The sequence below is a fragment of the Aeoliella straminimaris genome, from assembly GCF_024054565.1.
Lineage (GTDB): Bacteria > Planctomycetota > Planctomycetia > Pirellulales > Lacipirellulaceae > Aeoliella > Aeoliella straminimaris.
The window spans coordinates 57,672-105,413 of record NZ_JAMXLR010000028.1 but is presented as its reverse complement, the minus strand read 5'-3'; the positions used below and the strand labels follow the sequence as shown (position 1 = coordinate 105,413).

The following is a 47,742-nucleotide window of genomic DNA, read 5'->3' as shown; positions in this document are numbered from 1 at the left end:
GCCATCGGTCAGAGCCAATACGCACAATTGACCGACGGTGCAGGTTATATTCAATGCACCCTATTTAACTTCCCGGAACTGCACGCCTTGAAGTACGCTGTGCTTGAGGATCGGAATGCAGGTCATTGAATGCCCAAATTGTGGGATGCGAGTTGTTCCTACAAAGGACGGCGTATGTCCCTCGTGTCGGCAAGCACCCGTCCAGAAAGGCAACGCCTCTGGCGACTCCTGTAGCCCTCCGGTTGCGGCAGCAGAATCGCCAGCTACAGAACCAGAACGCCGGGTGTATCGATATATCGACCTGCCACGATCATGTCCAAGTTGCAATCGCAGGTTTAGCGATATTCTGTATCCGCGTTTATATCCCAGACGCTACCGATGGAGCACGGTTGCGTTTCTCGTCACGCTAACGGTTGTCTCCGTTGGGATTCTCGGCTGGTTAGGTTTGATACTCGTAGTCCCACTCGGTGGATGGGCCATGCGGTGGCACAAGAAGGTTCGCGTGTACTGCAGGTCGTGCAACTGGTCAAAGACATTCATCGTTTCCTGTCGAGGTTGACGCCGGGTGCCACGGGCACTGACCGCGTTTTGACCTGCCATCAAGCAACGCCCCAAGAGCCGCATCGATCTTTCCTGCATTCTTTGTTTCCTTCGTTACCTTCTGTTCAATGATCTCTGCGGATGTGCCGTCACTGCGGCGGCGTAGAGTGGCACCCGCGCGTGCATTTGCTGACGCCTATTAAGCTCGCTCGACTATACTTAAACTCGTTTGTGGGCCGGGTTATCCTAAACGTTAGCCTTGGTGCATCGAACTTCTTGCGGATGTCCGTCAGTAATTGCTTTGGACGAACGTCGCCGAGTTGAAAGGGATGAGGAATTGAGTCAAGACATGCGACTATTGGTGCGTGCTGTCTGCGTTTTATTGCTCGTTGCAGCCGTCGGGGTAGTTGGCTGGATGGCGATGGCGATCGGTCGCAATAACGTCGACGCGTTCCGCGATTGGAATACGTTGTACGACTACATCACCGTAGGCTGCGTAGTCTTCTCTTGCGTCTTGTTGGGAATGCTCGCAGGCACGTCCAGCAAAGGTGTACGCCTAACACTAACCGTACTGGGGGGAGCCATGTTGGCAGGCGGGATAGGCGGCCACTACGGCTTCCAGTACCTCAGCAACGCCACGTTGGCGCCCATTCCCGCGATGAGACAGCTTAAGCCTAATGCTGCGGACATCGTCCTCGGGTATCACTACGTTTGCCCCGAGTCGGGAGGATACGTTGCATTTGGGGACGGCTCGGTCAGGTACGTTGACAGCGAGCAATTCGCCACACTTCTTCATGCTGATACACCCGACCAAACCCCGGAATTCATCTCCCCGATCAAGGAGCCATTGGCGGGCAAGCTGAATGGGAACACCGACGAGCAACAGGGGAAAACCGCGTTGAGTCGCGCTCAAGAGCGTATCAACCACGCCGATAACCTAAAAAAGATGGCCGTGGATCATTTTCGCTTCCAACCACGGGACGGTATCCGGGTGCCGTTGAAACCCGAGCATTTCAAATCGTACCCAGTGATGAGCGACGAATTACGGAAAGCGATATCCGATGGAACTTATGCCTGGTACTTCGGCTGGGAGCCTGTTGTTTCGTATCATACCGAAAAGATCAGAGCCCGGTGGTACGATTTCGCTAGCTGGGCTTCGACCTATTTCGCAGGTTTTGGTGCAGGTTTGTTGCTCGCAGGATTGGTTTTAGTGATAAGACGTCCGAAACAAGCGCTGGTCGCGGGAAATAGATCGGCATAGCAAATCGATCAACCCAAGTCTGAGCTGGCGAAAGCTGCTAAGACTTCAAGTTTGCATGCCGGGCCATCGGTTTTATCCCGAGCGGTCAATAGAGCCAGTTGCCGCTCAGTCCCTGCAAACAACGGCATCTTGATCGGACGGGTGGCACTGGTCAGTCACTATTGTTCTGTGTGCCACGCGACTTCGCCCGTGTTGTAACCTGCCATCAAGCGATGTCCCGAGAACGCAGGGTGGGTGGTTCTGCCGGATCTAGCGTTGCGATGCCTTGGTTCTCACGACCGGCAGGTTCACCCACCGTTGTGCGTGTGGTCCATGCCATGGTGGGTGAACCCATCGGCGGGTAGAAGTTCTCGCCACGACAGGTTGTCGCCGCCGACGGAACCACCCACCGTACGACTTGTTGCGGCCTGCGATGCGGGGAATCAATGACCGCGGAGCGGTCGGGCAGGTATTCCCACGCGGAGCGTGGGAACGAGGGAGAATGTGTCCACGTGAAAACTCGGCGTTTTGGCTTGGTTTACGCTCATTTTTTTACACTCCGCGGGGTATAACGGGGATGCGGTGCGTACTGTACGCATGTTTATTTCCCCCAAGGGCTGGAGAACCGAAAAATGGCACGACCACGAGTGTTGGACGATGTGAAGAAGGGCGAAATCATCGCGCTGTTATCGGCCGGGATGAGCATGGCGAGCATTGCTCGCTACGTGGGGTGCGATCGGAAGACGATTAAGCGGGAGCGCACGGTTGATGAGGATTTTGACCTCCGCGTGCGGCGTGCGGAGATGGCGGTGCAGCTCAAACCGCTACAAGCCATCCAGCGGAAGGCGGACACGCATTGGCGGGCGGCGGCGTGGTTGCTCGATCGGCAGGAGAAACGGCGTTTGGAGCGGCAAGCGCGACGGGATGCGGCCAATGCGGCTGATAAAGTGACGCTTACGCGCGTGGAACTGGTGAAGCTCGCCGGGCAGGTGAAAGATGCGGTGCTGTGTGCGGCCGTGTTTCGGGAGGACGAGGCCTACCTCGGCCGGAAGATCGATCAGGCGTTCGTGAACCTGGTGCCGGAGCTGGCGGCGAAGCCGGGAGATACCCTGCCGCCCTACGAACCTGCGTGGTGGCCGCGCGATTATGCGCCGGGTGAAAGGACCAGCGATTTTGCCACCAGCGATGACGCGACGGACTCCGCCCATGCCTCTTCCAACGATGCCGCACCAAATCCTCCCGTAGCCTCGCCTGAGACTAAACCGGAGACGTTGCCGCCGATGGATGGGCCAGTGGTGCCGCCGAAGTGGGTTCCGCCGCGCGGGCAGACGTGGCAGCAGTCGGCCAGGAATCTGGAGAAGCTCAACCCGGCGCGGTACGGCAAACAACCGGCGCCCGGCCTGGTGGTCGATTGGGAGGCGCTGCAGAAATTTCGCGACGACTTGATTGGGGTGATCAGGAAACAACGCGCTGAGTCAACTTCTGAACCGGCCTCTGAACCATGCGGGGAACAACGCGGGGGGACAAACTCTTCGGAGTCGTTACAAACGTCGGAAAAAGCAGCGGTTTGCCAGCCGTCGCCGACCAAATCACCAGGGAGTTTTGGGCCCACGAATTTAGATCCCGGAAGTTGTCCCAAAACCAGCGAGCTGAAATAGCCGGGCCGCCACGCGGTCCGCGAGAGTCTTCGCTCAGTTGATTGTGGGCTGTTTGCTGGGGGCTCGTGGAACTCGACCCCAGGCACCCTGCGGCGTTTGTGGTTAGGGCCACCGTCTGGCGACGGTGGCTACGGGGAATTTGCGCGCGGATGAAATGGGTGCACCGCGGCGTTGGGTTTGCTCTAATGGGGCTCTTGCCGATTCACTTCCATTGTCCTAACCGTTCAATCAGCCATGTGCCGAACTTTCTTGCTGTTGTTTGCTGTAGTTACGATGACTTGTGTGCCTGCGTTCGCTCAACCGGCGGCCGTGGCGCTGCCCGAAGGGATCAATGACAAGTTTCTTGATCCGAAGATGAATCCCGAGGAGTGGGCCAAGCGATTCGAGCGCGATGGCCGCGAAGCGTACGAAGCTCGTAACGAGATTCTCGCGGCGCTCGACTTGCAGCCGGGGATGCGCGTGGCCGACGTTGGCGCCGGGAGTGGTTTGTTCACCGTGCTGTTTTCGAGTGCCGTGGGTGACGAGGGCTGGGTGTTCGCCGTGGACATCTCGTCGAACTTTGTCCAGCACATCGCCAACCGCGCGCAGGCGGCCGGCATCAACAACATCACGCCGGTGCTGTGCGATGAGGACTCGGTGAACCTGCCGGCCGAATCGATCGACCTGGCTTACGTATGCGATACCTACCACCACTTCGAGCACCCGGAGAAGACGGTTGCTTCCATCTACAAGGCGTTGCGTCCTGGTGGGCGGCTGGTGGTGGTCGACTTTGTGCGCGAAGAAGGGGTGAGTTCCGAATGGACCCTGGGGCACGTGCGGGCCGGTAAGGATGTGTTTACGCAGGAGATCCTCTCCACCGGTTTTGAGCTGGCCGACGAGCCGAAACTCAAGGGGCTGAAGGAGAACTACCTGCTGGTGTTCCGCAAGCCGGAAGCGTGAGCGCGTGTGGCACTGGCGGTTGGCGGTGAGGCGATGCCGCGGTTGAACGCTTGCTCACGGTAGGGGCACATCGTCCACATCCACGGGCTCGGCGGTCAGCAAGAATTTCACTCCCACCAGCAATACGGCAACCACGCCCAGCAGGATCAGCAGGCCGCGAACGGTGAAACGTCCGCGCCAGCGGGTAGCGAGGGTCAGTGCGACACCCACCAGCGCCAGCGACCAGTAGGGTACGATCACGCCTTGGCCGCGAAGCCAGTAGGCCTCGCCGCCCATGATCACGCCGCCCGCCCGCTCCATCGGCGGGGAGACGACGTACACGGTGTAGTCGAGTTCGTCGAAGCCGCCGCGGCTGGAATGTTCGGACATGTCGTGAGCAGGAAACGAATCGGTGGCGTCGACTTCGGTGCTCTTGAGTTGCCAGCGCCAGTCGTCGGCCGGACCCTTCCACTGAAACGCCATCGTGGCCACGCAGCCTTGCTTGCTGGCGACAATGAGCGACTCGCCGCCCGGTGTCCAACCTTCCAAACGGTCGGCCGACCAGTAGCTGCGTACCCACATGGCGAGCAGCAACGCGGTGGCAATGCCCAGCAGTAGTGTGGCGGCCAGACGGAGGCGTTTCATCAGCAGTTGCCCTGTAGCTCAGGAGGAATCGTCCGAGTTGTAGTCGCCGTATTGCAGTCGCGGCGACCGATACAAGCATTCTCGCCGGGCTTGGCGGGTGAGCAGCAGATACAGCGGTGGACCGGTCAGTGCCAGCACGCCGGCCGTGAACAACAACAGCTGCCACAACCGGGGCGATTCGATCTCCACTCCAACGGTCAGCTCCACGTTGTCGGTTCCCAGCACCGCGGCGGTACACGCCAGGCCGATGCTGACCAACACCATGAGCGAGAGCACCACGATGGCCGCCTGCCTGGCTGCCCAGCTTTGCCGCCTTAGCCCGAACGCCGACCACAGTAAGACGAGCGAGAGCAGATCGAGTTCCAGGTTTCCGGAGCGAAACCAGGAAACAAGCATCCAGGCTACGCCGATGCCGGAGAGTAGCTGCAGATAGAGTCCCACCTGCCTGCAAATGTCGAACGGCCACCGCCGCTGCTCGGCCGCCGTTTTCGACTGCGTGCGGGGGGCCTGGTAAGGATTCATCGTGTGGTGGGGGCGTGATTGGTCAAGCAGTACGCGCTAATCCCACCAGAAATACCAGTAGTTTGCGCCCAGCAGCGCGGCGGCCAGGTTCGATATCGTCTGGTATTCCTCGTGGACGATATTCTCACAATACCAGAATTGCTCCCACGCCAGGTGGAGCGCGGCGTCTTGATCCAGGGGAGGGCGGCTGACGATGCATTCCAGTGTATGGCTCGACGCGCAAGCAATCTCAGCACCAAATTCGCGTTGCCAATGCTGTAAAAATGCGCAATGCACCACCGCATCGGGGCAGTCGTTCCAGTTGCCGAACCTCAACACCGCGGGCAGGTGCCAAGGCTGGTCGATCGTCGCGAGCCCCATTTGCACCCGGGGTTTCGCCTTGTTCGTCAAGTCATCGCGATGCACCGTAATCGAATCGCGGACGACCCGACTGGCGGGCCAGGTGCCGAGTACCTTGGCCGGGTCGAAATCGTACAGCTCTTCCTCTTCCTGTCGCCTGGCCATCCACAGCGACAGGTCGACGGCTGCTGAGCTGTGGATGATTTCGCCGGGACTTCGGTTCTCGAAGTCGCCGACCAGTTGCAGGCGCGTCAGGTCGTCGGAGTCTCCAATCAGGAATGGATACATGCCGCTACTGCTGTAGCAGACGCGTTTCAACTCCAGGAGCTCAACGGCCTGGGCCCCCGCAATTTCCAGCGTGGAATAATCCATGGTATGTCCCCCCTCTATACGCCCAAGCGTAGCTCACAGGCTCGATGTCACCGAGGAGCCCAACTCAGAATCTCAACTCTACCGGTCTTCCTCCAAGCAGCCTCAAAGCATGTGCCGTGCCAGTCGTAACGGTCGAGACCAGCCCGGTCAGGGGGAGCCCAAATACCAGCCGTGCGGTGGGCGTTCGCTCGATCCGAACATTCTGTTGGTCAAGGTCGCCTACAGACAGACCTGAATTGCCGTAGATAGTCGCCGCGACAAGCAACAATCTCAGAGTGAGGCGGTAATCCGCTTCGCAGTCGATGCCGGTGTCGGTCATGTGAAGGCCCCCCCGAGCCTGTGGTGAATTCTTCCGACGAGCCGCAACTCGTCAGTTGGCGTGCGGGCTATTAGCCCGCCGCGTAGTGCTCGGCGTAGTCGAGCACCCAACGTTCGATCAGTTGGCGAAAATCGTCCAGATCGGCGTCATCCAGTTTGGCATAGTGCTGGCGGTTGAAGTTCTCTTTGTTACGCACGGCACCTTTGGCAGAGATCTCCAGCACGTGGTAAGTGTTGAATGTGCCAACCAGCACCTGCAGTCGGCTGTAGGCGTTGCGTCGCTTGCCGGCGTCGATTTCCAAGTCGTCGCGGCTTACGGCGCCACCCCAGCCCGTCTCGCCCACAAGTGTTTCGTACTTGAAGCCGGGAAAGTTGTCGGCCAACTGCCCTAGGCAGGCCTCGATGTGGTCGGAAAGTTCCAGGCGATAGTTCGAGTGCAGCCGGCGATACTCTTCCTCGGTATAGGCCTCGGCCGCCTCCTTTTTCTCGCGCTCGCTGCGCGTGCGCATTCCTCGGTCGGCAGCGAGTTGGAGGCGTTTGCGAAAATCCATGGCGAAAGGCACTCGGCGGTCAGCATTCAGCGGTTGGTCTACAGAGGACAATTCTACGCACTGGCGCAGTCGACGCCTAGCCGCGTTAGTTCTTCTGTCCGCCTTCGCCGGGCTTATCCTGCTCTTTTTTCTGCACGAATTGCAGCAGGTCGCTGAAGCTACGCATCGCTTCCTTGCCTTCTTCCATCTCTTTGGTGAGGGGAACCACCTTGCGTTTTGCGCGTTTCTCGTACGCGCCATGCCGGTCCTGGGTGCGTTCGGGCCGTTTGCCGCGTTGGCCCCGTTTGCCGCCCCGATTGCCGCGGCCGCCTCGATCTTCACGCTTCTGCCGCGGTGGCCGCTGACCTTCGCTTTTCGCGGCCGTCTGTTCCCCTTCCTTGGCGGCTGGTTTTGCGCGCCGACGAGGTTTCCGACGCGATCCCTTCTCGGGTTTGGGCCGCTCGGTGCCTGGCTCGATCATGGTGAGCGCCACGCGGCGACGATCGGTGTCAATGGCTGTTACCCAGCAGTCGACTTGATCGCCGACGGCCACCACTTCGTGCGGATCGCGAACGTAGTCGTTCTGCAGTTGGCTGACGTGCACCAGACCGCTGTCGGAGAGCCCTACGTCGACAAACGCGCCGAAGTCCACCACATTCAGCACGGTGCCACGCAGTTGCATGCCAACCGCCAGATCGTCCAGCTTCACCACGTCGCGGCGGAACACCGGCGGGGCCAGATCGGCACGCAGGTCGCGGCCGGGGCGCTCGAGTGCTTCGATTAGTTGCCCCAAGGCGTGCTCGCCCAGTTCCAGCTTGGTGGCCAGCTCTGTACGATCGCGATCCTTCAGCGCTTCGGCGAAGGAGTCAGCCCATCCTGGTTTGCCGACTTGCTCCAGCTCGATACCAAGCTCGGCCAGCAGCCGCGTCGCGGCGTCGTAACTCTCGGGATGCACCCACGTGGCATCGAGCGGGTTTTCGCCTTCCTCGACTTTAAGGAACCCCGCCGCCTGCACGAACGTGGCGTCGCCCAGACCTTTCACGTCCCGCAGCGAGGCGCGCGACTTGAACGGACCGTGTTCGGTACGATACTCGAGGATCCGCCGCGCTACCAGTTGGTTGAGCCCGGCCACGTTTCGCAGCAGGGCAGAGCTGGCCGTGTTGACGTCGACCCCCACAAAACTCACGCACGACTGCACCGTCTGTTCGAGCGTATCTTTCAGGTGTGCGGGTTTGGCATCGTGTTGGTATAGCCCCACGCCAATGCTCGCCGGGTCGATCTTCACCAGCTCGCTTAGCGGATCCTGCAGCCGGCGACCGATGGAGATCGCACTGCGGTCGATCGCCTCGCATTCGGGGAACTCCTCGCGGCCGATGGCGCTGGTGGAGTACACGCTGGCGCCCGCCTCGTTGACGATCACGTATTGAATCTCGGTGTCGGCCAGATCGGTGGAGAGCAGGTCGCTCACCATGTTCTCAGTCGGCCGGCAGGCCGATCCGTTGCCGATAGCGATCACGTTGGGCGAGTGCTCGCGAATCACGTCGAGCAGCTGCCCGCGAGCTTCGGCCGTCTTTTCCTCCGAGCCGGTGATGTTCACCAGCCCCAGCGCCATCAGGTTGCCGTGCTCGTCGATCATCGCCAGCTTGCAACCGTTCTTGTAGCCCGGATCGATCGCCAGCACTCGCCGGCCCGGTACGGGCGGCTGCAGCAGCAGCGCCTTCAGGTTGCGGGCAAACACCTCCACGGCGTGCGTTTCGGCCTTGTCGGTCAGTTCGCGACGGGTTTCCCGCTCCAGCGAGGGAATCACCAGTCGCTCTAGCGAGTCCCGCACACAACCTTTCAGGAACTCGGCATGCGTGTGGTCGGGGCGCACCATCAGCTCGATGGCCTGCTCTTCGATGGCGGCGGTGTCCGACTCGATGCCCACCCGCAGCACCTTGGCCTTCTCGCCCCGGTTGATGGCCAGCACCCGATGCGGCGGCACCTTGGTGACGGGCTCGTGGTACTCGAAGTAGTCCTTAAACAGCGGATTCTTCTTGTGGTCGTCGGATATCTTGGTCGAGGTAAGCTTGGCCGTCTTGCGGAACAATTTGCGAACGCGTTGCCGCAACTCGACCGATTCGCTGAATCGCTCGGCCAGGATGTGTCCGGCGCCCACCAGGGCCAGTGCTGCCTCTTTGATGCCTTTGTCTTCGTTCACGAAGTCGGCGGCTCGGGCATCCAGATCCATGGCCGACGAAATCTCGTTCTGGATTTCGTCCGCCAGCGGTTCCAGGCCTTGCTCGCGTGCCTTTGAAGCCAGCGACTGCTTCTTCGGCTTGAACGGCAGGTACAAGTCTTCCAGTCGCCGCAGCGTCTCGGCCGACTCGACTTGCTTGCGCAGTTCTTGGGTCAGCTTGTTCTGCGTTTCGAGCGAGCGCAGGATGGTTCCCTTGCGAGCTTCGAGCTGACGCAGTTCATCGGCCGCCGCGCGGATCTGCTCGATCTGTTCTTCGTCGAGCCCTCCCGTCTGGTCGCGACGATACCGCGTGATGAATGGAATGGTGTTGCCGCTGTCGAGCAACTCGACCGTGGCGCGCACCTGATCAGCGGGGAGCTTCGTCTTACGAGCTACCCGAGCAAAGTCGATTACAAGCGGTGAATCCATGAAAAGCCTTGCGTCAAGCAATCGACGCTTGTCGCCTCGATGAGCCACCTGGGAGCCGCGCTGGAAGCGGGCTCGAAACAGGTTTCGGGAGAGGTGTCGTCAACTTAACTTCTTAACGTGACCGGGTGATGGTTCAATTATGCTAGCAGGTGGATTCAATCAACAAGGTGCCCATCAGTACCTGTCGCGCAATTGTGTGGCGATGCTATCAGTCGTATGCGCTTCCGGGCATTGTGGATTGCCTGGACCCAGGCTGTCAAGAAATGGCGACAGCAGCGCAAGCGGTTGCGAAGGCAGATTACCGCAAAAGCGTTTCATTTTGCCATATGCATTAAACCTGCCACGGTCGTCATCCCGATGAAGAACGAGCCGGAACGATTCTGGCTCTCTTCTCCCCCCATTGATGTTGTGAAGGATCACGCCGATGAACGCCACACGACTGCGAGTCTATCACGGACCCGACACCGAGAATACGCCCGATGCCGGTGAAAATCGTCTTGGCGGGCAAGGCTCGGTGACTCTGCCGGCCGAGGAGATCATTCCGCTGCTGGCCGACGCGTACTTCAACCGTCGTACCTGGCTGCATGATTTTGCCAACGACGAAGTGACCATCCCTGCCGACCTGTACGAAGTGCTCGTGGCGTATCGGTTCTTCAATCGCCCCGCCTAGAACGAGGGTTTGCGGGTCTCAGAGTGGATGGCGGCGCAGTCAAGTTGAGTGCGCTTGAGGTGTGTCTTGCGTCAAAAAAGCGGCGCATGCCAATTCGTTTGTTTTTCGCAAGTCGTTTTATCGCAAAGCCTTGCGGTGATTCTTGTTTCCAGTTCAGCATTGCTGGCACTGTGGTTGCCTTAATGGTCTGGCATGTCCGGCCAAGCCGGAGACCACTGCCCGCAACATCCTGAACTGGAGACCCTGCCATGATCCGCTCGACCATCCTCGCCACCGCGTTTGCTTTGACCATCGCCGCACTGCTCGCCTTGGACGCTTCGGCCAAGCCGAAAGCGTACCTGGTTGGCGGGAATGTAGCCCCGGCCATTCAGCCGCCTGTTGGCCAACCCGTTTTCCTGCCAAAGTTTGGCTTCCAGAGCTACAACATCAACGGCTATGGCGAGCGAGTTACCCACATTAACTGCCACGGCATCGCCCGCGAACTGGGCCTGGAGCCCGGCGACACGATTCTGACGCTCAACGGCATGCCGCTCACCTACCACGGTGCGTGGAACCAGGCCCTCACCCAGGCGATGTACCAGGGTGGAAGCGTCACACTGGCCATCCGCGACGTGCACAGCGGTGCGGTGGTTTACCGCTCGAAGTTCTTTGGTGGCGGTGGCGGCATCGGCCCCATCACTCCGAAGTCGGCCCCTTTCAATCCCCCGACGCAGAAGTTCTCCCAGCCCCAACCTCAAGTTGGCTTCCCCGGCCCGAGCCCCTCGAAGTTTGCGAAGAGCAACAACCACCTTTCGGTCCACAAAGGCCTGAAAGTTAACGCCCAGTCGATCAAGCAGTTCGGACAGCTGCTGAAGATGGGAGAATAGTGCGAGTCGCACGCCAAACCATTCGGGGCACCCGGCGAACGACTCGCCCAAGACCGAAACGACCAAAGCCGACCGGCGCTCGAAAGAGGGCCGGTCGTTTTTTTTGTTTGAAAAATGTTCCTAGGATTAAGCGTGCCGTTTCAGTCGGGGCTCGAGGCATATTGGGGTAGGTTCGATTGGAGAGATATTGGTATCCTGCCGGCGCATCCAGCACACCTTCAAAGCACCAAAAGGCAGAAGAATGGTTCTATCTTGGCAGTCCGTGGGCTACGTATTCCTATATGAGCAGAGCGTACAGTTCCCCGTTCGACGTGTCCTTCGCTGCGTTGCGCTGCTTTTGGCGCTGCAACTGTTCAGTCTAAATGCAGCAATGGGAGATTCAGCAACGCAGGATTGCGAGAGCACCCCTTATGCCCAAGGCTGTAATTGCCTTGATGAAGGTTGCTATGGTGATGCCCTCAGACTTCTTGAAGAGGCAGTACGACTGGAACCTAACGATGCGAAGTCATTGAATGCGCTAGGAGTATGTTACCTACATACTCAACAACCCGAGCAAGCGTATGAGGCCTTCAGGGCAGCCATCGCCGCCGATAGTGAATTTCCAAAGGCCTACACGAATCTCGGCGCTCTCTGCTGTCGATGTGGTCGTTATCAGGAAGCGACCCAGGTGCTCTCAATATGGGTGGAGAAGTTCCCACAGCTACCACAGTTCTCGGCGGTGCTCCTAGAGCGTGCGTGGGGGAACTATGCAATCGGCAAGCCTGCGGAAGCCTTGGAGGATGCATTGAAGTTGAAGGACACAATGCCCCAGTCTCCAAAGAGAATCGCCATCGAGGCCTTGGCCTTAGGGGCGCTGGGCCGACAGGAAGAAGCATGTCGAGTTGCGAGAAAGCTGATTGGAATGCAAAGCAAGTATGAGTATTTTGCCCACTTTGTGTTGGGAAATGCACTGGCCTTGGATCGCGAATTTGAAGAAGCAGACGGCGAATACACGATGGCCTTAGAGTTCGCGTCTGACGAACCGCATGCCTACTATAACCGTGGACGCACGCGGTTATTCCAGAGCCGCTACCGAGAAGCGATCAATGATATGGAATCGGCCCTGCAATGTCGTAGCAGTTTCTTCTCATTCGACCCCAGGAAAGCACAAGTTACCCGAGCCTGCTGCCTCCTCGTCCTGCAGGACACTGCCGCAGCTAAGGACGCGGTCAATGAAATCTTGTGCAATGATCCGGAAGACGAAGATGCGCTCCTGTTGCAGTTTCTAACTGCTCAGAGCGAGACTGACGAGGCTGTCATGCGGACTGCCATCGAAAAATTACTCTTGGGGACGAAACATAGGGAGTTTGCCCAGCGACGGGCCAACCAAGACCAGGATGCCCTGTCAACCCGCCGAAAGTAAAGCTGCCATGGGCACACGAACAATAAAGACAGGACTTCGCTGCCCAGGGTGACGGTCGGCTTTTTTGTTGTGGGGTAAGCATCCTGCTTGCCGTAGTTTGTTCAGGTGAGTGATACTTGGGGATCGCAGGCTTCTAGCTTACACCAAGAATCGCAAGCTAGAAGCTTACGCCACAAACCGCCTCACCGCGCACTCAACTCATGCACCAACTCCACCAGCGTCTTCGCATTATCCGGCGGAGTCTGTGGGATGATGCCGTGGCCGAGATTGAAAATGTGTCCTGGGCGGCCGGCGGCCTGGTCGAGTACCAGTTGCGTCCGCGCGCGGAGCGTGTCGCGGTCGGCCAGCAGCACCAGCGGGTCTAGGTTGCCTTGCACCGCGCGATCATAGCCGATGCGTCGCCACGCCTGGTCGAGGTCGATTCGCCAGTCGACGCCCACCACATGGCCGCCGGCTTCGGACATCGGCACAAGTAGCTCCGGGTTGCCGGTTCCAAAGTGTATCACGGGCACGCCGGGCGTGAGGGACTCGATGAGCCCTTTGACGTGCGGCGCGACGAACGTGTTGTAGTCGCCCGGGCCCAGGCAGCCGACCCAACTATCGAACAACTGCACCACTTGCGCGCCGGCGGCAATCTGGGCGTTCAGGTACACGGCCACCGAGCGGGAGAGCCGACCCATCAGGGCGTCCCACGCACCGCGGTCGCGGTACATGAGCGTCTTGGTGTGCAGGTAATTGCGGCTCGCTCCACCCTCGATGGCGTAGCTGGCCAGCGTAAACGGTGCACCAGCAAAACCGATGAGCGGCAGGTGGTCGGGCAGGTCGGCGCGGGTCTGCCTGACGGTTTCGATCACGTAATGCAGCGAGTCGGCGCTTTCCAGATCGATCACGCGGTCAACATCGGCCGCTTCGCGGACGGGGTTGTGAATCACGGGGCCGTCGCCCTTGGCAAACTCGAGCTCCAGGCCCATCGGTTCGAGGATCGGCAGCAGGTCCGAGAAGATGATCGCCGCGTCGACACCCAGGAATTCGACGGCCGTGCACATCACTTCGCTGCACAGCTGAGGGTTGCGACACAGTTCGAGGAAGCTCAGCTTTGCGCGGACCTCGCGGTACTCGGCCATGTAGCGGCCCGCTTGTCGCATGAGCCACACCGGCGTGTAGTCGGTAGGTTCGCGGCGGCACGCCTTCATGAACGCGCTCTGGTCGTACGGCTTCGCTGTAGTTTCGCTGGGCGGTGCTAGCGTTGATAGCTTTGCGATGCGCCGCTTGCGCTCGAGTACTTCGTGCGCGGCTTTCGCGGCGTGATTGACCAGGATGCCCATCTTGGGAGGCGAAGCTTCGAAGTCCACCGGTAGCGCGTGTTCGCGAAGCGCGTCGCTGCACGTCGGTCCGATGGAAGCAATTATCATCTGTCGTGCTCTAATCTGGACCTCTTCGGAAAGTGACAGGTCGTCCGCCAACTTCATCACGTTGTGAACCTGATTGGCGGAGGTGAACATGGCAACGTCGAGTTCGCCTGCGGCCAACCGGCGCACATTTGCTTCCAAGGGCGCGACGTCTTCGGGGAAGTCCCAGGTGTAGACTTGCAGTTGATCGACCTTGGCGCCGCGCGCTTCCAGGCCGGCAATTAAACTCGGGTTGCTCGTGCCGTACTCCTGCACGCCAACCACCAAGTTGGCCACTGGCAATTCGGTGTCGAGTGTGGTGAGTAGTTCGCGCCAAGTGTTTGGCTCGGGTACTCGAACAGAAGGCGAAATGCCGAGTTCTTTGAGTGCGGCGGTAGGTTTGGGGCCGCGGACGACGGTGGTCATATCGCTGAGCGCATCGATCAATCGTTGGCGTCCAACATGCCGTTCGACAGCGCTGACGAAATGTCGCGTGCCCACGCCAGTGAGCAGCACAAATACGTCGATTTGGCCCGTAATCAAGCGGTTGGCAAACTCAATGGCCGCGCGCGAGTCGGGCAGCGGAACCTCGCGCATGGAGGGGCTCACTAGCGACAGGCCACCGGCCCGCTCGATCATCCGCGCGATATCGTCGGCGCGTCTGCTTTCAAAGGAAGCAACGCGAAGACCGGCAAAGTTGCGATCGGAATCAGGCATGGGTTGGTTCCGCCGGGTTTGGATCAATGGCGAGTTGCCCAATCCACGAAGCGAGTGAGTGAGTCATTGATCGATGTCGACAAGAACGTATTGTAAGTCAGTAGGTCGACTGGAACCACGCCCTGGAAAGAAGAAAACAAAGGGAAGGATTTCGATACCCACGAGTGCTCAATGGTGTATAAGATGTTCGTTGGAGTGTGGAAAACTAGATCGGAAACAAATAGTCATTTTGGGTTGTTGACAATTCCGTTTGACTTCGCACAATAGCAAATCGCGGTGGACACGAACTAGAGTTTGCATCCTTTGATTGATTCGATATCTGTCTTCCGCAAACTGCGATTGAAACACACTGATAGTTGTCTCTGCCCGCAGGGTGGTGGTGGCTTATCCGGGGCAAGTCTCCAATACCTATTGGCCGCTGAGTTGGAACTCTCTGCGGTTGCCCGTTGTTGACGGGTTGACCATTTCGCTATTGGCTGGGTGTGCGCGCCCAAGGCGATAGCAGTCGGGGCTGTTGCTTGTGCAGCCTGGGCCACATAGATAGGTGCTAGCTTTTTGGCGGCGACTTGTTCTGGCGGGTGCTGCTCGAAAGACTCGAGCTGCCATGTGTTTCAAGCGTACTCCCCCTCGTTGTGTTTTCACAACGCACCGAACAATACAGGGGAGCTCGACCGATGGATCGACTGATGACGGCACCTGTCGTGGGCTCAGGATACCCTCCCCAATTTTCTTATATCCTTCCGGCTGGTGTACCTACGGCGCACCAGCCGGCTTTGCTTGAAGCTCTGCTAAGACCGGCTCCGTTATGCCTCAGGTACTCGTCGCCCTTGGCTCGAATCTAGGCGACAGCCGAGACTCGGTGCAGCAGGCGATCGAGCGGCTCGACCAGACGGCGAATTTTGCTCTGCTGAAGGCAAGCTCGTTGCATTCCACCGAGCCTATTGGAGGCCCGGTAGGGCAGGGTGGTTTCACCAACGCGGTGGCCAAGCTGCAGGTGGATTGTTCGCCTCGCCAGTTGCTGACTGCGTTGCACGCCATCGAGCACGACTTTGGTCGACTTCGCGACGAACATTGGGGGCCGCGGACCCTCGACTTGGATATCTTGTTGATCGAAGACCGGGTGGTTCAGTCGCCCCTGTTGGAGGTGCCTCACCCGCGGATGAGCTATCGTCCATTCATGTTGGACCCGGCTGTGGAGATTGCCGGGCAATGGCGACACCCGACACTGGATGTCACATTGGCAGATCTTGCCAAGCGGTTGCACGAAGGGGACGACGCTATTTTGTTGTACGGGGCCATGCCGCACGATCGGGACTGGCACGCCCGACAACTGCGGCGGACGGCGCCCGGTGTGCAGGTGGCACGCGAAGAGCAGCATCAGATATTGGTGGCTGTTGGCCAACCGTCCACTTTGGAAAAGCCGCGTTTGGCGATTCATCTCGGTTTGCCGAGCGACCGCCTGGTTAGCGGTATTCCGACGCTCACCCTGCCATCTACCTGCCGCGAGGATGCCCTATTCGACACCCGGGCGGCGCTGCGGTGCGTGTGGCCCGACCTGGGTCGCGAGGACACCAGCGGGTAGAATGCACAGACAATTCGTCAAGCCGCAGCGAAGGTCGGTTGACGTCGAATTCGTCGCATTCGCAGGTTTAGCAGGCCGGTCATGTCTACAACTGTTTCCCCCACCATCGTTCACGCGGGCGAGGGCATTCGCCAGGTGGTGCGCGATGCGCAGCGCGACGGACGGCGGGTCGGTGTCGTGCCCACCATGGGCGCGTTGCACCAAGGGCACCTGAGTCTGGTGGACGCAGCGCATCAGCAGTGCGACGTGGTGATCGTCACAGTGTTTGTGAACCCCACGCAATTCGCGCCGCACGAGGACTACGAACGGTATCCTCGCGATCTGGACTCCGACGCAGCCAAGCTATCCCAGCACGGCTGCGACTATGTGTTCGCCCCGGCGGTCGAGGAGATGTACCCCCAGGGGTTCGAGACTTCCATCAACGTTGGCAGCGTGGCGCTGCCTTACGAAGGCGAGCGGCGGCCAACGCATTTTTCCGGCGTGGCCACGGTGGTGTTGAAGCTGCTAACGCTGGTGCCGGCCAATGCGGCCTTCTTTGGTCAGAAGGACTATCAGCAAACGTTGGTCGTGGGGCAGATGATTCGCGACCTGAATGTGCCCACTAAGTTGGTGGTCTGCCCCACGGTGCGCGAATCGGACGGCTTGGCCATGAGTTCGCGGAATGCCTATCTCGACGACGATCAGCGCCGCCGGGCCACGGCGCTGCATGCTAGCATGCAGTTGGCGCGACAAATGGTCGACCACGGCGAGCGGCAGGTCGCCACGCTGCAGCAGGCAATCGAGTCGCTTCTGGCCGAAGTGGGTGGTATCGACCTCGATTACATCGCCTTCGTGCGTGCTGGCACCGTCGAGCCAGTGGAGTCCATCAGGGGGCCCACCGTGGTGCTGATGGCCGCGCGGGTTGGCCAAACGCGATTGATCGACAACATGCAGATCGGTTAGAAGGTCTGTCAGCTTGCTGGCTGCAAAGCCCCATGTCGAATATCCCACGACCAATGTCGGGATGCCAATATTGGTCATTGGTCCTTCAAGAATTGGTCGCTTCCCAACGGCCTTGAACCTTCGTCGCCGCCTATGTGTTCCACTCTGTTCCATGTTCCGACTCACCTGTTTGGTGTGCCGCTGTTTGGGTTTGGAATATTGCTGGCGCTGCTGGTAATCGCCACGGCAGTGTGGGCCGCACGCTCGCTGAAACGCGAAGGCGGCCTGCAGGACGTGCTGGTCGGGCTGCCGGTGTTGGCCCTGTTGGCCGGCGCCATCTTTGTGCTGCCGTGGGTGTTTCCCGACGGGTTCCCCATTCGCGGGTATGGCGTGATGCTGATTGCCGCCGGCGTGTCGGGGCTGGCCCTGGCTTACGTGCGCATGCGACAGGCGGGGCTGAATCCCGATCTGCTGTTCTCGCTGGCGTTTTGGATGTTCGTGGCCGGCATCGTCGGCGGGCGGGTGTTCTACGTCATTGAGTACTGGGAGCCACTGTACGCTCCGTTGCCACCGCACAAGGCGTTTATCGAAGCCTTGAAGTACGCCAAGGGGGGGCTTGTAGTGTACGGTGCCTTGTTTGGGGCCACCCTTGCATTTTTGTGGTTTGTGCGGCGCCATCGTTTGCCAACGCTGGCGATGGCCGATCTGGTGGCGCCCAGCTTGGTGGTGGGGCTCGCCTTCGGCCGTATTGGCTGTTTGCTGAATGGTTGCTGCTTTGGCGGAGTGGCCGACGTGCATTGGGCGGTGACGTTTCCCCAGGAAGGTTCGTTGGGCTTCAGCCCGCCGTACTCGGCCCAGGTGGCGGGCGGCGAATTCTACGGCATGCATTTGGCCGAAAAAGAGGAGCAGGTAAAGGTCCTGCAGATCCTGCCCGACAGCGCGGCCGCTACCGCCGGCATCGAAGTGGGCGACGTGGTCGAGCGGCTGGCTGGTGCCAAAGCGACCAACGAACAAGTGGTGGCCGAGGTGCTTAGTACAGCGCTGGCCAAGGAGCGTTCGCTGCCCGTGAAGATCGAGGGCAAGCCGGAAGTGGTTTTGCCGGCCCGGGCATTGCCGCCCCGCAGCCTGGGCGTGCATCCCACGCAGTTGTACAGCGCCATCAATGCCGGGCTGCTGGCTTGGCTGCTGTGGAGCTACTACCCATTCCGCCGCCGCGACGGCGAAGTTTTCGCCCTGCTGATCACTATTTATCCAGTGGCACGATTTCTGCTTGAGCGAATCCGTATCGACGAGTCGTCTTTCATGGGGACCGGGCTTAGTATTTCCCAAAATGTGAGCCTGGTGCTGCTAGCAGCGGCCGTGGCGCTCTGGATTTTCCTGTCGCGACAGCCTCGCGAGCGGCGTTTTGATCCCGCAGCGGCAGAATTTTCTCCGGCGTGAACCTCTTTCCGTCGCCCTGCGTACAGAGATTCAGGTGAGCTTTAATCAGCTGGATGGCACCTGAATAACCGACCAGCCGGCCCAATCTGCCCATGGGCCGGCCGTGTCGGCTGGAACTCAACCTTTTTCCTTCCCAAGGACCCTCGCGCGCCAATCGAGAGACGGTAGTTCCCTTCACTGTGGGTCGTCACTTGGTTTCCGGCGTTGAACGCGAGGGTCGCATTTTTTTATCCAGGAGTGGAGACGATGAATTTTGCTTGGCAGAAGGTGGCGATCAGCGCCGCTGGTGGACTGCTGGCGGCTGGCATGGTTCTCAACGCGTCGTTGGCGAAGGACTCGGCGGGGGACGCTCCGGACGAAGGCACCGTGATTCAGGTTGGCCCTGAAGCTGCTCTGGGCAAGGACCCGCTTCCCGGCGAATTGAACCCCCGGCGTGAAATGTTCCGCGGGCAGTTGCGTCCCTGGCTGCTGCCTGGCAACCCCGACGACCTGGCGCGTCAGCGTCGCCCGGCTTCGCCCTACTACATTGGTGTCGCGGCCGAAAAGGTGGACGCCGCCCTCCGCTCGCACGTCGACTTGCCCGACGGCGTTGGCCTCGTGGTGCAGATGGTATTCGACGGCAGCCCCGCCGACGAAGCTGGCCTGGAGCCCTACGACATCCTGCTAGCCGCCGATGGCAAGGAACTGCATGAACTGGACGACCTGATCAACGTGGTGGAAGAGCACTCGGGCGATCAGATGACCGAGTTTACTATCGACGTGATTCGCCACAATCACCCCCAGACCGTGTCGGTCACACCGGCCGAACGTCCTCGTCCGGACGAAGTTGCGCAGCCCGAAATCGATCCGACACTGCCGCAGCTCGATGGCGCCGAGCGCCAGATGTTCGACCGCTTGCGTCAGATGCCGCAGGGCGGGCAGCTTCGTATGTTCGGCGGTCCTGGTTTCGACCTGAACCAAATGCCTGGCAACGTGTCCGTGCAAATCGAGCGTAGCGGCGATGGCCCGGCTCGTATTACAGTACAGCGTGGAGAAGAGAAGTGGGAAATCGAGGGCGACGATCCTGAATCGCTCAAAGAACTTCCCCAAGATCTTCAGCCCATGGTCGAAGGAATGCTGAAGGCCGGACCGAACGGCGCCCAGCAGTTCCAGTTCCGCTCGCAAATGCCCGAAGACATGCATCAGCGAATGGAGCAGATGGAGCAGCAGATGCGACAACTGCAAGAACAGCTCCTCGAGCGAGCTCAGGAGAACGATGGAAAGTAAACGGACGTAGCTAACCAATCACAATCAGGCGGTACCTTTGCTCCGAGTCGTGCCCACCTCACCCGCGGGCGCGGCTCGGACTTTTCATGCGCACGTATCTCGCGTAGTCGTTCCCACGCATCGCGTGGGAACGAAGGAGCTGGATCACGGACTTGCGATGTCCGTCAGATTCGAACTGCGTCGCAACTGGCCACACGCGGCGTTGATTTTGTCGCCCTTGCGATGGCGGAACCGCACGGCCAGGCCGCCCGCTTCCAGGATGCTGCGAAAGGTCTGCTGCGCTTCAGAAGAAGGCGTGCCGTAGGGCAGGCCGGCCACGGGGTTGTAGGGAATCACGTTCACCAGGGCGGTCCGCCCCGCGAGTAGCTTCACCAGTTGGTGGGCGTGCTCAGGCCGGTCGTTTAGCTTGGCCAGCAGCACGTATTCGAACGTCAAACGTCGGCCACTTCGTTCGAAGTAGTAGTCGGCCGCGTCCAGGATCTCGCCCAGCGGCATCTTCTCGTTTACCGGTACGATTTGATTGCGCAGTTCATCGTTCGGTGCATGCAGTGAAATGGCCAGGCGATAGCGTGTATCGAGATCGGCCAAGCGGCGGATTTGCTTCGGCAGGCCGACCGTCGAGACGGTGATTCGCCGATGGCTGATGCCGAGACCGTCCTCACGGGCGATATAGTCCAGGGCGGGCAGCAGCGCCGGCAGGTTGGCCAGCGGCTCGCCCATGCCCATCACCACGATATGGCTAAGACGCTCTTGCGGATCGAGCAACCGCTGCAAGAGCAGCACTTGCTCGAGGATCTCGCCGGTCGTGAGATTGCGATCGACGCCGTCCAGGCCGCTGGCGCAGAACACGCAGCCCATGCCGCAACCGACCTGCGTGCTGATGCAGAGCGTGCGGCGCACTTTGTCGCGTAACAGCACACACTCGATCTGGCCACCGCCGGCGAGCGATAGCAGCAGCTTCTCGGTGCCGTCGTCCGCCGTGGTGTGTCGGGCGATGGTGCTGGTCCACAGCGCGAACGACTCGGCCAGCTCGCCGCGCATCGCCTGTGGCAAGTCGCTCATCTGATTAAAGTCGCCCGCCCGGCCTTCGAACAACCACCGCCGAATTTGCTTCACACGGAACTTCGGTACCTTCCGCGCAGCACACCACTCAGCGAGCTGGCCGTCGATATCGTCGAGCAAATGAGGGGGCATGGTGTGGGGTGCTCGTAGCTACGCTCGCCAGAGCGAGGATTTTAGTTTGCTGCAGTATTCCACCGTCTGGCGACGGTAGCTACGGTGGTCAACCGCTCGGCCCGCCTTCACTCCGTGATGCCCGGCACCCAGGTGTACAAGTAGTAAGCCTTGGGCGAAGCCAGTTCGTTGAGCGACGATAGGTCGATGGCTGGTTTTTCCGCGGCGCTGGCCGAACCAAGTAAGGTGCTTAACGAAACCGGAGGCTTTTCGTATTTTACGCAGCGGACTCCATTCCTGTCTTTCTTGCCAGCTAGCACCGCGGCGCGATCCAGGGCGTCTTCGATGAAGCCGATCTTGTCTACCAGGCCCAGCTCTTCGGCTTGCTGGGCGGTAAACACCTGGCCGGTGGCCACGGCATCCAGATCTTCGGGGTTCGCCTGGAACGCGGGCCGGCCCTCTTGGATCTTCTTCTTGAACTCGGCCAGCATCTCGTCGACCAGCGTCTGGAAGATCTCCCGCTCTTCGGGTGTCATCTTCTTGGTGGGGCTGCCCATGTCCTTCAGCGGAGCACTCATGATCGAGTCGTCCTTGATGTGCCATTCGCCCAGCAGTTCCGAGAAGTCGTAGTGCGGGATGATCACGCCAATCGAACCGGTGATGGTGGCAGGTTCGGCGTAGATACTGTCCTTGGTGTTGCCCACGGCCGAAGCCAGATAGTACCCGCCGCTGGCGCAGACGCTGCCCATGCTGACCACGATATCGAGCTTCTTTCCATGGCCCTTACCTTCGCGGCTGGTACCCTCGGCCAACTCACGCAGTTTGTGGTGCAGGTAGTCGCTGTAGGTGACGGTGCCGCCGGGGGAGTTGATCCGCAGCACAACACCCACCACGTTTTCGTCTTTCCGCACCCGGTCGATCTGCTCTTTGACAAACGTATCCGCCTCGGAAATAGTGCCCGAGATGTCGATCACGGCGATCTTCTCGACGGCATCCTGATCGCCATCCAGGAACTTCTCGGTGGGCCCTGGAGTGAGGTTAAAGTAGCTGTCGTAGGCGGCTCGCATGCTGACAATGACCAGAATGCAGAACACCAGGGCGGCGACCAGGAATTTTCCGTACCGGCCAAACAGGCTTTCTTTCTGTTGAATGACGATCTGGGGCGAGTTGGGCGTGGGCTCGGCAGTCGACATGGATAGACCTCGGGGGCAGGGAAAGCGGGCGGAGAAACACCTCCGGCGGCGGGATCCGCTAGCACGTCCCCGCGGCGACTCACTATTCTAGGGCGCGTGGGGCGGCAGACAAAGCGTGCCCGCCAAGCGATGGGTGTTGCCAATTGTGACGGCAAACAGGTACAGTAGGCCCGTTGACCGGCGGCTTCGACCGCCTCTGCCCCGAGGGGCAACACTGCACTGGCGACAAAGGACTGGCAACGTGTTTATCTGTGCTTCCACCGAGTGTTTTCCCGAACTTGGCCCGCGCGAGGTGCTACAACAGTTGGTCGACCTCGAGTACACGGCGGTCGAACTGACCCTGCATGAAACCGACGGCTGGATGAAACCCAGCGAGGTGCTGGCCGATCTGGACCGTGCCGTGCAGACCTGTGGCGACACGCACCGCATGCACATCGCCGCGCTGTCGATCGACATCCAGGCCACCGGCGACGACTACTACAAGCAGTTCGCCGCCTGCTGCAAGCTGGCCAAGGCCATCAAGGTGGTCACCATGGTGGTTCCTTCCTCGGAACTGGGCACTCCGTTCAACGAGGAGATCGAGCGGCTTAAGAGCATGGTAGCCATCGCTTCGCTCGAGGGAGCGGTTGTGGCCATGAAGACAACCATCGGCTGCATGACCCAGGACCCCGACACGGCCGCGGTGATTTGCGACAACGTCAAAGGCCTGGCCCTGGCGCTCGACCCCAGCCACTACATCGCTGGCCCCAACCAGGGACGCAACTACGACAAGGTGCTGAAGTACACCCAGCACGTTCATCTTCGCGACACCACCAAGAATGAACTGCAGGTTCGCGTTGGCCAAGGCGAGGTCGACTATGGCCGGCTGGTGCAGCAACTGGGTAAGGAAAAGTACAGCCGAGCGCTGTGCGTGCACATCACCCCCAGCGAAGGCGTCGACCACCACGGCGAGATGCGCAAGATGCGGTTGCTGTTGGACAGCCTGCTGTAGTCTTCAGTCGGCTTGGTGCCCCACGACAATCGTTTGCGTTTCCCCAGGTCCCAGCTCGACCTGGGTCTCGGCTTTGTCGCCCCAAGTTTCATCCAAGGCTTGTTGCCACCACTCGGACGAGTCGTGAATGCTGGCTTCGAGCCAGATCTCGTCCGCGGCCTGCAGGCTCTTGTTGTTCTTCGATTCATTGGCAGCGATGATCTCCACCACCGCGGGAGTGGGGCGACCATACAGATCGACGATTTCGACGTCGATCACTCCCGCGGGAAGCGTAATCGTGGTTGGCGGCTGTTGACCTTGTTCGAGAGTCAGGGGTGCGTAGCCCAGGCATTCTCTTCTCTCTTGCCAGTCGTCCGAGTCCTTGATCAGCTTCGAAAAGTAGTCGGCCTTCTGCTCGATTCGGGTCATCTGATTCCTGCGGTTGTCTTTCATCACGTGGATACTCTCGCTGCTGACCAGATAGGCCTTCGACGATAGATCCTCACCCTCCGCGTCGTCCCATTTCCAAGTCCATTTATCGCCATTGGGCTGTTCGACCACTTGCGACACGGCCAGCTGCACCTTTGCCGCCACCCGCTCGATGCCGTCTCCTACGGTGGGGAAGGTTTGCCAATCGTCAGTCGATTCACCGGGCTCTGGCGCCGCGTGAGTGTGCGAGGTGCGCTCTTCGACCACCCAATGCTCACCGAAAGGAAGCCCGCGGAAGTCGTCGATCGAGAGATTGCAGCTCAGGCGGATTTCGCAGGTCTCCTCCGCTGCCGGCGCGACGATGTTCAGCTCCAGCGGGCTGCCCACTTCGATGGTCACGTCGCGGACCCGGGCGGAGTATCGCCATCGATCGTTCGATGCGTGTAGTGTGTAATCGCCGTAGGGGAGCTGGCGATCGAGCGCCAGCCCGTCGGCGTCGCTCACGCCTCGCGCCGTGGCGCGCCGCACCTCGCCCTTCGATTCGAGCTTCACTTCGTACCCCTGCTGGGGACGCCCCTGGGGATCGACCACGCGCACCGTGACGCGGGAAAACTCCGAGGGTGCAGCGCTCAGCTTGTCGACCTTTTGCTCTAGCCTTTCAATTTTGGTGAGCAATTGGGAAAGCTGGGAGGAGGTGTCGTTCGCTCCACTCGCAGTGGCGCCCTGACCGTCGATTTGGTCGCTAGCAGACCGCTGGCCGGTTTCCTGGCCATCGCTGGGGCGAGGGGCGATGGCCGCCAGCAGCAAGCCAGCAATGGCCAGATACAGGTACAGCACCAGGTAGTTCCTCTGAATCATCGGATTTCTCCGTCTTCTCTGCGGAATGTGGGAGGCGATTGGTTACGAGGATAGGAAACACCGCAATGCAACAGATGTACCAATTCCCGCTATTACTGGCTCCACCAAGCCCCCAGATCGTGGGCACCCGCCCCGGGGAGGTGAGGAGTCATCGCTATCCTGTTCCAGAACCTCCCCGCAAGGGCGGGGTTTCTTCCTACATAGCATCCTCTGTTGGTCCTGGACTGGCCGAGCGGATAAACTGGTAAGTATCGTTAACTACAAATTTCGAGCCGGGGGCCTGCACTGCGGGTCCACGCGGGAGTTGTCGCCGAGAAATTTTTTTGACCGTCAGCCAGGCCACTATCGATCGCTACACGCAAGCGGATCCGGACGTGCGGCTGATGCTGCGCGTGGCGGCGGACGATGCGCATGCGTTCGAGGAACTGATGCGGCGGTACCAAGGCCGCGTGGTGGGGGTGCTAGCGCACCTGGTGGGTCGGCGAGACATGGCCGAAGACCTGGCGCAGGACGTCTTCCTGCGGGTGTACCGTGCCCGCAAGCGATATGTCCCCGCCTCGAAGTTCTCGACCTGGCTGTTCACCATTACCAACAACGTAGCTTCCAACGCCCTGCGGACCCTGTCGCGTCGCAAAGAGGTGAATGTTACCCCCGTGTCGCCGGACGGCTCGGGCGCCAATCCCATCGAACACACGGCCCTGGCGGCCAGCGGACTGATGCCAACGCGCCAGCTCGACAAAACGGAGATGTCGGAAGTGGTGCGGCTGGCCATCGAAACGCTCAACGAGCGGCAGCGAATGGCTGTGCTATTGGCAAAATTCGAACAACTGAGTTACGCCGAGATTGGCGAGATCATGGACATGACTCCCCAAGCGATCAAGTCGCTCCTGTCCCGCGCTCGAGCCAACCTGCGAGAAGTACTGGAACCCTATTTGGAACAAGGGGAAGCCCTGAAGGTTTGAGGCTGAAGGCCGTTCGCGTTCAGCACTCAAGAAACTGATCCTCCGTTAGCCGTTGGCCTGTGGCCAACAGTTACCCATGAGTAACCCTGGTAAACAATCCGACGAGCACCTGAGCGAAGAGCTGGTGGCGTATCTGGATGGCGAGCTTTCGGCCACCGACAGCGAGGCGGTCGAGTCGCGCATTCAGTCGGATGAGCACGCTCGTAGCGAACTGCAGAAGTTCGACCGCGTGTGGAATGCGCTGGATGGGCTGCCGCGGGTAACGGTGGACGATAGCTTTACTCGCACAACCATCGAGATGGCGACCGTCGAGGCCAAAAAGGAACTCGAGCACGAAACCGCGATGCTGCCGATTCGGCGGCGGAATCGCTGGCTGAAGACCGCCGCAATGACGGCCGCCGCTGCTTTGGTGGGCTTCATCGCCTTGCTGGTGCTCACGCCCAATCGCAATCGCGAGCTGTACACCAACCTGCCAGTGATCCTGGAACTCGACGCGTACTCCGAGGTCCGTGATATCGAGTTTCTACGGCTGCTGGACGCCGAGGCGGGGGATTGGTTGGTGGACGAGTGGGGCGGGCAGGTGGAAGGCGAAGCCCAGCAGTTGGCCCTCGTGAGCTCGGCCAGCTACAACGAGCGACGTCAGTTCGTGAACAGCCTTTCGAGCAAAGAGCAGGCCGATCTGGCCAGCAAGCATCGCCGCTTCCAGAGCTTTGCTCCTGAAATGCGCGACGAGTTGAATCGTTGGCACACCACGCTGGCCGCCGACAAGGACGCCGACCGCATGCAGCGGGTGCTGTTGGCCTATTATGCATGGTTGTCGCAACAGGACGAAATGGAACAGGCGCAATTGAGAATCAAGGATGCCCCGGAGCGGATCGCCGAACTGAAGCGTATACGCGATCGCTCCATTCGCGACGACTTTTTCCATCTGTCTCCGGCGGATGCCGCTGCATTGCGAGCCGCGGTGGACGAGATTGGCGGCGATTCCCAGATGCAGCAATTGCGGCAGGCCATGATCGAGTCGCTGCCCGATGAAGATGACTACGACCAGCGATTTGAGCAGCGCTGGATTAAAGGTCTGAATAGCTGCAGCAAGTCGAGTCCACGTCGGCCAGTGCAGTTGACGATGTTCATTTCGGCGACCGGCCATAGCGAATTCTTAGGGCAGGATTTTTCCAAGTATCAGCAGGCCATCGAAGACCGCTTGATCGAGTCGCTCGATGAGAAGACTCAAGAAAAGTTGCAGAATGTGCCCAAAGATAAGCCACTCGGTAAGACACGGTTGTTAACAGGGTGGTTGTTCGAAGCCTCGCGGGGCCAGCGGAACCCGGATGTGGCAACGCTCGAGGAGTTTTTCATCAATGGCGATCTCACCGACGAGACTCGCCAGCAATTGCTGGCCATGCCTCGCGAAGAGATGCTTGAAAAGCTCGAGCAGTTATATGTCGAGGAGTTTCTGGGCGAAGAGGGCATGCGGGGCGGCTTCAAAGAGATGATGCCCGGCTTCGGCCGTGGAAGATGGGGCGGACGCGGACCAGGCGATCGCGGACCCAATGACCGAGGGCGAGAGGATCGAGGACCCGATAATCGAGGTCCACGCGATCGCGGTGAACGGCAGCGTGGAGATCGAGACGGACGCGACGGTGGCGAACGACATGGTCCGGAAGGACCTCCAGGCGATCGGCTTGGTCCACCACCACACGAGCGGGACGGTTTCGGTCCGCCTCCGCCGCGGCCCGAAGCTTCTCATTCGCAGCCGCCGAACTAACCTGCACCGTTATTCGCAGCGCAGCTAATTAGTCCTGCTCGCGAGATTTCTGACGAGCCAGCAGCCCGATGGCGATACCCACGGGGTCGTCGCGCTGACGGAGGATCGCCTCGTAGTGTTCCCAACCGCTGCACTTCGCGGCCAGTTCGACCAATCGCGGAGCGAACGGCGATAGCTGTACGTCCGCAGGTGCCGATTGCTCGTAAAGCTCCATTGCTTCGGCCGCGTGGCCCGTCCGCTCCAGCACCACCATCAACGTTTCCAGGGGGGCGGTTCCCGCCAGTTGGCTGTCGCCCTGCTGGTCGAACTGCTGGCGGAAGTACTCGATGGCCTCGGCAACGTCCCGGCCCAGCGTGGCCAGGAAGAACAGACGGTGAGCCGGGTAGAGCTGTTCGAAGGGGGAATCGCCTTCGTACTGCAGCGCCGGGTCGAGACGCCGACCGTACTCGGTCAGCCCCAAAGCCACCTCCACCACGGCCGGATGTTTCAGCACACGGGCGAAGCGAACCGCGGCCGCCAGGTGCGAAGCGTCGACATGCGAAGCCTGCGACTCGAACAACCACTCGCGACCGGACATCAGTTCGCCAACGCTGGCGGTGACCGGGGGCGAGGTGGACTCCTGTTGGGCGATGTGCCCGCGGAGGTTCTCCCGCAACTCGCGATCGAGGTGCCGCACCAGCACGGCCGAGCAAGCCGCCAGGCTGGCCGGTGGCAACTGCGGAGCGAGCCCTTCGAGTGTCGTGATGGCGTTGCAGGTGCCCAGGTGCCCTAGCATCCAGCCGTAGCCCCGTTCGACATCGATGCCCTCGTACAGGGCCAGTTCAATCAGCTGTTCGATGTTTTCGTCGTTAGGCACCACTTGTCCTAGCGCGGCATGCATCGTGCGTTTTTCGCCGGCAGGCCGCAGGTACCGCCACGCCTCGCGCAGCCTCCCGGCGTCGAGCAGCAGTCCCCCCACTTCGCGGCAGGCAGCCGTGTAGTCGTTTTCGAGCGTGGTCCGGGCCGGCTCGGGCAACTCATCCAAGGGCGGCGAGTCGGTGAGCGACAGCCCCAGACGCGAGCGGGCTTCGATCAACCGCGCTTCGAACAGTTCATGCCACCGGCCAGCTTGGGCCAATTCATGTGTCAGCCGGTCGAACAGGTCTTCTTTCGTGCCCGACCAGTTGGAAAGTGCTACGAGGTCCATGCCAGCATTCTACCGCGCGGAACAGTGGGAAAGTACCGCCAATCGCTTGATGGAATGCCTTCCGTTGGCCGCAATCAAAGAGGTCTCCTTCGAAATGACGCGAAGCAGAGCCTACTTTGATCCGACAACCAAGATCCCATCGGCATGCATTCCGTTCTGCGTACAAAAAAACCCGGCCTCCACCAAAGTGAAGGCCGGGTTCGGTTTACTAGACTGTGTTCAACAAGCCGTTAGATCAATTCGTAGCCGTTCTGGTAATCTGGCTTGACGATCTTCATCAGCGACTCGTCGTTCAGCGGCGTCATGGTCTTGGCGTCCCACAGCACCTTCTCGCCACCCTTCCACACGGAAAGGTTACCGAGCAGGATGGTCTCGGTGAGCGGTCCGCTGTAGTCGACGATGTTGGACATCGGCTTCTTCGACCGATCACGGATACCGGCGAAGAACTCACGATTGTGAGCCAGATCGCCACCACCGCGTGCACGCGGGTAATCGACGTCCATTTCGTCCGCACCGAAGATCTCGATGCCCTTTTCGGCGTAGTCGCCGGCGGCATACATCTTGGCCTTGTCGCCAACAATCAGCGCGCCGGTGGAACTCGGGGCAGGAGTGCCGTCGTCGTTCTTCATCTTAAAATCGGTGAACAACGCGTTGTCCGGCTTCTTGCCACCGTCGTACCAGTACAGCGTGAAGGGGGCACGACCATTGAGTTCCGGGAACTCGAACTTGATGGTCGACCATTCGGGATAGCTGTCGCCATTGTGGCCCGATGTGGTAGCCTCCACCGAAACCGGGTCACGCATCGTGAGCCCCATGTACGGCAGGTTGCATGTATGGCAAGCCATGTCACCCAGGGCACCGGTGCCAAAGTCCCACCAGCCACGCCACTTGAAGTCGTGGTAGGCGTCGGGGGCGTACGGGCGCTTGGGAGCCACACCCAACCAGAGGTCCCAGCTGAGGTTCTCAGGAACTTCTGCCGGTTCGGGGCGAGGACCACCTTGCGGCCATACCGGACGATTGGTCCAGACGTGCACTTCCTTCACGTTGCCAAGGTTGCCAGCCTTGATCTGGTAGGCAGCCTTACGCATGGGATTGAAGCAGGTGTACTGGTTGCCCATTTGCGTGACAACGTCCATCTCTTTGGCGATCTCTTGCAAGCGACGCGCTTCCCAGATGGTGCGGGTAAGCGGCTTCTGGCAATAGACATGCTTGCCGGCCTTCATCGCAGCGGCGGCAATCGGAGCGTGCATGTGGTCGGGTGTCGACACGGTAACGACGTCGATCTGGTCACCCATCGAGTCGAGCATCTCGCGGAAGTCGGCAAACGTGTTGCCGGTTTTCATTACGCTTTCCATGCCCTCGAGCACACGGCTGTCGGTATCGCAGAGGGCAACCAACTTTCCGCTGCGTGAAGCATTCTTCACGTCGCCGTCACCCTTGCCACCAACCCCCACGCCGGCGACCTGCAGTTGTTCGTTAGGCGACTTGCTTTGAGCCGTGGCGATACCGCCCAGCGCCCAATAGCCTGCCCCCGCTGCGGCGCTTGTCCGCAGGAAGTCGCGTCGGTTTTGTTTGCTTCGCATTGTCTCTCAACTCCTCAGGGAAGAATAAGGAAAAAATCACGCGTGTTGGGAGGGTCCGGGTGGGGCAGTGGAGTGGACCTCCGGCGAGACGCAATCCGGGGGATTGCCGCTAAGCATTCTATCCAAAAACTGCGCCGGATACAAAACTCCCTGGCAAGATAGGCAGGAATCCCGACCCACCGGCCGCCTATCTACCGTACGCGGCCAACCCACCGGTTGCTCGCAACTTGCCAAGATTCTGTGTATAACAAAGGACCCGCCACGACTCACTTTCTGAAGTCTGACCCCTTTGTCACCCGATTGGTTGGTACCCCAATGCGCCTTACCCCATTCCTGTTTGCCCTGTGTACTCTACTGGCCGGTTTTTGCACACTTTCGCCGGCTTTTGGTCAAACCACGGCCGTAGCCGACAATCCGGCCGCCGAGCACGCCCGGAGCCTGCTGGCCAAAGTGACCGTGAATGCCGCTGGGGATATCGTGGTGATCGACCTGGACGAACGCCCCGTGGGCGACTCGGATCTGTTGCCGCTGCTGGGCGCCACGAAGCTCACCACGCTCAAGCTGTGGGGGGCCAATATCACGGACGCCGCCCTCGATACGATCGTCAAATTCGAGAATCTCACCGATTTGTCGCTCCGCAACACCAGCGTCACCGACGCCGGTCTGGCCAAGCTCAAGCAGCTGCCCAAGCTCAAGTCGCTCAATCTCGAGCGGACCACCCAGATGACCGACGAGTGTCTCAAAAACTTTGCCGAGATGCCCGAGCTCACCTACCTGTACCTGCTCTTCAATCGCATCGGCGATGAGGGGCTGGCCAACCTGGTGGGGTCTCCCAAGTTGCGCCTGCTCGACCTCCGCGGCTGCCCAGTGTCGGACGAAGGGGTCCAGAGCCTGGCCAGCATCAAGACGCTGGCCGCCGTCAAGCTTCGCAGTTCGGGTGTGACTGATCGCGGCCTCGCGGCCTTGGCCGAATTGCCCAGGCTCAAGGGCCTGGTGCTGCAGGATACCTCAATCACTAACGAAGGGGTCGCCAAGCTGGCGGGTATCTCGGGGATGGACGATCTCGACTTGATGCGGACCACCATTTCGGATGAAGCCCTCCAGCACCTGTCGGGCATGACCAAGCTTCGTCATTTGAACCTTCGCGGCACCTACGTAAACGGTTCGGGGCTCAAGCACCTGCAGGGTTGCAAGATGCTGCGAAAGTTGGACCTCAGCGAGACTGGCGTCGGCGACGAAAGCCTTGCCGCGCTCAAGGGCAAAGACGAACTCGTGTGGCTCAATCTGTGGAACACCCGCGTCACCAACGATGGCTTGGAGGCGCTGAAGGACCTGAACCTGCTGTTCCTGAGTGTCGAAGAGACGATGGTCGATGACCAGGGCATGGAGACCATCGCCAAGTTCCCCAAGCTGACCACGCTTTCCATTAAGGGATGCGAGGTCGGCGACGAAGGGTTGGTAGCCCTGGGCGAGCTCAAGACCTTGAACCGCATCTCGGCCGGTTTCACGTACATCACCGAAGACGGCGTTGAAAAGATCAAGGAGATGCTGCCCAACGTCGTGGTTGAGTGGGACGAGTAGCCGATTTGCTGGCAATTTGCCAACCTGCCCAGGCCTGATTAGCCTGGAAGGTATGTCCTCGCCTTATGCTTCTCCGGTGGCCTCCGACCTGCCCGTTCGCGGTACGTGGTGGGTGTTGCGCGGAGCGGCGGCCCTGGTGGCCATTGCCGCTTGGCTGGTGCTGTTGGCGCACGTGCTGCTATTTGTGCGGGCCGAGCAACGCCTGGACCAGGTGCTCGAGGACGCCAATCGCTTTTCGCAACTGCCACGTATGTCTCGGTCTGAACTGGTGGGCTACACGCACCGCCGCCTGGCCGAGCAGGGCTTCCGCCATGGCAAAGTCCGCGTGGGGGTGCACCTCAACGCCAGCACTGGCCGGCCCCGACAGTTTTGGATCGAGCAGATCGAAGCCAAATCCGCTCACGGCTTGCTTCGCCTGACCGAAACGGCCACCCGCTGGATTGCCCCCCCAACCAGGCTTCGCAGTGGCGGCCCGAGCGAGTCGCAAGCGGCTTTTCCGTTTCAGTAACGCAGGCCGCTAAAGCGGAATGAACCGCACCGTGCGGAATCCCAGCGATTCGATGGGCGTTTCGCCCAGTTCGGCGTTGACCACTGTCAGCAGACGCTCGCGGAACGTGGTGAGGTGCGGGTCGGCAATCTCCGCGGCCGTCGTCCGTCGCAGGGCGATGATCACCGCCTGGCGGAGGCGATAGTCGTCTTGCTCGATGGTTTTTTCTACGTCGGGAATCTTGTAGCGGATCGCGGTGCCGTACAGTTCGACTACGATCTCCATCGCCGAACTGTCGGCGTCGTAGCGAGGCAGGGTAGTGCGGTACTCGCCCAGGTCGACTTCGTCCAGCCGAGTGCGTATCGCCTGGTTGCGCGCGGCCTCGACCAGACGCTTGCCGTCGTAGCAACCGGCAGTCGCCAGGCAGCCGATAACGCTCAACAGGACTAGGTGCTTGCAGTTCATCGGAGTAGTGCGGGGGACCATTTGGCCAGCGAAATATCCCTCCGGGGCCAGTGCCCGGCGAGTGCTACTCAAGAATGGTTCATCCTGTGGCCCCCAGGCAGCGAATCCCTTGGTTGTCGCCGCTGGCCGCCCCGTCACTGGTCGACGCATTCGTTGCATTCGCTACAAGCGGATTACCGGTGGGGCAAAATTTCACTCGCGGCGATCCACCGCAGCAGCCACTCAGCGGCGTTCTATGCTTGGATGATGAAGTATCCTTGCGCTAACTTGCCGCCGCGCCGCCGCGATTTGACGATCGCCACAGCGGTGCTGTGCGCTGCGCTCGGAGGTTGTGGCGACGAAGGACTCTCGCCCATCGAACGATTTGAACGCCTCCCCGCCCTGGAGGACCTGGTTACGATCGAACTGGGGGAGTACGTCATCCCGATTCCGGTTGAACCGACCAGCGACAGCCCGATTGCTGCCACTCAAGTGCAGATTGAGTTTCGCCTATACGCCGCGGTGTTGCCGGAGAACGAGGGCACGCTCCGCAGCAACTACGAGCGGCTGGAAGGAAGGTTCCGCGACACGGTGATCGAGACGTGCCGTAATACGTCGATCGAAGACCTGCTGGACCCCACGATGACCACGCTCAAGACCCACTTGGCCGACTCGCTCAAGCCGTACATCGGCTCGGCGCATCTCGAACGTATCCACATTGCCAACCCGCAGGTGAAACGACTGTGACATCCGCAACAACCAACAGAGAATTCGCCGGGCCACATCGTGGCTGGTTGGCACTGCTGCTGGTGGCCCTGCTGTCGGCTGCGTACCCGGCCACGGCTGCGGACCAGCAGGTCGACAAGGCGGACAAGGCCGCTAGCGCCGGCTCGCAAGAGCAGCCCACCATGCCCCAGCGGCATGCCTTCAAGCTGGGCGACTTCCGCATCAAGAACTTTCATCCTGTCGAACGCGAGAAGGTGACACTTGATTTCACCGTGTGGGTCGAAGTGTCCGAGGAGGACCTGCCACAATTCGAGCAGGCGTGGGGTTCGCGGCAGCACCGTGTCCGCAACCAGGTGATCACCTCGGCCCGGCTGGTGCCGTCCACCGCGTTCGAAGACCCGACCCTGCACGCATTGCGCCGCAGGATCTATTTGCGTCTCCGCCGCGCGGTGCCGGAACTGCGGGTATCGGAGGTCTTCATCAGCGACTTCAGCTACATCGTCGAGTAGGGCCTGCCGAACCTGGGCAGGCTGGGCGGTGCATGCGCATTGACCAGAATTCGCCGAAACTGTTAGCATGACGGCTTGGAACGGCGAATCAGGCGGCATCCGAGGCTCTAGCCCCCAAAAGGCTTAGGGCATCTCACAGCCGTTCCAATTTGAACTGGCCTACTTTGGCCGCGGACATTTTGCCTCTTTCCCGCGGATGTGATGATGACGCGTGATGCTCGGATAGGTTTGGCCCGCTGGTGCCCTTGGAGCGGGGTGCTGGCACTTCTTGTTGTAGTTCTCGTGGCGACCGGGGGGTGCATGAGGTCGACCCCCAGCACATCAGCGGACAACACCGCGACGGACGAGGGCGACTCCGAAGGTCACACCACGGAGAACAAGGAGATCTTCGAGCCGCTCGAAGAGTACGATCCTCCTAGTCTGGAGGAACTCGACGCCTCGGCCAATTGGCAAGACCGCAAAGTGGCTTACGGCCGCGATCTGTTGCGGGAGCGTTTGAAGGATCACCCGCCCCTGGTTTCCGCCGAGGAAGCGATGGCGCTAAAGAACGATTCGGAAGAAGCCAACGAGAAGATCTACAGCGTCATGCGGCAGCTTCCCGAGAGCGACGACCAGGTCGACTGGGATGCTACCTGGGTACACCACCTAAGCGGCGACCTGAAGAGCCTCAACCCGCTGATGATCAGTGCATCGGTCGAGATGGAGTTGCTCGAACTTACCGGCATCTCGCTGATTGGCTTCGATGCCGATTTTGAGAAGTTCGGCATGAGGCAGTTCATCGATTCTTGGCAGACGAGCGAAGACAAGCTGATGGACAAGTTCGTTCTGCGGGACGACCTTGCGTGGTCTGATGGCGAACCAGTCACGGCGCACGACTTTGTCTTCTCTTTTCAAACGATCATGAATCCCCGTGTGACCATTCCTGCGGTGCGTTCAGGTACGGACAAATTGCGGTGGGTCGAGGCGTACGACGATCACACGTTGGTAATCTTCCACAAGCAGGCACTAGCCTCGAATGACGAGAACCTGGTCTTTCCGATCGTGCCCGAGCACATCTACAAAGACAGTGTGGACGACGACCCCACGATGGAGACCAGCCAGTACCACTTGAAGTTCCTCAACAAGCCGGTCACTTGCGGTCCCTATGAATACAAGTCACGCTCGCGTGGTCAGAACATCATTCTCACCCGCCGCGACGATTACTGGCAGAAGGACGGCAAAGAGATTCGTCCTCGGCCGTACTTCAAAGAGATTCGTTGCGAAGTGATCATCGATCCCAACACGGCGTTGTTGTCGTTGAAGGCGGGTGACATCGACGACTGCCGTCTGAGCGCCGAGCAGTGGCTCACCCAAACCGATAGCCAGGACTTCTACGACAAGAACACCAAGGTGCGAGGCATGGAGTGGACCGAGTTCCACATTGTGTGGAACGTCAAACGGCCCTATTTCCAAGATCCCAAGGTTCGTCAGGCGATCGCTTTGGCGTTCGACCATCAAGAGATGCTCTCTAGCATCTTCTACGACCTTGCCCCGGCGGGCTTGGGGCCGTTCCATCCCACCGGCTGGATGGCTTCGGATAAGCCCGAAGCTTACCAACGCGATCTCGACGCCGCCGAAGACTTGCTGGACGAAGCTGGCTGGGACGACAGCGACGGCGACGGCGTCCGCGACAAGGAGATTAACGGCCGACTGGTGCCTTTCCGCTTCACGCTACTCAGCTCGACCACGCCGAACTCTATCAAGGTTTGTACGCTATTGAAGTCGAACCTCGATCAGATCGGCATTCAGGTGGACGTCAAACCAACCGAATTTACCGTGCTGCAAGACAAGTCGCTCAAGCATCAGTTCGATGCCACCATCGCAGGGTGGGGCACCGGTACCGATCCTTCGACGCTCGACAACATCTTCAAGACCGGGGGGGGCCGCAATTATGGGCAGTACTCCAATCCGCGGGTAGACGAGCTTTTCGAGCTGGCGCAGGCCGAGTTTGATCGCCAGAAGCGGGCTGAGTACTATGCCGAAATTCACGATATTCTCTGGAACGAACAGGCCTACATGTGGTTGTTCTATCGCCCCACGCTGTTCGGCTTGAATCAGAGCATTCGCGGGTTCAATTTCAGCCCGCGTGATCCCTATGGTGTGAGCCCGGGCATCAATGGCATTTGGAAGACGAAGTAGCAATTTGGACCACGGCCATCCAGCTGTTCCGCTGACATGATTCACTACTTCATCCGTCGGTTGTTCGTGGGCGCCATCACGCTGGTGCTCATCACCTTCCTGGTGTACGCGCTGATCCGTATGATGCCGGGCACGCCGCTCACGATTGTGCAGGCCGTCGGCGATCCCAGCATGCAGATGAGCGAGGCGGACCAGAAACGCCTGGAGAAGGCGTATGGCCTCGACAAACCGTGGCCGCTGGGATACTTGGATTGGGCCAGCAAGGTGGCGCGGTTCGACTTGGGCAACAGCCTCTCGCGCAAGGAGCCGGTAGTGCGGCTGATTGGGCGACGGATCGGCCCCACCTTGTTGCTGACGGTTTCGTCGCTGGTGCTGACTTATGTGTTGTCGATTCCGCTGGGGCTGTGGTCCACCGCGCGGAGTAACACGATTGCCGAACGCACTGTGAGCATGCTGCTCTACATGCTTTACTCGCTCCCCTCGTTTGTGGCCGCCCTGTACTTGCAGATACTGTTTGCAGTGAAGCTCGAATGGCTGCCGCTGCGTGGCATGAAGTCGATAGACTACGCCGACTTGTCGGCGATGGGCCAAGCATGGGACATCTTCCTGCACGCCCTGTTGCCGGTCATCTGCTTTACCTATGGCTCGCTGGCGTACTACTCGCGGTTCATTAAGTCGAACATGCAGGAGGTCATCCGACAGGACTACATCCGCACGGCCAAAGCCAAAGGGCTCACTGAGCGGTCGATCCTGGTCAAGCATGCGTTCCGTAACACGCTCATTCCTCTCGTGACGCTTGTCGGTTTGACGCTCCCCAGCCTGCTGAGCGGCGCGATCATCCTGGAGATGATTTTTAGCTGGCCCGGCATGGGGACCTTGTTCTTCGAAGCACTCAACGAGCGGGATTATCCCACCATTATGGGCCTGACGTTGATGTTCAGCGTGCTGACGCTGGCCGGGCAGTTGTTGGCCGACATGTTGTATTCGGTGGTCGATCCCCGCGTTACTTACTCCTGACCCGCACGCCATGGCAGACGATAAAAAGGCACCCGATCCACCCAAACCCGCGCCGAAGTCGCCCGGCTTCTGGCGGGAGACATGGGTCCGATTCCGCCGTCGTCCGGGCGGCATGCTGGCGCTGGTGTACGTCGTGTTCATGGCCTTGGTGGCCATCTTTGCCCCCGCCATCGCGGGCACCAAGCCGGTGATGTGTAAGTACAAGGGCCATCTCTACTTTCCTGCGATGGGCTACTTCAACCCGAAGTGGGAGAACCCGATCTTCCAGAAAGATCGCTTCCGCAAACGGTACACGCCTGCGAAGTTCAAGGAGAAGGACCCCGATAGTTGGGTGATCTGGCCGCTGGTGTACCAGGATCCCTTTCGCCGTGTTGGCGGCGAGGAGTGGCCTGGCCAGCCTGAGAACCCCACCGGCGCCGACGGCAGTCCAAGTCGCTACAACTGGTTCGGCACGAACCAGCAGGGCAAAGACGTCTTCGCCATGATGGTGCACGGCACCCGCATCGCGCTATTGGTTGGTTTCGTCTCGATGGGCATCGCCGCGACGGTGGGCATCACTTTCGGGGCGATTGCCGGTTACTTCGGGGGATGGACCGACATCATTATCAGCCGGCTGATCGAGGTAGTGCTCTGCATCCCTGCACTGGTGTTGATCCTGGCACTGTTGGCGATCGTAGAGAAAGCCACTATCTGGCACATCATGGCAGTGATCGGCCTGACGCGGTGGACCGGCATCGCCCGCCTTACCCGGGCCGAGTTCCTCCGCCTGAAGCAATCGGACTACGTCGCCGCGGCCAAGAGCCTGGGAGCCAGCCAACTGCGAATCGTGTTCAAGCACATCCTTCGCAATGGCCTGGCGCCGGTGTTGGTGCCGATCACGTTCGGCATCGCCTCGGCCGTTTTGCTCGAAAGCGGCCTGTCGCTCCTCGGCTTCGGCACCCCGCCCCCCAACCCCAGTTGGGGCACCATCCTCCGCGAGGGACGCGATACCATCCAACAAACCTGGTGGCTGATCGTCTTCCCCGGCCTGGCCATCTTCTTCACCGTGCTGGCCTACAACTTGATTGGCGAAGGCCTGCAGGAAGCCACCGACCCCCGACTACGCAGCGACGATTGACGGAGAACCACGGATTACACGGATGTCACGGATCTACTTACACCAGGTAAACGAGACTCCGACGTGTCAAAACTGATTCACGAACAGCTTTCCCGCAGTATCATTGGCGCTGCCATGACAGTACTCAACGAACTGAAGCCAGGACTCGACGAAAAAGTCTATGAGAATGCGTTGGTATTGGAACTCCAACACCGAGGGCACACCATTGAGCAACAACGCAGGTTCCCAGTGCATTATCGAGGTGAGAATGTTGGGACGCTAGTTCCCGACCTCATTGTTGATGAATCCGTCATTGCAGACCCCAAAGTTGTCTCCACTTTCAATGACGCCCATTTGGCCCAAATGACAGGGTACTTGGCCATTACGGGGTGCAGGCTGGCGCTTCTTTTGAACTTCAAGTTCGCCAAATTGGAGTGGAAACGAGTCGTCGCCTAGCATCTCTAACACTCCATCCGTGTTATCCGTGAAATCCGTGGTTACTTTATGAGCACCGCCCCTCCTGTTATTGATATCCAGAACCTTCGCACCTACTTCCACACCGAGGAAGGCACCGTGCGGGCGGTGAACGACGTGTCGTTTCGTGTCGAGCGGGGGCATACGCTCGGCATCGTGGGCGAGAGCGGCTCGGGCAAGAGTGTCACGTCGCTGTCGATCATGCAGCTCCTCGCGACCTCGGCCGAGATCGAGTCGGGCAGCATTTCGTTCCTGGGCAAGGACCTGGTGAGGCTGCCCGAGCCCGAGATGCGCGACATCCGCGGCAAAGACATCAGCATGATTTTTCAGGAGCCGATGACTTCGCTGAACCCCGTGTTCACGGTGGGCGATCAGGTGGCCGAGGCGATCGTGCTGCACCAGAAGACGTCGAAAGACGAAGCACGCAAGAAGACCGTCGACTTGTTCCGCGAAGTCGGCATCCCCGAGCCCGAACTCCGCGTCGACTATTATCCACACCAGATGTCGGGAGGGCAGAAGCAGCGGGTGATGATCGCCATGGCGCTCTCCTGCAATCCGCAGCTGTTGATTGCCGACGAGCCAACCACAGCGCTGGACGTGACGATACAGTCGCAGATTCTCGACATCTTGCGGCGTCTGCGCGACACCCGCGGGATGAGCATCCTGTTCATCACGCACGACCTGGGGGTGATCGCCGAGATTGCCGACGACGTGCTGGTGATGTACCGCGGCAAGATGGTCGAATACGGCGACGTGCTGCAGATTTTCGAGAACCCTCAGCACCCGTACACCAAGGGTTTGCTCGCCTGCCGGCCGCGGCTCGATACGAAGTATCGCCTGCTGCCGACCGTGAGCGACTTCATGGAGTCGGAACCGATCGAAACGCCCGACGGTCCGGACGTGAAGATCATCGAGAAGAAGCTCGACGACGTGCGGCTCCAGCAACTGATGACCCACGGTCGCGGGCGACTGCTGCATCCGCGCGATGAACTGGCCGCCATGGGGCATCCTTGGGAAGAAGGTCATCACTCGCCCGACTCCACCATGGTGCCGGACGACGCGAAGCCGTTGTTAGAGGTGAAAGACCTCGAGGTGCACTTTCCTGTTCGCAAAGGTGTCTTTTCACGCGTGGTCGATCACGTGAAGGCCGTGGACGGGGTGAGCTTTAACGTTTATCGCGGACAGACGCTGGGGCTGGTGGGCGAAAGCGGGTGTGGCAAGACCACCACCGGCCGGGCGATCCTGCGACTCGTGAACGCCACGGGCGGCCACGTGTTGTACGAGGGCCGCGACGTATTCGCCCTTCGCGGCGGCGAGATGCGGGCGATGCGGCGGAACATGCAGATCATTTTCCAGGACCCGTACGGTTCGTTGAACCCGCGGATGACCATCGAGTCGACCCTCACCGAACCGATGGTTATCCACAACCTGGCCAAGAGCAAAGCCGAACGCCGCGACAAGGCTGCCGCGCTACTGGAAGAAGTCGACCTGAAGCCAGAGCACCTGCGACGTTACCCGCACGAGTTCAGCGGCGGGCAGCGGCAGCGGATTTCCATCGCTCGGGCGCTGGCCGTTGAGCCCGACTTCATCATCTGCGACGAGTCGGTCTCGGCGCTTGACGTCTCCGTGCAGGCGCAGGTGCTGAACCTGCTGAAGAAGCTGCAAGAGGATCGCGGTCTGACCTACATCTTCATCAGCCACGACCTGTCGGTGGTGAAGTTCATGGCCGACATGATGGCGGTGATGAACGCGGGGAAGATCGTCGAGTTTGGCCCTAGCGACAACATCTATGCCGTGCCGAAAGAGGACTACACCCGTAAGCTGATCAACGCCACGCCCCGCGACAGCCTGGAGCACATTCGCGCGCTGCAGGAGCAACGGGCGAAGCTCCGCAGCGGAACCTAGCCCTGGCGAGTGCCTGCTCCATGCCGTCACGAATCGAACCGTTAACCGAGCGATTGCTGCTTCGCCAGTGGCGGGCTGGCGACTACGAGCCGTTTGCTCGACTCAATGGCGATCCGGTGGCGATGGAGTACTTTCCCTGGTTGCTCGATCGCGACAAGAGCGATGCGCTCGCAGAGAAGCTCCGCGGCCGCATTGAAGAGCAGGGATGGGGTTTCTGGGCTGTCGAGGTGCGGGGTGTCGCGCCGTTCATCGGGTTCGTCGGGCTGAATCGCCCCAATCCGCCTGTGCCGATTAGTCCCTGCGTCGAGATCGGCTGGCGATTGCTGCCGGAATACTGGGGGCAAGGTTTCGCCACCGAGGCAGCTCGCGCGGCGCTGCGAGTGGGGTTCGAGGAGCTACACCTCGACGAGATTGTCTCGTACACGGCCACAATCAACCAACGATCGCAGCGTGTGATGCAGCGGATCGGGATGCAGTACAATGGCGAGCAATTCGACCATCCCGCCGTGCCCGAGGAGAGTCCTTTACGGGAGCACGTCGTATATCGCCTGGGGCGTTCGACGTGGGAAACCAGTCAGCCAGCGAAGGAAGCCAGCACGTGAGCGACTCATCCGATCCACGAGTCTACCTGGCGGCCGAGCGGACGCTGCTGGCCTGGCTGCGTAGCGGCATTGCGGTCATCGGGCTGGGGTTTCTGGTGGCGAAGTTCGGTATGTTCCTGCGAATGATCCGTGGCCAGGTCGAAGGAGGCAACCCGCTGGCCTCATCGATTATCGGCATCGCGTTCATCCTGCTAGGCACTGCGATGATCGCCCTGGCCGCCTGGCAGCACCAGCACTTCGTCAAGGAGTTTCAGGGTTCATTTCCCCCCACGCGACACTGGCCCAGGCTCAGCCTATGGATCTCGGTTCTGGTGGCGCTGTCCGGCGCGGCGCTGGCGATCTATTTGGGGATGAGTGTGGTGGGGGAGTAATTCGCTGCGAAGTCGCGAAGATGCGCGGCGAATTGAAACCTACGAATGGACACCAATAAACGCACGTGAACTGGCATCCGTTCGCGGGCCAGAATCTCACTCCGAAGGAGCCACCGCTAGCGCCTTCAGGGCATCGAGCGAGGCCAGCACGTCATCCCTGGAAACGTCTTCCCAGTTCGACAGCTTGTGGGCCAGGATGGCCAGCTTCATTGCTTCGAAGGCGTCGGCCAGGTCGTCCGGAAGTTCTTTGAGCGACTCGAAGGGCCGATGCTTGGGCGCGGCGGGCATGCCCGGGGCGGAAGTCTCCTCGTCGAAAGGGGCCTCCGACTCGTCGTCGTGTTCGGCCCTTTCATTGGGCTCACCGGATGAGGCGGATTCACCGTCCTCGTCATCGGGGTCGACCACGGTAGCCAGTTCGCCGCCCGAAGAGGCATCGAGCTCGTCCTTCGCCACCTTCGACATCGAGACGTCCGAGTCGTCTTCGGAGGTGCCGTGGGCTTTGTCGCGAGCCTTGCGCATTTGCGAGATCGACCACCCCTTTTGCAGGGCACCTTCGAGCCAGATTTCGGCGTCGTCCCAGTCGAGCGCGGCGTGGAAGTGGCTCCAGTACAGGCCTTCGTACTGGGTGTAGGTTTCGCCATACTTTTCGAACACGCGTCGCAACCGGCCGACGTGCTGACTGGTCACCTCGCCCACCAGCGAGGCCCAGGCTTCGTCCGAGTATTCGCTGACCTCTTCACCCGCCTTCTGCTTGGCGGAGCGCCACTCGTTGATGATGCGGCCCTTCTCCCAGTTGGTGGTGCTGACCAGCGTGTGCCACTTGCCGACGAACGGCCGCGAGGCGTCGTCCACCTGGCCGGCGGTGTTGGTCGTGGGTTCCTGGGTGGTTTCGTCCTGGGCCATGGATGCCTCCTGCGCACTCGTGAGGGAGTAGTCGAATCGGGGCCGCTTGCACTCGTTCAGCAAGCGACGGGGCGGCGATTCTAGCACGCTTGCGGAGGCCGCGCACAGATAGTTGCTAGCAACTTCGCGGCGAGAATCTCGCGCCGCGCGCGATACGTGCGTGACAACCGTTAGGATCGTGCGCCCGCAGTTTTTTCTCACTGCATTCCGCACGGTGGAAAAGGTGTTGATCGCTGGCGACCGGTGGCCAGTGGCGAGCGACGACCAGCGAAAAACCATCGTCGCTCGCCTCTTGCCAGGTGTCAGGACGCAGCCCGCTCGTCGGAGTCGAAACCACATCCTTTATGGGATCCGTCGCAGAACGGACGCTTGGCCGATTCGCCGCACCGGCACAGGGCGATGGCCGGCTTATCGGCCGGGATGTCGAACTTGTTGCCCTCCGAGTCGGTCAGCTCGAAAGGTCCCTCGACCACAAACGGCCCGTTGGGGCGCATACGAATTTTCACGTCAGCCATGCGGAATGTTCTCCAGCCTTGAATGGATACTAGCGAGCCGGGGGGCGTCCCCGATCCCTCGAATCATCGACGCCAATGTAGACTGGTCTACAGCTTAAGACCATCCAAAGGGTGGTCGCCGCCACACTCGCCGGGCTAGTGCTAACCGCAAAAACAGCCTTACGGCGATTCGCTGGCGGGGGCAGGGCTGGCCTCCATGGCTTCGGCCGGCGCGATTTCGCTCGCCGTGGCGGGACCGGCCGAGAGGGCCGGATTGGACAGACGGGAGTTACGCAGTACGAACAGCACCTGCACGGGCTGCTGTTCTTTAAGTGGCGCTTGCAGTGACTGCTGCGGCCGCACTTGCTGTTGTTGTTTGACCAGCCGGTTCAATTCTTCGAGTTTCGCTGTTTTGCCATTGGCTAAGGTCTTGTCCTCGGCCGCGACCTTGCTGTTGGCATCCTGGTAGACCGGCAGCGGAATGCCTTGCTGATCGTCCTGCGGAGCCGTGTTGTAGTAGTACCAGTCTTTGGGACGCTGCAGGCGACGGGCCTGCGGCCGCTGCACCTGAAGTTCCGTTACCTGCTGACTGATTTCCGCCTCGTTGGCGGCTTGTGCTTCCATGGCGACTTTCCCTTCCATGGAATCGGCCAAGTCGACGGTGGCAGCGTCGTCGGCATTCTGCTCGCCGTCTTGCACCCCCATCCGCAACGAAAGTCCGGCACGGCCCGCGGCAGCGCCCCCCCGGCGATTCTGGATTAATTGTTCGGCGATAGCCTGTTTGCTCACCGGTTCGACGGTAATCGATGCGTAGTTGCCCGGATCGTTCTGCATGGCAGCCAGGCAGCTGGCAATCTGGTCGGCCGTGGCGTCGACCAGAATGGTCTCGCCTTCGATCTCGACGCTCTCGTCCGCTTCCGCATCGGCTTCTTCGTCTTGTTGCTTGTTGTCGCGGTCACGTTCGTCGAGGTCGTTTTCTTGCCCCACACCGGCGTCCGACGTGGTGGGTTGATTGCGGCCGGCCAGGGGTGGGCTGGCGCTCCGACCTGTGGCTTCGGCGGGAGCAAAGCTTCGCGTTGATGCGGCCGCCGACTCGCGACTGGCGGTGCCTTCGACCGACCGTACGCGACCTCGTGGGCCGCTGCTGTTTTCGACGGCGATGCGGTTACGCATGGCGATCTGCTGACGCACCGGTTCGGCCGCTGCCAACCAGCTTTCGGTGCGATCGTCGATCTGTATGCCGTTGTCGCCCAGCACGTTGTTGATTTCGCGCTGGCGGAGCGTCTCGGGCGGTACCTCACACCAGACAATCAGGTAGGTGTTGTCGACGGGCTCGACGGGCGCTGTCGGCTCGGCCGTAGCCGCCAGGGGCGCCTCGGCCATGCGTGCGAAGTCGGCTCTTTCGGGCGTCGCTTCCGGTGCGAATTCTGGAGGTGTTGGCATATCGGCTGACAGATCTTCTGTAGCTAGTGCGTCTAGCGAAGGAGCTGCCGCCCCGTCGCTGGGAGGCGCCGACATGGTCATCCGTTCGCCTTCCGTGCCTTCGAGCATCGGCGCCCTGGCAAGTTCGCTTCCCGCCGCGGGTGCTTTGGTAGTGGGCGTGTTCTTTGCCACCTGGTCATTCAGGTTGGCTTGCGGCAGCATGGCCATCACCGCCACGGCTGCTGCAATGGCTGCGGCCGACCACCACCAGCCGCGTTTGCTGCGACCAATGGGCAAGCTGGCTATACCGCCGGCCTGGCCGTTCTCTTCGTGCTTCGCCCCCAACGACGTCTTACTGCTCGTGGCTTCGTCGAGCCGCTGCGCGAGTTGGGCGGTCCATTCGGCGGGCACCGCCGTGCGGGGTAGCGACTGCACCGTGTTCGAGACATTCCGCAGTTCTTCCACCAGAGCCTGCGCCGCTGGGTCGGTGGCAATCCACTCTTCCACCGCGCGCAGCTCATCGGCCGACAGTTCGCCATCGATGTAGGCGCTCAGCAGCTCGTCGTCGGGTTGGAAAGGGGTCTGGGACACGGGAAAGCGGGGCGTTGAGGGTATGGCGTTTCAATCGGTGGAATTTCGATCGGCTGGTCCGATCGTGCGGAGCCGAAGTCCCTGACCGACGAGATTGCGCCTCGTCGGAAAGAAGCCGTCACCTAATCCACCATGGTTGCTAGTTTCTCTTTCAAGCAGGCGCGGGCGCGGAACAGGCGGCTGCGTACGGTGCCGATGGGTATTTCTAGTATGTCGGCGATCTGTTCATAGTCGCATCCTTCCAATTCCCGCAGCACCACCACCTGGCGATGTTCGTCTGCCAAATCGTGGATCGCAGCTTGCACCCCCGCCACTCGTTCGGCCGATTCCAGGGGCTCGCTGGGCGAGACTGCCGTGCTGGCCGGTTCAATGTTACGGGTTGTATCGTCTGTGTCCATGATTGTGAGTGGCCGCCGTTTTCGCCCATGACTCATCGCCAGGTTAAACGCAATGCGGTACAGCCACGTGTAAAAGGCGGCTGTTTCCTTGAACGTGTCGAGCTTTACGTAGGCCTGCACGAAGGCGTCCTGGGCGATATCCAGGGCGTCGTCGGACGAGCCCATTAGCCGCGCAAGGGTGTTGAACAGTCGGTCCTGGTACCTTAGCACAAGCGTGTCGAACGCCGCACGCTCGCCCTGGCGAGCTTTAGCAATACATTCGGCGTCGGTGTGCTGGTCGGCCAAGGATACAAACCAGTTGTGTTTGAGAATTGGACGCAGAGCCGGGCCTGAGAGTTCCCTGCCCGGTACTTACGGAAGTGCGCGAAAAGCCCCTGTTGGGGCCACTTTTTTAGCATTCGCACCAATTTAGCAGATCTTTGGTGCAACCGCCTGCGGGGCCCCGATGCCGGAAACAATAGCTGCGATTTCCTCCACGAGAGTGTACGGAACAGGCAAGCTTTTTGTTCCGTAGAAACCGCAGTGCCGGAACCGCGGTGCCGGGTGAGCCGCTGTCGACTCAGCCGGCGCAGTGCCCGATGGCAACGCAATATTCACGAATTTCGGCACCGAAGCATTGGGCGTTCCGGCATCGCCCGAGTGGCCCCGCGTACGGGTTCTGCCGGTTGTGCGGCCGCGGTTTGCCTAAATGCCGCTGCACGCGGTACTTACGACCGGCAGGAACCGCTCGGATTAGTTGACCGCACCGGCGGGCCCATTTATCATCGATACAGGCAGTTTACCCAACTTCACATCACCTCGACGCCAAGTTCCGTGTCTGGCGTCGTCGCTCGTATTGCAGCAAGGATTCGTTAGTCGATGATTACGTTACTCGTACTAGGCCTGCTGCTGGTGTTGTCGTTCGTGGCGTGCTACTTCTGCTCGAAGTACTGGCACTGGTCGCATGTGCTGCTCACCGAGACGGTGTTTCTGCTCTCCCTGGCGTTCTTCATCCTGGCCGGCGAGGTGTTCCGCATCCAGCGACTGTATGGCGAAGCCAATGCGAAGAATCAGAGGCAGATCGAGCAGCTCGAACCGCAAGTCGCGGCCCTGAAGTTCGGCACCGAGAACCAGCAGATCATCGGCCAACTCGAGGGGGCCGAGATACCCGTGCAAATGTCCGAGACCAGCAGCGAGGACGACGTGCCACGCATGCTCAGTGTCCGCGACCTGGCCCACGACTTGGGTATGGTCTCCCGGGTGCGGGGGCGGGTATGGCGCGACGTTAGCATTGAGAACGTCGATCCCGCCACGGTTACCTTTACGCTGAGCATTCCAGCGCCTTCGCCTCACGGCATTGCCAACGACACCATTCTGTACGTCTTCGAACAGGGCGACGCTCAGCCGCGCAACCAGAATGGACCGCAGTACATCGGCGACTTCCGGGTGACCAACACCGGCGATCAGCAAATCCAGGTGCAACCGGCTTCGCAGTTCGATCAGCGGGCAATGGAGCGATTGCAGAAGACCCGCGGGCCTTGGATCATGTACGAGAACATGCCCGTCGACCAGCACCCAGAGGGTATTTTGGAGATTCTGGCCGGCACCACGGATGAACAACTCCAGCAACTGCTACCTTCCGAATCGGTGGAAGAGTACCTTCGTCATGGTGGGCCCGCGCAACCAGGCGACGAAGACTTCAACAAGGTCGGTTACAACACGGACGGCGAACTCGTGTTGCCCGACGACTGGAATGCGAGCACCCAGTTCAAGTACAGCCGTACGCTGCGAGATTACAACCTGCTGTTCCAGGAATTCTCGAAGCGCTACACGCAAATGGAAGCCGACCACAACGCACTGGTCGAAGACAACAAGTTGCTCAACCAGGCGCTGACCAGCGCCCGCAAAGTGCAATCGATGCACGAGGCGGAGCAGGGCAAACTGCGTCAGGATGTGGCCGGCACCTCACGCGACCGCCAGGCCATCCAGGCCCACCAGTCGCAGGTCGAAACCCAACTCTCCAACGCCCAGGCCCTGCTGTCGGATCTTCTGCAGCAGAACAGCGATCTGGCCCGCGACATGGGCTCCAGCATCGAATAGCGGTGAAATCGGCCCCCTTCACGTCCTTCCCGCACCCTTCGCCTACCCGAATAGCGGGGTTAGGCCGCCGCGCGGCGCGGCTGCTCTTTATGTGGTTCGTGACGTAAGATATGGTGGCACCCCCAGCGGCGTCCCCGCCGCAGACGATTTGCTAGCATTCTTTCGATCAAAGGCCTCATGGGCATCAACGACCGCGATTACGGACGCTACGGGTACGACGATGGTTACGGCTATCGCGACCAACCAGGCCTGCACTTTGGCGGTGTGCAGTCGGTAACGGTGAAAATCGTCATCGTCACGGCCATCGTGTTCGTCGTGCAACTTGTGTTTCGTGCTCCACCGCCAGGTTCCTGGTTCGACCA

The 47,742-nt window shown here is 60.3% G+C and carries 42 protein-coding genes (1 of these 42 cut by a window edge); 26 read left to right on the top strand and 16 right to left on the bottom strand.

Annotation, left to right across the window (positions count from 1 at the left end):
• The first annotated feature begins 889 nt into the window (after nucleotides 1-889).
• The 3 genes from NG895_RS08935 (at nucleotide 890) to NG895_RS08925 (ending at nucleotide 4,377) form a co-directional block, all read left to right on the top strand.
• Entirely contained in the window at nucleotides 890-1,801 is a 912-nt protein-coding gene (locus NG895_RS08935; protein ID WP_252852138.1) for a hypothetical protein, read from the top strand.
• Nucleotides 1,802-2,412: 611 nt separating this feature from the next.
• Nucleotides 2,413-3,438: a helix-turn-helix domain-containing protein gene (locus NG895_RS08930; protein ID WP_252852137.1), complete on the top strand. Its 1,026-nt coding sequence runs from the start codon at nucleotides 2,413-2,415 to the stop codon at nucleotides 3,436-3,438.
• A 234-nt stretch (nucleotides 3,439-3,672) separates the two neighbouring features.
• Complete coding sequence (locus tag NG895_RS08925; protein ID WP_252852136.1) at nucleotides 3,673-4,377, top strand: class I SAM-dependent methyltransferase; 705 nt, start codon at nucleotides 3,673-3,675, stop codon at nucleotides 4,375-4,377.
• A 54-nt stretch (nucleotides 4,378-4,431) separates the two neighbouring features.
• On the opposite strand, the gene NG895_RS08920 is transcribed toward NG895_RS08925, so the two are convergent.
• The 5 genes from NG895_RS08920 to NG895_RS08900 form a co-directional block, all read right to left on the bottom strand.
• Complete coding sequence (locus tag NG895_RS08920; RefSeq protein WP_252852135.1) at nucleotides 4,432-5,001, bottom strand: hypothetical protein; 570 nt, start codon at nucleotides 4,999-5,001, stop codon at nucleotides 4,432-4,434.
• A gap of 18 nt (nucleotides 5,002-5,019) precedes the next feature.
• Entirely contained in the window at nucleotides 5,020-5,523 is a 504-nt protein-coding gene (locus tag NG895_RS08915; RefSeq protein ID WP_252852134.1) for a hypothetical protein, read from the bottom strand.
• A 36-nt stretch (nucleotides 5,524-5,559) separates the two neighbouring features.
• Entirely contained in the window at nucleotides 5,560-6,234 is a 675-nt protein-coding gene (locus tag NG895_RS08910; protein WP_252852133.1) for a DUF4253 domain-containing protein, read from the bottom strand.
• A 389-nt stretch (nucleotides 6,235-6,623) separates the two neighbouring features.
• Complete coding sequence (locus NG895_RS08905; protein ID WP_252852132.1) at nucleotides 6,624-7,103, bottom strand: hypothetical protein; 480 nt, start codon at nucleotides 7,101-7,103, stop codon at nucleotides 6,624-6,626.
• Nucleotides 7,104-7,188: 85 nt separating this feature from the next.
• The gene (locus NG895_RS08900) at nucleotides 7,189-9,729 is read right to left on the bottom strand and encodes a Tex-like N-terminal domain-containing protein (protein ID WP_252852131.1); all 2,541 of its coding nucleotides are present in this window, start codon (nucleotides 9,727-9,729) and stop codon (nucleotides 7,189-7,191) included.
• Nucleotides 9,730-10,153: 424 nt separating this feature from the next.
• Here NG895_RS08900 and NG895_RS08895 point away from each other — a divergent pair, with 424 nt between their 5' ends.
• From NG895_RS08895 to NG895_RS08885, 3 genes are all read left to right on the top strand, one after another.
• Nucleotides 10,154-10,399, top strand: a complete 246-nt coding sequence (locus NG895_RS08895; protein WP_252852130.1) for a hypothetical protein — start codon at nucleotides 10,154-10,156, stop codon at nucleotides 10,397-10,399.
• Nucleotides 10,400-10,647: 248 nt separating this feature from the next.
• Complete coding sequence (locus NG895_RS08890; protein ID WP_252852129.1) at nucleotides 10,648-11,265, top strand: PDZ domain-containing protein; 618 nt, start codon at nucleotides 10,648-10,650, stop codon at nucleotides 11,263-11,265.
• Nucleotides 11,266-11,602: 337 nt separating this feature from the next.
• Complete coding sequence (locus tag NG895_RS08885; RefSeq protein WP_252852128.1) at nucleotides 11,603-12,667, top strand: tetratricopeptide repeat protein; 1,065 nt, start codon at nucleotides 11,603-11,605, stop codon at nucleotides 12,665-12,667.
• Between the two features lie 182 nt (nucleotides 12,668-12,849).
• Here the strand turns inward: NG895_RS08885 and hemE are convergent, their stop codons facing one another.
• Nucleotides 12,850-14,772 carry a uroporphyrinogen decarboxylase gene (hemE, locus tag NG895_RS08880; RefSeq protein ID WP_252852127.1) on the bottom strand — a complete coding sequence of 641 codons (1,923 nt, stop codon included), beginning with the start codon at nucleotides 14,770-14,772 and terminating at the stop codon, nucleotides 12,850-12,852.
• A gap of 805 nt (nucleotides 14,773-15,577) precedes the next feature.
• Between hemE and folK the strand changes: the two genes are divergently transcribed.
• From folK to NG895_RS08860, 4 genes are all read left to right on the top strand, one after another.
• The gene (gene folK / locus NG895_RS08875; RefSeq protein ID WP_252852126.1) at nucleotides 15,578-16,354 is read left to right on the top strand and encodes a 2-amino-4-hydroxy-6-hydroxymethyldihydropteridine diphosphokinase; all 777 of its coding nucleotides are present in this window, start codon (nucleotides 15,578-15,580) and stop codon (nucleotides 16,352-16,354) included.
• 81 nt (nucleotides 16,355-16,435) lie between these two features.
• Nucleotides 16,436-17,296, top strand: a complete 861-nt coding sequence (gene panC, locus NG895_RS08870) for a pantoate--beta-alanine ligase (RefSeq protein ID WP_252852125.1) — start codon at nucleotides 16,436-16,438, stop codon at nucleotides 17,294-17,296.
• A 132-nt stretch (nucleotides 17,297-17,428) separates the two neighbouring features.
• Complete coding sequence (locus NG895_RS08865) at nucleotides 17,429-18,715, top strand: prolipoprotein diacylglyceryl transferase family protein (RefSeq protein WP_252852124.1); 1,287 nt, start codon at nucleotides 17,429-17,431, stop codon at nucleotides 18,713-18,715.
• Nucleotides 18,716-18,961: 246 nt separating this feature from the next.
• Nucleotides 18,962-19,981, top strand: a complete 1,020-nt coding sequence (locus NG895_RS08860; protein ID WP_252852123.1) for a S1C family serine protease — start codon at nucleotides 18,962-18,964, stop codon at nucleotides 19,979-19,981.
• A gap of 144 nt (nucleotides 19,982-20,125) precedes the next feature.
• Here NG895_RS08860 and rlmN read toward each other — a convergent pair whose 3' ends face one another.
• Nucleotides 20,126-21,175 carry a dual-specificity RNA methyltransferase RlmN gene (rlmN, locus tag NG895_RS08855; RefSeq protein WP_252852122.1) on the bottom strand — a complete coding sequence of 350 codons (1,050 nt, stop codon included), beginning with the start codon at nucleotides 21,173-21,175 and terminating at the stop codon, nucleotides 20,126-20,128.
• Nucleotides 21,176-21,282: 107 nt separating this feature from the next.
• Nucleotides 21,283-22,347, bottom strand: a complete 1,065-nt coding sequence (sppA, locus tag NG895_RS08850; protein ID WP_252852121.1) for a signal peptide peptidase SppA — start codon at nucleotides 22,345-22,347, stop codon at nucleotides 21,283-21,285.
• Nucleotides 22,348-22,588: 241 nt separating this feature from the next.
• Between sppA and NG895_RS08845 the strand changes: the two genes are divergently transcribed.
• Nucleotides 22,589-23,338 carry a sugar phosphate isomerase/epimerase family protein gene (locus NG895_RS08845; protein ID WP_252852120.1) on the top strand — a complete coding sequence of 250 codons (750 nt, stop codon included), beginning with the start codon at nucleotides 22,589-22,591 and terminating at the stop codon, nucleotides 23,336-23,338.
• Nucleotides 23,339-23,341: 3 nt separating this feature from the next.
• Here NG895_RS08845 and NG895_RS08840 read toward each other — a convergent pair whose 3' ends face one another.
• Nucleotides 23,342-24,604, bottom strand: coding sequence for a carboxypeptidase-like regulatory domain-containing protein (locus tag NG895_RS08840; RefSeq protein ID WP_252852119.1), 1,263 nt, complete (start codon nucleotides 24,602-24,604; stop codon nucleotides 23,342-23,344).
• Between the two features lie 323 nt (nucleotides 24,605-24,927).
• On the opposite strand from NG895_RS08840, the gene NG895_RS08835 reads away from it, so the two are divergent.
• The gene (locus NG895_RS08835) at nucleotides 24,928-25,566 is read left to right on the top strand and encodes an RNA polymerase sigma factor (RefSeq protein WP_252852118.1); all 639 of its coding nucleotides are present in this window, start codon (nucleotides 24,928-24,930) and stop codon (nucleotides 25,564-25,566) included.
• 76 nt (nucleotides 25,567-25,642) lie between these two features.
• Nucleotides 25,643-27,334: an anti-sigma factor family protein gene (locus NG895_RS08830; RefSeq protein ID WP_252852117.1), complete on the top strand. Its 1,692-nt coding sequence runs from the start codon at nucleotides 25,643-25,645 to the stop codon at nucleotides 27,332-27,334.
• 28 nt (nucleotides 27,335-27,362) lie between these two features.
• On the opposite strand, the gene NG895_RS08825 is transcribed toward NG895_RS08830, so the two are convergent.
• A complete protein-coding gene (locus NG895_RS08825; RefSeq protein WP_252852116.1) occupies nucleotides 27,363-28,520 on the bottom strand; it encodes a hypothetical protein in 1,158 nt (385 codons plus the stop codon).
• 230 nt (nucleotides 28,521-28,750) lie between these two features.
• Nucleotides 28,751-30,103, bottom strand: a complete 1,353-nt coding sequence (locus tag NG895_RS08820; RefSeq protein WP_252852115.1) for a Gfo/Idh/MocA family oxidoreductase — start codon at nucleotides 30,101-30,103, stop codon at nucleotides 28,751-28,753.
• 315 nt (nucleotides 30,104-30,418) lie between these two features.
• Here NG895_RS08820 and NG895_RS08815 point away from each other — a divergent pair, with 315 nt between their 5' ends.
• The gene (locus NG895_RS08815; protein WP_252852114.1) at nucleotides 30,419-31,684 is read left to right on the top strand and encodes a leucine-rich repeat domain-containing protein; all 1,266 of its coding nucleotides are present in this window, start codon (nucleotides 30,419-30,421) and stop codon (nucleotides 31,682-31,684) included.
• A gap of 52 nt (nucleotides 31,685-31,736) precedes the next feature.
• The gene (locus NG895_RS08810; protein WP_252852113.1) at nucleotides 31,737-32,192 is read left to right on the top strand and encodes a hypothetical protein; all 456 of its coding nucleotides are present in this window, start codon (nucleotides 31,737-31,739) and stop codon (nucleotides 32,190-32,192) included.
• Nucleotides 32,193-32,201: 9 nt separating this feature from the next.
• Here the strand turns inward: NG895_RS08810 and NG895_RS08805 are convergent, their stop codons facing one another.
• On the bottom strand, nucleotides 32,202-32,636 hold the full coding sequence (locus NG895_RS08805; RefSeq protein WP_252852112.1) for a hypothetical protein: 435 nt from the start codon (nucleotides 32,634-32,636) through the stop codon (nucleotides 32,202-32,204).
• Between the two features lie 246 nt (nucleotides 32,637-32,882).
• Here NG895_RS08805 and NG895_RS08800 point away from each other — a divergent pair, with 246 nt between their 5' ends.
• The 9 genes from NG895_RS08800 to NG895_RS08760 all read left to right on the top strand — a co-directional run bounded on the left by NG895_RS08800 (nucleotide 32,883) and on the right by NG895_RS08760 (nucleotide 41,493).
• Complete coding sequence (locus tag NG895_RS08800; protein WP_252852111.1) at nucleotides 32,883-33,362, top strand: hypothetical protein; 480 nt, start codon at nucleotides 32,883-32,885, stop codon at nucleotides 33,360-33,362.
• Nucleotides 33,359-33,850, top strand: coding sequence for a hypothetical protein (locus NG895_RS08795; protein WP_252852110.1), 492 nt, complete (start codon nucleotides 33,359-33,361; stop codon nucleotides 33,848-33,850). Before NG895_RS08800 ends, NG895_RS08795 begins: the two co-directional genes overlap by 4 nt.
• A gap of 300 nt (nucleotides 33,851-34,150) precedes the next feature.
• Nucleotides 34,151-36,028 carry an ABC transporter substrate-binding protein gene (locus NG895_RS08790; RefSeq protein ID WP_252852109.1) on the top strand — a complete coding sequence of 626 codons (1,878 nt, stop codon included), beginning with the start codon at nucleotides 34,151-34,153 and terminating at the stop codon, nucleotides 36,026-36,028.
• A 36-nt stretch (nucleotides 36,029-36,064) separates the two neighbouring features.
• Complete coding sequence (locus tag NG895_RS08785; RefSeq protein WP_252852108.1) at nucleotides 36,065-37,045, top strand: ABC transporter permease; 981 nt, start codon at nucleotides 36,065-36,067, stop codon at nucleotides 37,043-37,045.
• Nucleotides 37,046-37,055: 10 nt separating this feature from the next.
• Nucleotides 37,056-38,162, top strand: a complete 1,107-nt coding sequence (locus NG895_RS08780; protein ID WP_252852107.1) for an ABC transporter permease — start codon at nucleotides 37,056-37,058, stop codon at nucleotides 38,160-38,162.
• Between the two features lie 63 nt (nucleotides 38,163-38,225).
• Entirely contained in the window at nucleotides 38,226-38,597 is a 372-nt protein-coding gene (locus NG895_RS08775; RefSeq protein WP_252852106.1) for a GxxExxY protein, read from the top strand.
• Between the two features lie 48 nt (nucleotides 38,598-38,645).
• The gene (locus NG895_RS08770; protein ID WP_252852105.1) at nucleotides 38,646-40,520 is read left to right on the top strand and encodes an ABC transporter ATP-binding protein; all 1,875 of its coding nucleotides are present in this window, start codon (nucleotides 38,646-38,648) and stop codon (nucleotides 40,518-40,520) included.
• Between the two features lie 20 nt (nucleotides 40,521-40,540).
• Nucleotides 40,541-41,122, top strand: a complete 582-nt coding sequence (locus tag NG895_RS08765; RefSeq protein ID WP_252852104.1) for a GNAT family N-acetyltransferase — start codon at nucleotides 40,541-40,543, stop codon at nucleotides 41,120-41,122.
• Nucleotides 41,119-41,493, top strand: a complete 375-nt coding sequence (locus NG895_RS08760; RefSeq protein WP_252852103.1) for a YidH family protein — start codon at nucleotides 41,119-41,121, stop codon at nucleotides 41,491-41,493. Before NG895_RS08765 ends, NG895_RS08760 begins: the two co-directional genes overlap by 4 nt.
• Nucleotides 41,494-41,589: 96 nt before the next feature.
• On the opposite strand, the gene NG895_RS08755 is transcribed toward NG895_RS08760, so the two are convergent.
• The 4 genes from NG895_RS08755 to NG895_RS08740 all read right to left on the bottom strand — a co-directional run bounded on the left by NG895_RS08755 (nucleotide 41,590) and on the right by NG895_RS08740 (nucleotide 45,586).
• Nucleotides 41,590-42,396: a hypothetical protein gene (locus NG895_RS08755; RefSeq protein ID WP_252852102.1), complete on the bottom strand. Its 807-nt coding sequence runs from the start codon at nucleotides 42,394-42,396 to the stop codon at nucleotides 41,590-41,592.
• 302 nt (nucleotides 42,397-42,698) lie between these two features.
• On the bottom strand, nucleotides 42,699-42,911 hold the full coding sequence (locus tag NG895_RS08750) for a CDGSH iron-sulfur domain-containing protein (protein ID WP_252852101.1): 213 nt from the start codon (nucleotides 42,909-42,911) through the stop codon (nucleotides 42,699-42,701).
• A gap of 159 nt (nucleotides 42,912-43,070) precedes the next feature.
• Nucleotides 43,071-44,903 carry an anti-sigma factor family protein gene (locus tag NG895_RS08745; RefSeq protein ID WP_252852100.1) on the bottom strand — a complete coding sequence of 611 codons (1,833 nt, stop codon included), beginning with the start codon at nucleotides 44,901-44,903 and terminating at the stop codon, nucleotides 43,071-43,073.
• Between the two features lie 122 nt (nucleotides 44,904-45,025).
• Nucleotides 45,026-45,586, bottom strand: a complete 561-nt coding sequence (locus tag NG895_RS08740) for a sigma-70 family RNA polymerase sigma factor (RefSeq protein ID WP_252852099.1) — start codon at nucleotides 45,584-45,586, stop codon at nucleotides 45,026-45,028.
• 573 nt (nucleotides 45,587-46,159) lie between these two features.
• On the opposite strand from NG895_RS08740, the gene NG895_RS08735 reads away from it, so the two are divergent.
• Nucleotides 46,160-47,380: a hypothetical protein gene (locus NG895_RS08735; RefSeq protein WP_252852098.1), complete on the top strand. Its 1,221-nt coding sequence runs from the start codon at nucleotides 46,160-46,162 to the stop codon at nucleotides 47,378-47,380.
• Nucleotides 47,381-47,557: 177 nt separating this feature from the next.
• Nucleotides 47,558-47,742 carry the start of a rhomboid family intramembrane serine protease gene (locus NG895_RS08730; protein WP_252852097.1) on the top strand. Its footprint extends 688 nt past the window's final position, so only the first 185 of its 873 coding nucleotides appear in the window; its start codon is at nucleotides 47,558-47,560; the stop codon falls past the right edge of the window.

Bases quoted from the DNA above. Each gene is read 5' to 3' on its own strand.
- NG895_RS08925 (WP_252852136.1), top strand. From the start codon at position 3,673: ATGTGCCGAACTTTCTTGCTGTTGTTTGCTGTAGTTACGATGACTTGT.
- NG895_RS08840 (WP_252852119.1), bottom strand. From the start codon at position 24,604: ATGATTCAGAGGAACTACCTGGTGCTGTACCTGTATCTGGCCATTGCT.
- NG895_RS08810 (WP_252852113.1), top strand. From the start codon at position 31,737: ATGTCCTCGCCTTATGCTTCTCCGGTGGCCTCCGACCTGCCCGTTCGC.
- panC (WP_252852125.1), top strand. From the start codon at position 16,436: ATGTCTACAACTGTTTCCCCCACCATCGTTCACGCGGGCGAGGGCATT.
- NG895_RS08780 (WP_252852107.1), top strand. From the start codon at position 37,056: ATGGCAGACGATAAAAAGGCACCCGATCCACCCAAACCCGCGCCGAAG.
- NG895_RS08785 (WP_252852108.1), top strand. From the start codon at position 36,065: ATGATTCACTACTTCATCCGTCGGTTGTTCGTGGGCGCCATCACGCTG.
- NG895_RS08890 (WP_252852129.1), top strand. From the start codon at position 10,648: ATGATCCGCTCGACCATCCTCGCCACCGCGTTTGCTTTGACCATCGCC.
- NG895_RS08935 (WP_252852138.1), top strand. From the start codon at position 890: ATGCGACTATTGGTGCGTGCTGTCTGCGTTTTATTGCTCGTTGCAGCC.
- NG895_RS08895 (WP_252852130.1), top strand. From the start codon at position 10,154: ATGAACGCCACACGACTGCGAGTCTATCACGGACCCGACACCGAGAAT.
- NG895_RS08920 (WP_252852135.1), bottom strand. From the start codon at position 5,001: ATGAAACGCCTCCGTCTGGCCGCCACACTACTGCTGGGCATTGCCACC.
- NG895_RS08755 (WP_252852102.1), bottom strand. From the start codon at position 42,396: ATGGCCCAGGACGAAACCACCCAGGAACCCACGACCAACACCGCCGGC.
- NG895_RS08830 (WP_252852117.1), top strand. From the start codon at position 25,643: ATGAGTAACCCTGGTAAACAATCCGACGAGCACCTGAGCGAAGAGCTG.
- NG895_RS08865 (WP_252852124.1), top strand. From the start codon at position 17,429: ATGTGTTCCACTCTGTTCCATGTTCCGACTCACCTGTTTGGTGTGCCG.
- NG895_RS08905 (WP_252852132.1), bottom strand. From the start codon at position 7,103: ATGGATTTTCGCAAACGCCTCCAACTCGCTGCCGACCGAGGAATGCGC.
- NG895_RS08915 (WP_252852134.1), bottom strand. From the start codon at position 5,523: ATGAATCCTTACCAGGCCCCCCGCACGCAGTCGAAAACGGCGGCCGAG.
- folK (WP_252852126.1), top strand. From the start codon at position 15,578: ATGCCTCAGGTACTCGTCGCCCTTGGCTCGAATCTAGGCGACAGCCGA.
- NG895_RS08770 (WP_252852105.1), top strand. From the start codon at position 38,646: ATGAGCACCGCCCCTCCTGTTATTGATATCCAGAACCTTCGCACCTAC.
- hemE (WP_252852127.1), bottom strand. From the start codon at position 14,772: ATGCCTGATTCCGATCGCAACTTTGCCGGTCTTCGCGTTGCTTCCTTT.
- NG895_RS08820 (WP_252852115.1), bottom strand. From the start codon at position 30,103: ATGCGAAGCAAACAAAACCGACGCGACTTCCTGCGGACAAGCGCCGCA.
- NG895_RS08930 (WP_252852137.1), top strand. From the start codon at position 2,413: ATGGCACGACCACGAGTGTTGGACGATGTGAAGAAGGGCGAAATCATC.
- rlmN (WP_252852122.1), bottom strand. From the start codon at position 21,175: ATGCCCCCTCATTTGCTCGACGATATCGACGGCCAGCTCGCTGAGTGG.
- NG895_RS08735 (WP_252852098.1), top strand. From the start codon at position 46,160: ATGATTACGTTACTCGTACTAGGCCTGCTGCTGGTGTTGTCGTTCGTG.
- NG895_RS08800 (WP_252852111.1), top strand. From the start codon at position 32,883: ATGAAGTATCCTTGCGCTAACTTGCCGCCGCGCCGCCGCGATTTGACG.
- NG895_RS08900 (WP_252852131.1), bottom strand. From the start codon at position 9,729: ATGGATTCACCGCTTGTAATCGACTTTGCTCGGGTAGCTCGTAAGACG.
- NG895_RS08790 (WP_252852109.1), top strand. From the start codon at position 34,151: ATGAGGTCGACCCCCAGCACATCAGCGGACAACACCGCGACGGACGAG.
- NG895_RS08750 (WP_252852101.1), bottom strand. From the start codon at position 42,911: ATGGCTGACGTGAAAATTCGTATGCGCCCCAACGGGCCGTTTGTGGTC.
- NG895_RS08815 (WP_252852114.1), top strand. From the start codon at position 30,419: ATGCGCCTTACCCCATTCCTGTTTGCCCTGTGTACTCTACTGGCCGGT.
- NG895_RS08910 (WP_252852133.1), bottom strand. From the start codon at position 6,234: ATGGATTATTCCACGCTGGAAATTGCGGGGGCCCAGGCCGTTGAGCTC.
- NG895_RS08825 (WP_252852116.1), bottom strand. From the start codon at position 28,520: ATGGACCTCGTAGCACTTTCCAACTGGTCGGGCACGAAAGAAGACCTG.
- NG895_RS08805 (WP_252852112.1), bottom strand. From the start codon at position 32,636: ATGAACTGCAAGCACCTAGTCCTGTTGAGCGTTATCGGCTGCCTGGCG.
- sppA (WP_252852121.1), bottom strand. From the start codon at position 22,347: ATGTCGACTGCCGAGCCCACGCCCAACTCGCCCCAGATCGTCATTCAA.
- NG895_RS08765 (WP_252852104.1), top strand. From the start codon at position 40,541: ATGCCGTCACGAATCGAACCGTTAACCGAGCGATTGCTGCTTCGCCAG.
- NG895_RS08860 (WP_252852123.1), top strand. From the start codon at position 18,962: ATGAATTTTGCTTGGCAGAAGGTGGCGATCAGCGCCGCTGGTGGACTG.